The 57,671-nt window shown below is 44.0% G+C and carries 61 protein-coding genes (2 of these 61 cut by a window edge); 55 read left to right on the top strand and 6 right to left on the bottom strand.

Features of this window, described 5'->3' with window-relative positions; genetic code table 11:
* From AC2JF7_RS03355 to AC2JF7_RS03215, 29 genes are all read left to right on the top strand, one after another.
* Window positions 1-116, top strand: the 3' end of a protein-coding gene (locus tag AC2JF7_RS03355; RefSeq protein WP_500727103.1) for a penicillin-binding transpeptidase domain-containing protein. It extends 2,050 nt beyond the left edge of the window; only the last 116 of its 2,166 coding nucleotides appear in the window; the start codon falls outside the window, past its left edge; it ends in the stop codon at window positions 114-116.
* 6 nt (window positions 117-122) lie between these two features.
* The gene (gene mraY, locus AC2JF7_RS03350) at window positions 123-1,085 is read left to right on the top strand and encodes a phospho-N-acetylmuramoyl-pentapeptide-transferase (RefSeq protein WP_500727101.1); all 963 of its coding nucleotides are present in this window, start codon (window positions 123-125) and stop codon (window positions 1,083-1,085) included.
* Window positions 1,086-1,094: 9 nt separating this feature from the next.
* The gene (gene murD / locus AC2JF7_RS03345) at window positions 1,095-2,474 is read left to right on the top strand and encodes a UDP-N-acetylmuramoyl-L-alanine--D-glutamate ligase (protein ID WP_500727100.1); all 1,380 of its coding nucleotides are present in this window, start codon (window positions 1,095-1,097) and stop codon (window positions 2,472-2,474) included.
* Between the two features lies 1 nt (window position 2,475).
* Window positions 2,476-3,582: an undecaprenyldiphospho-muramoylpentapeptide beta-N-acetylglucosaminyltransferase gene (gene murG / locus AC2JF7_RS03340; RefSeq protein WP_500727099.1), complete on the top strand. Its 1,107-nt coding sequence runs from the start codon at window positions 2,476-2,478 to the stop codon at window positions 3,580-3,582.
* Between the two features lie 22 nt (window positions 3,583-3,604).
* Window positions 3,605-4,453 (top strand): cell division protein FtsQ/DivIB, encoded by an 849-nt coding sequence (locus AC2JF7_RS03335; RefSeq protein WP_500727097.1) that lies wholly within the window; start codon window positions 3,605-3,607, stop codon window positions 4,451-4,453.
* A gap of 83 nt (window positions 4,454-4,536) precedes the next feature.
* A complete protein-coding gene (gene ftsA, locus AC2JF7_RS03330; RefSeq protein ID WP_500727138.1) occupies window positions 4,537-5,895 on the top strand; it encodes a cell division protein FtsA in 1,359 nt (452 codons plus the stop codon).
* A 14-nt stretch (window positions 5,896-5,909) separates the two neighbouring features.
* Entirely contained in the window at window positions 5,910-7,226 is a 1,317-nt protein-coding gene (ftsZ, locus tag AC2JF7_RS03325) for a cell division protein FtsZ (protein ID WP_500727095.1), read from the top strand.
* A gap of 15 nt (window positions 7,227-7,241) precedes the next feature.
* Window positions 7,242-7,682 carry a cell division protein SepF gene (locus tag AC2JF7_RS03320; protein ID WP_500727093.1) on the top strand — a complete coding sequence of 147 codons (441 nt, stop codon included), beginning with the start codon at window positions 7,242-7,244 and terminating at the stop codon, window positions 7,680-7,682.
* A complete protein-coding gene (locus tag AC2JF7_RS03315) occupies window positions 7,682-7,984 on the top strand; it encodes a YggT family protein (RefSeq protein ID WP_500727092.1) in 303 nt (100 codons plus the stop codon). Before AC2JF7_RS03320 ends, AC2JF7_RS03315 begins: the two co-directional genes overlap by 1 nt.
* A gap of 146 nt (window positions 7,985-8,130) precedes the next feature.
* Complete coding sequence (locus AC2JF7_RS03310) at window positions 8,131-8,955, top strand: YlmH family RNA-binding protein (protein WP_500727136.1); 825 nt, start codon at window positions 8,131-8,133, stop codon at window positions 8,953-8,955.
* On the top strand, window positions 8,922-9,698 hold the full coding sequence (locus tag AC2JF7_RS03305; RefSeq protein ID WP_500727089.1) for a DivIVA domain-containing protein: 777 nt from the start codon (window positions 8,922-8,924) through the stop codon (window positions 9,696-9,698). Before AC2JF7_RS03310 ends, AC2JF7_RS03305 begins: the two co-directional genes overlap by 34 nt.
* A gap of 221 nt (window positions 9,699-9,919) precedes the next feature.
* Window positions 9,920-12,709: an isoleucine--tRNA ligase gene (gene ileS / locus AC2JF7_RS03300; protein ID WP_500727087.1), complete on the top strand. Its 2,790-nt coding sequence runs from the start codon at window positions 9,920-9,922 to the stop codon at window positions 12,707-12,709.
* Window positions 12,709-12,930, top strand: a complete 222-nt coding sequence (locus AC2JF7_RS03295) for a cold-shock protein (RefSeq protein WP_500727084.1) — start codon at window positions 12,709-12,711, stop codon at window positions 12,928-12,930. The genes ileS and AC2JF7_RS03295 overlap by 1 nt, the downstream gene beginning before the upstream one ends.
* Entirely contained in the window at window positions 12,930-13,493 is a 564-nt protein-coding gene (locus AC2JF7_RS03290) for an NUDIX hydrolase (RefSeq protein WP_500727082.1), read from the top strand. The genes AC2JF7_RS03295 and AC2JF7_RS03290 overlap by 1 nt, the downstream gene beginning before the upstream one ends.
* A gap of 1 nt (window position 13,494) precedes the next feature.
* A complete protein-coding gene (locus AC2JF7_RS03285) occupies window positions 13,495-13,827 on the top strand; it encodes a hypothetical protein (RefSeq protein ID WP_500727080.1) in 333 nt (110 codons plus the stop codon).
* Between the two features lie 18 nt (window positions 13,828-13,845).
* Window positions 13,846-14,541 (top strand): 5'-methylthioadenosine/adenosylhomocysteine nucleosidase, encoded by a 696-nt coding sequence (locus AC2JF7_RS03280; protein ID WP_500727078.1) that lies wholly within the window; start codon window positions 13,846-13,848, stop codon window positions 14,539-14,541.
* On the top strand, window positions 14,542-15,699 hold the full coding sequence (locus AC2JF7_RS03275) for a cysteine desulfurase family protein (RefSeq protein WP_500727077.1): 1,158 nt from the start codon (window positions 14,542-14,544) through the stop codon (window positions 15,697-15,699).
* 48 nt (window positions 15,700-15,747) lie between these two features.
* Window positions 15,748-16,089, top strand: a complete 342-nt coding sequence (locus AC2JF7_RS03270; RefSeq protein WP_500727075.1) for a DUF1831 domain-containing protein — start codon at window positions 15,748-15,750, stop codon at window positions 16,087-16,089.
* Window positions 16,090-16,094: 5 nt separating this feature from the next.
* Window positions 16,095-17,216, top strand: a complete 1,122-nt coding sequence (gene mnmA, locus AC2JF7_RS03265) for a tRNA 2-thiouridine(34) synthase MnmA (protein ID WP_500727073.1) — start codon at window positions 16,095-16,097, stop codon at window positions 17,214-17,216.
* A 46-nt stretch (window positions 17,217-17,262) separates the two neighbouring features.
* Window positions 17,263-17,403, top strand: a complete 141-nt coding sequence (locus AC2JF7_RS03260; RefSeq protein WP_500727070.1) for an LPXTG cell wall anchor domain-containing protein — start codon at window positions 17,263-17,265, stop codon at window positions 17,401-17,403.
* Window positions 17,404-17,540: 137 nt separating this feature from the next.
* A complete protein-coding gene (locus AC2JF7_RS03255; protein ID WP_500727067.1) occupies window positions 17,541-18,200 on the top strand; it encodes a histidine phosphatase family protein in 660 nt (219 codons plus the stop codon).
* Window positions 18,197-18,844 carry a tetratricopeptide repeat protein gene (locus AC2JF7_RS03250; RefSeq protein WP_500727065.1) on the top strand — a complete coding sequence of 216 codons (648 nt, stop codon included), beginning with the start codon at window positions 18,197-18,199 and terminating at the stop codon, window positions 18,842-18,844. Before AC2JF7_RS03255 ends, AC2JF7_RS03250 begins: the two co-directional genes overlap by 4 nt.
* Complete coding sequence (gene recD2, locus AC2JF7_RS03245; protein WP_500727062.1) at window positions 18,837-21,233, top strand: SF1B family DNA helicase RecD2; 2,397 nt, start codon at window positions 18,837-18,839, stop codon at window positions 21,231-21,233. Before AC2JF7_RS03250 ends, recD2 begins: the two co-directional genes overlap by 8 nt.
* Before the next feature lie 10 nt (window positions 21,234-21,243).
* Window positions 21,244-21,630: a DUF1828 domain-containing protein gene (locus AC2JF7_RS03240; RefSeq protein ID WP_500727060.1), complete on the top strand. Its 387-nt coding sequence runs from the start codon at window positions 21,244-21,246 to the stop codon at window positions 21,628-21,630.
* A 140-nt stretch (window positions 21,631-21,770) separates the two neighbouring features.
* Window positions 21,771-22,481 carry a hypothetical protein gene (locus AC2JF7_RS03235; RefSeq protein WP_500727058.1) on the top strand — a complete coding sequence of 237 codons (711 nt, stop codon included), beginning with the start codon at window positions 21,771-21,773 and terminating at the stop codon, window positions 22,479-22,481.
* 143 nt (window positions 22,482-22,624) lie between these two features.
* Window positions 22,625-23,347: an ATP-binding cassette domain-containing protein gene (locus AC2JF7_RS03230; protein WP_500727056.1), complete on the top strand. Its 723-nt coding sequence runs from the start codon at window positions 22,625-22,627 to the stop codon at window positions 23,345-23,347.
* 1 nt (window position 23,348) lies between these two features.
* Window positions 23,349-24,140, top strand: a complete 792-nt coding sequence (locus tag AC2JF7_RS03225; protein ID WP_500727055.1) for an ABC transporter permease — start codon at window positions 23,349-23,351, stop codon at window positions 24,138-24,140.
* 46 nt (window positions 24,141-24,186) lie between these two features.
* Window positions 24,187-24,741, top strand: a complete 555-nt coding sequence (locus AC2JF7_RS03220; protein WP_500727053.1) for a GNAT family N-acetyltransferase — start codon at window positions 24,187-24,189, stop codon at window positions 24,739-24,741.
* Window positions 24,742-24,778: 37 nt separating this feature from the next.
* Window positions 24,779-24,970: a hypothetical protein gene (locus AC2JF7_RS03215; protein ID WP_500727051.1), complete on the top strand. Its 192-nt coding sequence runs from the start codon at window positions 24,779-24,781 to the stop codon at window positions 24,968-24,970.
* 50 nt (window positions 24,971-25,020) lie between these two features.
* On the opposite strand, the gene AC2JF7_RS03210 is transcribed toward AC2JF7_RS03215, so the two are convergent.
* The 4 genes from AC2JF7_RS03210 to def all read right to left on the bottom strand — a co-directional run bounded on the left by AC2JF7_RS03210 (window position 25,021) and on the right by def (window position 28,643).
* On the bottom strand, window positions 25,021-25,968 hold the full coding sequence (locus tag AC2JF7_RS03210; RefSeq protein WP_500727049.1) for a diacylglycerol/lipid kinase family protein: 948 nt from the start codon (window positions 25,966-25,968) through the stop codon (window positions 25,021-25,023).
* Between the two features lie 43 nt (window positions 25,969-26,011).
* Window positions 26,012-27,691, bottom strand: coding sequence for a ribonuclease J1 (gene rnjA / locus AC2JF7_RS03205; protein WP_500727047.1), 1,680 nt, complete (start codon window positions 27,689-27,691; stop codon window positions 26,012-26,014).
* Entirely contained in the window at window positions 27,692-27,922 is a 231-nt protein-coding gene (locus AC2JF7_RS03200) for a DNA-dependent RNA polymerase subunit epsilon (protein WP_500727046.1), read from the bottom strand.
* A gap of 166 nt (window positions 27,923-28,088) precedes the next feature.
* Complete coding sequence (def, locus tag AC2JF7_RS03195; RefSeq protein ID WP_500727044.1) at window positions 28,089-28,643, bottom strand: peptide deformylase; 555 nt, start codon at window positions 28,641-28,643, stop codon at window positions 28,089-28,091.
* A gap of 253 nt (window positions 28,644-28,896) precedes the next feature.
* Between def and typA the strand changes: the two genes are divergently transcribed.
* The 11 genes from typA (at window position 28,897) to holA (ending at window position 40,783) form a co-directional block, all read left to right on the top strand.
* Window positions 28,897-30,738, top strand: coding sequence for a translational GTPase TypA (typA, locus tag AC2JF7_RS03190; protein ID WP_500727042.1), 1,842 nt, complete (start codon window positions 28,897-28,899; stop codon window positions 30,736-30,738).
* 91 nt (window positions 30,739-30,829) lie between these two features.
* On the top strand, window positions 30,830-32,008 hold the full coding sequence (locus AC2JF7_RS03185; protein WP_500727040.1) for an FtsW/RodA/SpoVE family cell cycle protein: 1,179 nt from the start codon (window positions 30,830-30,832) through the stop codon (window positions 32,006-32,008).
* Window positions 32,005-32,340 carry a YlbG family protein gene (locus tag AC2JF7_RS03180; RefSeq protein WP_500727038.1) on the top strand — a complete coding sequence of 112 codons (336 nt, stop codon included), beginning with the start codon at window positions 32,005-32,007 and terminating at the stop codon, window positions 32,338-32,340. The genes AC2JF7_RS03185 and AC2JF7_RS03180 overlap by 4 nt, the downstream gene beginning before the upstream one ends.
* A 2-nt stretch (window positions 32,341-32,342) precedes the next feature.
* Window positions 32,343-32,894, top strand: coding sequence for a 16S rRNA (guanine(966)-N(2))-methyltransferase RsmD (rsmD, locus tag AC2JF7_RS03175; protein WP_500727036.1), 552 nt, complete (start codon window positions 32,343-32,345; stop codon window positions 32,892-32,894).
* Window positions 32,894-33,379, top strand: a complete 486-nt coding sequence (gene coaD, locus AC2JF7_RS03170) for a pantetheine-phosphate adenylyltransferase (RefSeq protein WP_500727034.1) — start codon at window positions 32,894-32,896, stop codon at window positions 33,377-33,379. The genes rsmD and coaD overlap by 1 nt, the downstream gene beginning before the upstream one ends.
* Window positions 33,379-34,428, top strand: coding sequence for a SepM family pheromone-processing serine protease (locus tag AC2JF7_RS03165; protein ID WP_500727032.1), 1,050 nt, complete (start codon window positions 33,379-33,381; stop codon window positions 34,426-34,428). Before coaD ends, AC2JF7_RS03165 begins: the two co-directional genes overlap by 1 nt.
* A gap of 67 nt (window positions 34,429-34,495) precedes the next feature.
* Entirely contained in the window at window positions 34,496-35,206 is a 711-nt protein-coding gene (locus AC2JF7_RS03160; RefSeq protein WP_500727030.1) for a ComEA family DNA-binding protein, read from the top strand.
* Window positions 35,175-37,463, top strand: a complete 2,289-nt coding sequence (locus tag AC2JF7_RS03155) for a DNA internalization-related competence protein ComEC/Rec2 (RefSeq protein ID WP_500727029.1) — start codon at window positions 35,175-35,177, stop codon at window positions 37,461-37,463. The genes AC2JF7_RS03160 and AC2JF7_RS03155 overlap by 32 nt, the downstream gene beginning before the upstream one ends.
* A gap of 203 nt (window positions 37,464-37,666) precedes the next feature.
* A complete protein-coding gene (locus AC2JF7_RS03150) occupies window positions 37,667-38,452 on the top strand; it encodes a protease pro-enzyme activation domain-containing protein (protein ID WP_500727026.1) in 786 nt (261 codons plus the stop codon).
* A 35-nt stretch (window positions 38,453-38,487) separates the two neighbouring features.
* Window positions 38,488-39,597 (top strand): S8/S53 family peptidase, encoded by a 1,110-nt coding sequence (locus AC2JF7_RS03145; protein ID WP_500727024.1) that lies wholly within the window; start codon window positions 38,488-38,490, stop codon window positions 39,595-39,597.
* 199 nt (window positions 39,598-39,796) lie between these two features.
* The gene (holA, locus tag AC2JF7_RS03140) at window positions 39,797-40,783 is read left to right on the top strand and encodes a DNA polymerase III subunit delta (protein ID WP_500727022.1); all 987 of its coding nucleotides are present in this window, start codon (window positions 39,797-39,799) and stop codon (window positions 40,781-40,783) included.
* A gap of 49 nt (window positions 40,784-40,832) precedes the next feature.
* On the opposite strand, the gene rpsT is transcribed toward holA, so the two are convergent.
* The gene (gene rpsT / locus AC2JF7_RS03135; protein WP_500727020.1) at window positions 40,833-41,084 is read right to left on the bottom strand and encodes a 30S ribosomal protein S20; all 252 of its coding nucleotides are present in this window, start codon (window positions 41,082-41,084) and stop codon (window positions 40,833-40,835) included.
* Window positions 41,085-41,285: 201 nt separating this feature from the next.
* Between rpsT and rpsO the strand changes: the two genes are divergently transcribed.
* The 7 genes from rpsO to yihA all read left to right on the top strand — a co-directional run bounded on the left by rpsO (window position 41,286) and on the right by yihA (window position 49,148).
* Window positions 41,286-41,555, top strand: coding sequence for a 30S ribosomal protein S15 (gene rpsO / locus AC2JF7_RS03130; protein ID WP_500727019.1), 270 nt, complete (start codon window positions 41,286-41,288; stop codon window positions 41,553-41,555).
* Between the two features lie 163 nt (window positions 41,556-41,718).
* Window positions 41,719-43,497, top strand: a complete 1,779-nt coding sequence (locus AC2JF7_RS03125) for a ribonuclease J (protein WP_500727017.1) — start codon at window positions 41,719-41,721, stop codon at window positions 43,495-43,497.
* Window positions 43,498-43,499: 2 nt separating this feature from the next.
* A complete protein-coding gene (locus tag AC2JF7_RS03120; RefSeq protein ID WP_500727015.1) occupies window positions 43,500-44,333 on the top strand; it encodes a tetratricopeptide repeat protein in 834 nt (277 codons plus the stop codon).
* Between the two features lie 184 nt (window positions 44,334-44,517).
* Window positions 44,518-45,708 (top strand): elongation factor Tu, encoded by a 1,191-nt coding sequence (gene tuf / locus AC2JF7_RS03115; protein ID WP_500727013.1) that lies wholly within the window; start codon window positions 44,518-44,520, stop codon window positions 45,706-45,708.
* A 143-nt stretch (window positions 45,709-45,851) separates the two neighbouring features.
* Window positions 45,852-47,174 (top strand): trigger factor, encoded by a 1,323-nt coding sequence (tig, locus tag AC2JF7_RS03110; protein ID WP_500727011.1) that lies wholly within the window; start codon window positions 45,852-45,854, stop codon window positions 47,172-47,174.
* Window positions 47,175-47,296: 122 nt separating this feature from the next.
* Window positions 47,297-48,574: an ATP-dependent Clp protease ATP-binding subunit ClpX gene (gene clpX, locus AC2JF7_RS03105; RefSeq protein ID WP_500727009.1), complete on the top strand. Its 1,278-nt coding sequence runs from the start codon at window positions 47,297-47,299 to the stop codon at window positions 48,572-48,574.
* Window positions 48,564-49,148, top strand: coding sequence for a ribosome biogenesis GTP-binding protein YihA/YsxC (gene yihA, locus AC2JF7_RS03100; RefSeq protein WP_500727007.1), 585 nt, complete (start codon window positions 48,564-48,566; stop codon window positions 49,146-49,148). The genes clpX and yihA overlap by 11 nt, the downstream gene beginning before the upstream one ends.
* A gap of 31 nt (window positions 49,149-49,179) precedes the next feature.
* On the opposite strand, the gene AC2JF7_RS03095 is transcribed toward yihA, so the two are convergent.
* Window positions 49,180-49,356: an SPJ_0845 family protein gene (locus tag AC2JF7_RS03095; protein ID WP_500727005.1), complete on the bottom strand. Its 177-nt coding sequence runs from the start codon at window positions 49,354-49,356 to the stop codon at window positions 49,180-49,182.
* Between the two features lie 151 nt (window positions 49,357-49,507).
* Between AC2JF7_RS03095 and uvrC the strand changes: the two genes are divergently transcribed.
* From uvrC to AC2JF7_RS03055, 8 genes are all read left to right on the top strand, one after another.
* The gene (uvrC, locus tag AC2JF7_RS03090; RefSeq protein ID WP_500727003.1) at window positions 49,508-51,310 is read left to right on the top strand and encodes an excinuclease ABC subunit UvrC; all 1,803 of its coding nucleotides are present in this window, start codon (window positions 49,508-49,510) and stop codon (window positions 51,308-51,310) included.
* 77 nt (window positions 51,311-51,387) lie between these two features.
* Window positions 51,388-52,692 (top strand): GTPase ObgE, encoded by a 1,305-nt coding sequence (gene obgE / locus AC2JF7_RS03085; protein ID WP_500727001.1) that lies wholly within the window; start codon window positions 51,388-51,390, stop codon window positions 52,690-52,692.
* A gap of 17 nt (window positions 52,693-52,709) precedes the next feature.
* Window positions 52,710-54,629 (top strand): acyltransferase family protein, encoded by a 1,920-nt coding sequence (locus tag AC2JF7_RS03080; RefSeq protein ID WP_500726998.1) that lies wholly within the window; start codon window positions 52,710-52,712, stop codon window positions 54,627-54,629.
* A 12-nt stretch (window positions 54,630-54,641) separates the two neighbouring features.
* Window positions 54,642-55,583: a ribonuclease Z gene (gene rnz, locus AC2JF7_RS03075; protein ID WP_500726996.1), complete on the top strand. Its 942-nt coding sequence runs from the start codon at window positions 54,642-54,644 to the stop codon at window positions 55,581-55,583.
* Entirely contained in the window at window positions 55,576-56,370 is a 795-nt protein-coding gene (locus tag AC2JF7_RS03070) for an SDR family NAD(P)-dependent oxidoreductase (RefSeq protein WP_500726995.1), read from the top strand. The genes rnz and AC2JF7_RS03070 overlap by 8 nt, the downstream gene beginning before the upstream one ends.
* 9 nt (window positions 56,371-56,379) lie before the next feature.
* A complete protein-coding gene (locus tag AC2JF7_RS03065) occupies window positions 56,380-56,601 on the top strand; it encodes a lipopolysaccharide assembly protein LapA domain-containing protein (protein WP_500726993.1) in 222 nt (73 codons plus the stop codon).
* A gap of 112 nt (window positions 56,602-56,713) precedes the next feature.
* Window positions 56,714-56,905: a 50S ribosomal protein L32 gene (gene rpmF / locus AC2JF7_RS03060; RefSeq protein WP_500726990.1), complete on the top strand. Its 192-nt coding sequence runs from the start codon at window positions 56,714-56,716 to the stop codon at window positions 56,903-56,905.
* 62 nt (window positions 56,906-56,967) lie between these two features.
* On the top strand, window positions 56,968-57,671 hold the beginning of the coding sequence (locus AC2JF7_RS03055) for a bifunctional metallophosphatase/5'-nucleotidase (protein WP_500726989.1). 844 nt of this gene lie beyond the right edge of the window; only the first 704 of its 1,548 coding nucleotides appear in the window; the start codon lies at window positions 56,968-56,970; its stop codon lies off the right edge, out of view.

The raw sequence follows: 57,671 nt of genomic DNA, 5'->3' as shown, positions 1-57,671 counted from the left end.
ACTTGACTGGTGTTAAAGTGAAGATAAAAGGAAGCGGCCTTGTTCAAAGGCAGAATGTTTTGCCAGGCAGGGTCCTCAAGTCAGGAACAAAAATCAAAGTAATATTAAAGGAGTAGCATTTTATGCTTGTTGTCAGCATTATTGCATTAGTTAGTTCATTAGCATTGACGGGAATTTTCTTGCCGTGGATGATAATTTTCATGCGTGCGCACCATGAAGGCCAGGAAATTCGTGATGAAGGGCCCAAGTGGCACCGAAAGAAATCGGGTACTCCGACAATGGGCGGCATTATCTTCGTTCTTTCTGCCGCAGTTTCGACCGTGTGGGTGGTAGCTTGGCAGCATGAAATGACCAAACTAATTTGGATTTTGCTGATCAGTTTGCTCGGTTATGGCGTGATCGGTTTTCTAGATGATGGCATTAAGCTTTTTTATAAACGCAACTTGGGACTGAAGGCCTGGCAGAAATTTGGGCTGCAAATCTTAATTGCGCTTGTGATAGTCGCTTTGGCAGGGGCAGCCAACTTCAAATTTAGCCTATTTATACCATTCTTTGGCCTGGTTAATAGTATTGTCTTGTTTACTATCTTTGTTGTCATATGGCTGGTCGGCTTTTCTAATGCCGTAAACCTGTCGGATGGCCTGGATGGCCTTGCCACGGGCCTGACAATTATTGCCTATGGTACATATGCATATCTTGCGTTCAAGCAAAAGAACTTTGCAATTTTGCTCTTTTGCATGAGCGTAATTGGCGGTTTGATTTCATTTTTTATCTTCAACCATAAACCTGCTAAAATTTTTATGGGTGATGCTGGTTCACTGGCACTTGGTGGCGGACTAGCTGCTGTCAGCGTCTTTTTGAACAGGCCTTGGTCGCTATTGCTTATTGGCATTGTTTTCGTCTGCGAGACTGCAAGCGTCATTTTGCAGGTGATTTCTTTTCAGACGACGGGCAAGCGCATTTTCAAGATGACACCTATCCATCACCACTTTGAAATGTTAGGCTATTCTGAATGGAAGGTCGACATTATTTTTTGGCTAGTAGGTCTAGTTGGCAGTGTTTTGTATTTAATGATTTGGGGCTAAAAACAAAAAATGAAGCAGATTGATACGTATCAAAATAAAAATATATTGATTTTAGGCCTGGGCAAAAGCGGCTTTGCAGTGAGCAAGTTGCTTCTTAAGCTTGGGGCTAAGCTAACTTTGAACGATCAGGCTGATTTAAGTAAAAATGACCGGGCGCAAGAACTGACCACGATGGGGGTGCGGGTAATTGGCGGCAGTCACCCAGTTGACCTGCTGGGCCAAGAACATTTTGACTATCTGGTCAAAAATCCTGGTATTCCATACGAAAATCCTATGGTCAAACGTGCACAAGAACTAAAGATACCTATTATTACTGAACCTGAGATTGCTTTGAGTGTTAGCAGTGCGCCCTATGTCTGCGTGACTGGGTCAAACGGCAAGACTACAACAGTAATGCTGACCCAACAAATTTTAGAGCACCATCTGGCGCCAATGGGTCACCACGCCTATGCGGTAGGCAATATTGGCGTCCCAATTTCCGAAGTTGTAGTGGAGGCCACTGAAGAGGATGTCTTAGTGGTTGAAATCTCCAGCTTCCAACTTCTAGGTGTAACCGATATTGATCCGGTAGCAGCAGCAATAATTGATATTTACCCCAACGTACATTTGGACTACCACAAGACTTTTGCCAATTATGTGGAGGCCAAGCTGAACGTTACGCGTTTCCAGTCGCCGGGCCACTACTTTCTGGCCAACTACGACCAAAAAGACATTTTAAGGCAGGAAAAAGCAGCCAGCAAAGCGCATATCTTGACCTTCTCAGAATTTGCTGCTGATGCGGACTACTTCATTGCTGATGGTTTTTTGCAGAACCAAAAGGAAAAAATCATTCAAACCAGCGCTATGAAGCTTCCAGGCTTGCATAACCAACAGAATGCACTGGTTGCTAGTGCATTGGCTCAGTTGCTAGGAGCCAGCACAACAGACATTAAGGCAGTTTTAACCACTTTTTCTGGGGCTAAACACCGTCTGCAATATGTGATGACTTTGGATGGCCGCAAAGTTTATAACGATTCTAAATCGACCAATATTGAGGCGGCCTCGGTAGCAATTCCCTCCTTTACTGAGCCTGAAGTGCTGATTGCAGGTGGCCTTGATCGTGGCTTTAACTTTGATCCGCTAGTGCCAATATTAAAGGAGCATGTGAAGGCAGTCGTTCTCTACGGGCAAACTCGTTACTTGTTGGCTGACGCTGCACGCAAGGCTGGCATTAAGCAGATTGTAATTGAAAATACTTTGCAAGCGGCTGTGCCCAAGGCCTATGAACTGACTCAACCTGGCGATGTTTTGCTATTTTCCCCGGCTTGTGCTTCATGGGATCAGTTTAGAACCTTTGAGGAGCGCGGGGACTACTTTGTGAACTTTATTAAGGAATTGAAGACGAAATAAAATGAAAGTTATTTTTACTGGTGGCGGAACTGGTGGCCACATTTACCCGATCATGGCTATTATCAAGCAGTTGAAGCAACGGGGCTTAGCTACAGATGATGAAATTCTCTTTGTGGGCACGAAGAAGGGACTAGAGGCTAAGATAGTTCCAGCTGCTGGTGTTAATTTTAAAACAATTGAAATACAGGGCTTTACCCGCAAGCACCTGCTGGATAATTTCACCACCATTAACATGTTTATCAAAGCAGTCAAACGGTCTAAGAAAATCATCAGTGATTTTAAGCCTGATGTGGTTGTTGGAACTGGCGGTTATGTTAGCGGCGCCATTGTCTATGCGGCTGCCAAAATGGGCATTCCAACGATGATTCACGAGTCCAATTCGGTGGTTGGCGTTGCCAATAAGTTCCTGGGCCACTATGTTGACAAAATCTGCTACACGTTCGATGAAGCTGCCAAGCAGTTTACAGAAAAGAAAAAACTGATAAAGACCGGCAATCCGCGGTCCCAGCAGGTCCTGAACCTTTCTTCAGCCAGCTTAAACTTGCAAAGCAAGTGGGGACTGAACGCTAACATTCCCACTGTTTTGGTCTTTGGCGGATCCCGCGGAGCGCTGGCTATTAATCGGATAATGCTCCAGTCCTTGACCAAGTTCAAGAAGAAACCCTACCAAATTATTTGGGTAACAGGGACCTATTACTATCAAAAAATTGACCAAAAACTAGCAGGGATTGACTACGGCGAAAATGTCAAAGTTCTGTCCTATGTCAAGGATATGCCAGCGTTGTTGCCCAAGGTAACTTGTGTGGTGGCGCGCTCTGGGGCAACCAGTATTGCTGAATTTACTGCACTAGGGGTGCCTGCAATTTTAGTTCCTAGTCCCAATGTCACGCACAACCATCAAATGAAGAATGCACTTGATCTAGAAAAGGCTGGTGCCGCAACAGTAATTGCTGAAGGCGACTTGAATCCCAACAACTTTATTTCTTCAATTGACCATATCTTGCTTGATAGCAAGTATGCCGATGAAATGAGTGCGGCTTCCAAAAAGTTGGGCGTTCCTGATGCCGCAGACCAGGTAATTAGCGTAATGGAAAAAATCGCTAAGTAAAAGCAAGAAGGAGGTGAGACAGTTGCCTAAAAAACCAATAACGAAGATTGATCCTAATAAAAAACTAGCAAGTTATCTGAACTATCAATCTAGTCAGAGCAAGGGCAAGCATCAAAAAGTCTCTGCCTCATTATCAAAGCTGCATGGCGAGCGCAGGTCAGCCCTAATCAAGCGCCTGGGCTTGATTGTTACTATTTCGCTAGTTGCTCTTGCCTTTTTGGGCTATTATATTTCACCACTGGCCAATGTTGCCAGTATCAAGGTTGAAGGGGCAAATGATTTGCCCCCCAAAGAAGTAGTCCAGACTTCTGGGATTAAAGCCAAGGACAAGGTGGTTGACTATATAATTAATTCTAGAAGCGTCAACCGCAGATTGACTGGCAAATACAGTGAAATTAAGAATGTAGCCGTCAGTGTTAACCACTTTAACCAGTTAGTGTTAAGGATTAACGAATATCCTGCAATTGGCTATATCAAACAGGAAAATGGCTATTGCAAGATATTGGCTAGTGGCAAACTGGGTACGCAATTATTGCCTTGGAATAAAATAAGTCCTGAAAAGCCCGTATTTGTAGGTTATAATCATGTGGTCTCCCTGAAAAAAAGCTTGCAGTTATTTAATAGCTTGCCCAGCAGTTTTCAAAGTGAAATTAAGTTGCTAAGTGGCAATACTCGCCGTAAATCACAGGTTATCTTTTTGATGAAAGATGGTAACGTGGTTATTGGCAATTTTTCCACCGTGAAGAGCAGGTTAAAGTATTATGACGAAATAAAGGCAAAAGCCAAAAAGAATAGTTTAGTGGATCTGGAAGTAGGGGCATATAGTAGGCCACTTACTCCGAGTGAAAAACGTACTTATGGCTTAAAATAAGCTAAAATTATGCATCTTTTATGCTTTTTTATATTTCTTTTATGTTAAAATTTTTAGAAGAAGAGTATCAATGGGGGTTTATTTTGGACAATAAAAATCTTTTAGTGGGATTGGATATAGGTACCACTAGCATTAAGGCTGTTGTGGCAGATAGTGGCAAAGTAATTGGCGCTGTTGCAGTCCCTAATCGGGGCATGCGGCACGGCAACATTGTTGACATCGATGAAACAGCTGATGCCATTAACCGCGCATTGAAAGAAATCGTCAAGAAGATTGACGCAAAGATTTACCGGGTTGTAACAGGTATTCCAGTAGGAATGCTGCAACTGGAAACAGCAGGTGACTTGATAAATGTTAGTGATAACGGTCAAGAAGTTGGCAATAATGACGTCAGACGAGTTGTCCGGGCAGCAGTTAAGTCTGCTGTTAAGGGTGAACGTGAGCCTATTGCGTTTTTGCCTAGTCGGTTCCTTATTGATGGCAAAACTGAAGTTGATGATCCCCGCAAAATGATTGCCCATTCCCTGGCGGTACAAGGAATCATGTTAACGGCCCCAACTAGCGCATTGCATAACATCAAAAAGGCAGTGGAGCGAGCAGGCTACCAAAACAACTTCTTTGTCCCTACCCCGCTGGCAATTGCCAGTGTTGCCTTGACTGAAAGCGAACGTACCTTTGGTTCAATTATTGTTGACTCTGGTGGCGGTATGACCACGGCTACAGTAATTCATAATGGACAGATCAAGTATGCCAACATTGATTTTGAGGGTGGCAGCGACATTAGTAAAGATATTTCCGTTGTCCTTAGTACCTCCAAAAAAGATGCAGAACAAATCAAGCTTGATTATGGGTATGCTGACCCGGTTTTGGCCTCAAGCAGAAACAAGTTTGCCGTCAACAGCGTTGGCGCAAGTGGCCAGCAGATGGTCGATGAAGTTTATTTAAGTCGAATTGTCAATGCCCGTATAATGCAGACTATTAGCAGAATTGAGAAGGGGTTGGCTAAGAATGATGCACTAAAATTGCCGGGTGGTATTGTTATCACTGGGGGCAACAGCTTGCTCCAAGGCTTTGATAATCTCATTGCTGATACTCTGAAAGTTAAAACCCGTATTTACCAGCCTGACCAAATTGGGATGCGTAACCCAGTATATTCAGCTGCTTACGGCATAGTTAATTATGCCTATAAAATGTCGGATATTGATTTTTTGGTCATTAGTGCAATTTATGGCGATGATAAAATAATTCAAACAGAAGAACCGGTCCATAAAGTTACTAAAAATTCGAAAAGACCTGTAAGTGGTAATGAAACAAAAGCAAAAGAAGAATATAATAGAAATGAGTTGTTAAGACGAGGAAAAAGCTCGCAAGATAAATCAAAAAAAGTTAAACAGAATAAAGAAAAGGGCATTAAGAATTTTTTGAAAAAATTCTTTGATTAAAGGTGGTTAGTTAAATGGATTTTACATTCGATTCGGATGAGAATAAGAATGCTGTCATCAAAGTAATTGGTGTCGGCGGCGCAGGTGGCAACGCTGTTAATAGAATGATTGATGATGGTGTGCAGGGTGTATCTTTTGTGGCCGCTAACACAGATGTACAGGCGCTTAACAGCAATAAGGCAGAAACCAAGATTCAACTTGGACCTAAGCTGACCAGGGGTCTTGGAGCGGGCTCGCATCCTGAAGTGGGTCAAAAGGCCGCTGAAGAAAGCGAACAGACGATTGAAGACGCACTTAAGGGTGCAGATATGATCTTTATCACTGCCGGTATGGGCGGCGGTACTGGTACTGGTGCTGCACCAGTTGTGGCTAAGACAGCTCGTGAAACAGGTGCGCTGACGGTTGGCGTTGTGACTCGTCCATTTACGTTTGAGGGACCGAAGCGGTCTAAAAACGCAGCGGAAGGTATTGCCGAGTTGAAGCAGTACGTGGACACACTGGTGATTATCGCCAATAATCGTCTGCTAGAAATGGTTGATAAGAAGACTCCGATGATGGAAGCTTTTAAAGAAGCTGATAACGTGTTGAAGCAGGGTGTTCAAGGTATTTCAGACCTGATTACCTCGACTGACTATGTTAACTTGGACTTTGCTGATGTAAAGACGGTAATGGCCAACCAAGGCGCTGCTTTGATGGGGATAGGTCGTGCAAGTGGTGAAAACCGGACAGTTGAGGCTACCAAGCTGGCCATCTCGTCTCCACTTCTGGAAGTTTCAATTGATGGGGCCAGACAAGTTTTGCTCAATATTACCGGTGGACCAGACCTTACCTTGTTTGAGGCTCAGGATGCTTCTGAGATTGTTTCAAAAGCAGCTGGCGATGATGTGAACATCATTTTCGGTACCTCAATCAACCCTAACCTAGGTGATGAAGTTGTTGTGACTGTAATTGCTACTGGAATCAGTCCGCAGGCTGAAGAAGAAGCTTCAAAGCAACTGCCAGGTCGCAGCCACCAACTTAAGGCTAAAGCAAACGACCAAGTCCAAGGGGTGGGTGAACAGACCCAAGCAGCTCCAGCTGAAAAGCTTGATAGTCAAAAAGAAGCTCAGGATGCACCTAAGCACAAGTCAATGGTTGATCCAACTAGTGTTTGGGGCTTGGACAACGATGATGATACGCGGCGGACAACGCCTGCTAACTTTGAAGCAGATGAGCGGCAGAGCTTGTTTGACGATGATGACCAGGGTAGTATTTCGCAAATTGAAACCAGTGCCATGGACGGTGATGATACTGAAGATATCCCCTTCTTTAGACACCGCGGTGAAAACTAACAGGAGGCAAATGTAATGGCTTTTAGTAAAATAGGTAAGTTTTTCGGTGTTTCAGATGATGATGAAATGTTAGATGGCGAAGAATATCTGGATGACCAAAGAATTGAGGACGAAGACGGCGTTCCTGCTAGTGGTGTTGACCATGACAAGGTAGTCTCGATTAAGGCCGGAATGAACTCTGCTAAAAGCAAGATTGTTCTTTATGAGCCGCGTGTTTACTCTGATGCTAAGGATGTTGCTCAGAACTTGTTGAACAACAAGGCAGTGATCATTAACTTCAGCCGAATGGAAGATACTTCGGCCAGACGAATTGTTGATTTCATTACCGGTACTGTATACGCTCTTAATGGCGAAATTCAACGCATCGGTGACCGGATTTTCTTGGCTACCCCGCCTAAATTTGTTACCAATGGCAAGATTAGTGACCTAGTTGATAAGAAGGATAACCTAAGTTAATGCTACAAATAATTTACAATGTCCTTTCGGTTATCAGTTGGATAATTTGGAGTTATGGCATCATTATGGTGCTTGATGCCATTATGAGCTGGGTGCCATTCTTGCGCGATTCTGCTGTAGGCCAGATCATGGATCGCATAATTAATCCTTATCTGAATATTTTTCGCAAGGGCCCGATTGAGCGCTTATCGAATTCAATTGGCTTAGATCTTTCCTTTCTCATTGGCTTGATGCTGCTATATTTTGTGCAGGATTATGTCCTTGGGTGGATTGGCAATATCTTGTTCAGGATCTTTGCATAATAATATAGAATATTTAAAAACCAGTTCAAATGCGAACTGGTTTTTAAATATGGCTAATTTCGGCCTATGGCTTGGCCCTTGACCAATGTACTTGTGATACAATTGTAAGCAAGAAGTAAGTTGAATTTTGGTGAAAGCATGTGAAGATAGAAGATATTGACAAACGTCGCAAGTATGCAAAAAATGCACTGTATAAAGACAGTCAAGAGGACATTAAAACGGTAGACCAGATGGCTGGTTTCCTAAATAATGTAGCTTACCAGCATGACGCAATTCTAACGGACTTCTTAGATCCAGGTCAGCGCGGTATCCTCAAAATGCTTGCTGGAAATGATGCTTTTGTGCAAGAGTTTGGCGGGTATGCCAATGCTGAAAAAAAGCGGGTATACTTGTCAGAAGATTGGGTTGATTGCTCAGTAAATGATTATTTGGTCACTGCATGTGCTATTGAATACCCCGCCAAGTTTGCACACTTGACCCATAGCGCGATTCTGGGTAGTTTTGCCAATAGTGGAGTTACAACAACCACCTTTGGCGATATTATTACTGATGGCAAGGGGCATTGGCAATCCTTTATTAAAAGCGAATTAGTAGATTTTTATCAAGAAGAAGTCAAGCGAATTGGCCACACGCAAGTAAAGCTCAAGCCTATTGGGCTGAAAGACGTACTGACAGCCCAGGATGACAGTGTGACTATAACAATAGTTGCCGCTTCTTTGAGGTTAGATACAGTTCTGGCTGAGGTAAGCAGGCAAAGTCGGCGTCACGTTAAAGAAGCAGTTGCGAATAATTTAGTTAAATTAAATTGGCACAACGTGCAAGATTCTAATATAATAGTAAAGGTAGAAGACGTTCTGAGTTTGAGATATTTTGGCAGATGTCAGATTATGGCAATCAGGACAACTAAAAAAGGCAAGTATAAGGTGGTGCTGAAACTTTGGCAGACAAAGAAGAACAAAAGAAACGGCTAACTCCAATGGAAATCCATAACAAGGAGTTTAAGAAGCGGGGACTGAGCGGCTATGATCGCCATGAAGTTGACAGCTTTTTGGACCAGATTGTTAATGACTACGGAGATGTAATGGACCAGAATTCTGACTTAAAAAATGAAGTGGTTCAATTAAACAGTCGAGTTAGTGACTTACAGGGGCAAGTTGATAAGTATCAGCAAACCGGGCAGACAGTGCAAGAGATGGTTGACCAAGCAAAAGCACGGGCACAAAAAATTGTTAACGATGCTACTGTTCAAGCCAACACAGTTACTGCGCAAGCAAGGGCTGACGCAGACTATCAACGCCAGCAGCTGGAAACAATCAAGACCGACTATGATCACGTTAAGGAGGAAGTTGCGGGTTACCGTAGCTATATTCAAGAACTGTTGCAGCAGGTTATTAAGCAGTTGAATGATGATAGGTGGCAGAAGGCCCTTGACCATTACTTTGGGACTGAACGCTTTTATCCGCCAGATGGCGCTGAGCCCATTACCTTAGTTGATGATGACGAAGATCTGGATATTGATGAGCCTGATGATGACGCAGAAGTTGACAACCAAGGCGAAGATGAAGTAGACTTTGATGATGAAGATGATGAAGAACCACAACCAATCGAAGGTGACAGCCCAAGTATTGAAGTGGTTAACCAGCAGGATGAAAGTCCAGCTAATAATGCGGGTACAACCATCATTTTCCCAGATGATTATAAGAACCATAATTGATAAACTGACAGTAAAACTGACAGGCAACTTAAGCGAATTAGCGGTGGTGAGAGGCTAGTACCAGCGCCTGACGGTTGATCAGCTGTTATAAAATAGTTTATTGCGTCAATTGCACGATACGCAATCTTTAAGTGGAGCTTAACGGCTCAATTTAGGTGGTACCACGATTTAAACCTCGCCCTAAGATTAGGACGAGGTTTTTTGACAGGAAGGAATAAATAATGAAAGTTAAAGATACGCTTAATTTGGGTAAGACCAAATTCAAGATGCGGGGCAATCTCCCCGTTCGCGAAGCTCAATGGGAAAAAGAGTGGGACGAAAACAAGTTATACGAACAACGGCTTAAGCTGAATGAGGGCAAGCCCCGCTTTGACTTGCACGACGGCCCACCCTTTGCTAATGGCAACATTCACATGGGCCATGCCTTAAACAAGATTTCTAAGGATATAATTGTCCGTTACAAAAATATGAGCGGCAATTATGCACCCTTTGTTCCCGGTTGGGATACGCACGGTTTGCCGATTGAGCAACAACTTGCTAAGAAGGGCATTGACCGCAAGAAGATGAGTCGGGCAGAATACCGGCAGCTTTGTGCAGATTTTGCTCAAAAAGAAATCAAGAAACAGATGGCAGACTTCAAGCGTCTGGGGGTAATGGCAGATTGGGATCACCCCTACATTACTCTGCAGCCTGAATATGAAGCAGAAGAAATTCGCCTGTTTGGTCGCATGTTTGAGCAAGGCTATATCTACAAGGGCAAAAAACCGGTTTATTGGTCGCCATCGAGTGAATCTACTCTGGCTGAGGCTGAGGTTGAATACCATGATGTGAAGTCACCATCGATTTATATTGCTTTTCCAGTCAAAGACGGCAAGGGCAAGCTAGATGCTGCCAATACATACTTCCTGATTTGGACTACTACGCCCTGGACCATTCCTGCTAACCAAGGAATTACCGTTAATCCGGCCTTTGACTACTCAGTGGTTAAAGTAGGAGACAAGCGGTATGTAGTTGGGACAGACCGCTTGTCAGCAGTTGCTGAAGACTTGGGTTGGACTAATTATGAAGTGGTGCAGCACTTGCGGGGTAGTGACATGGACCGGATGCTTGCCCAGCATCCACTGTATGATCAAGACTCATTATTGATGAATGCCATGCATGTTACTGCTAGTGATGGTACGGGACTGGTTCATACAGCTTCTGGCTTTGGTGAAGACGACTATAATGTTGCCCAAAAGTATGGCTTGCCAGTCTTTAGTCCAATGGACAACAAGGGCTGCTTTACTGCAGAAGTTCCTGATCCTGACTTAGTAGGCTTGTTCTATAATGATGCCAACAAAGTAGTAAGTGACAAACTTAAAGCATCAGGCAACTTGCTCAAGTTAAGCTTCTTTACCCACTCGTATCCACACGATTGGCGGACTAAGAAACCAGTCATTTACCGTGCAACAACCCAGTGGTTTGCGTCAATTGAAAAATGCCGCAAGCAGATTCTGGAGCAAATTAACCAAGTCAATTTTATTCCTTCTTGGGGCAAAGTTCGTTTATACAACATGATCAAGGACCGCGGCGACTGGGTAATCTCACGTCAGCGAGCTTGGGGCGTACCGCTGCCAATTTTTTATGCAGAAGATGGCACTCCAATTGTCACCCCGGAAACGATCGAGCATATTGCGCAAATCTTTGCCAAGGAAGGGTCTAATGCCTGGTACAAGCGTAGTGCCCAGGACCTATTGCCAGAGGGCTTCACTTCTGAGCATTCACCGAATGGCAAGTTCACCAAGGAAACTAATATTTTGGATGTCTGGTTTGATTCTGGGTCTTCGCACCAAGCTGTGATGGCCAAGCGCCCTAACCTAAACTTTCCTGCTGACTTGTACCTTGAAGGCAGCGACCAGTACCGTGGCTGGTTCAACTCAAGTTTAATCACTTCTGTTGCAACTACGGGCAAGGCGCCATACCGGGGCATATTGTCACAAGGCTTTGTCTTGGATGCTAATGGCCACAAGATGTCTAAGTCATTAGGCAATGTAATAGCACCAGGCGATGTTATCAAACAGATGGGGGCAGAAATCATTCGCTTGTGGGTTGCTTCAGTTGATGCAACGTCTGATGTTGCTGTTTCCCAAGATATTTTGCGGCAGACTTCAGAAAGCTACCGCAAGATCAGGAACACCTTCCGCTATATGCTGGCCAATACCAGCGACTTTGATCCAAGGCAAAACCGGGTCGAGTATGAAAAGCTTAACTCAATTGACCAATACATTGAGGTTCGCTTGAATGACCTAGTTAAGACCTGTTTGAAGAGTTATGAGCAGTATGACTTTAACACGGTTTACAAAAAGGTGTTTGCCTTTATTGCCAATGACTTGTCCGCCTTTTACTTGGACTTTGCCAAGGATGTCTTGTACATTGAAAGCACTGATAGCCACACTAGACGTTCTATGCAAACGGTGATCTATGATGCTGCAGTGAAGATTGCCAAGGTACTGACCCCAATTTTTCCTCACACAATGGAGGAAATTTGGTCGTTCTTGAAGGAAAAGGAAGACTACATCCAACTTGCAGAGATGCCAGTGGTCGAAGAATATGCCAATCATGAACAATTATTGGACAATTGGAAGCTCTTTATGAAGATGCGCGATGATGTCCTCAAGGTCTTGGAAGAAGCCCGTGACCAGAAACTGATCGGCAAGTCCTTTGAAGCTGCTTTAACCATCTATCCAGTTGCAGAAACAAGGGCAATGCTAGATGAACTGGATGCAGACTTTAGGCAGATTTTGATTGTGTCGAAGTTGACAATTGCAGATGGCGAAGCTCCAACAAGTGCTAGCCAACTAGCAACCGGCTCCTTTGTAGTTGAACGAGCTCAAGGCCAGGTTTGTCCGCGTTGCCGGATGATTAGGACCGATATTGGGGCTGACCAAAAGTTGCCATTGCTTTGTGGACGCTGTGCTGCCATTGTTGAAGAGAGCTATCCAGAAGCAGTGCAAGAGGGGCTTGAAGAATAATGCGTTTAGGAACAGTGAAGCAATTTGATCAAAACAGTAGTTTTGGTTTTATTGAAGATGATCAAAACCATAAATCGTACTTCGTTTTTTATACGGCGATTAAAGAAGAGGGCTACCGCCGTCTTCAAGTGGGTCAGAAAGTTAAGTACCAGCTCGCCCAGGGTAAAAATGGCTTGCAGTGCGTAAATGTGTACTTAGCTAATTTACAAGGAAGTGAATAATGGATTTAACGGAAACTGAAATTTCTTCAAAGCAGATTTTTTCGGGGCGGATTGTTGATCTTGCCGTTAGGACAGTCAAGCTGCCCAATAGCGAGACTGCATCGCGCGAAGTGGTCAAGCACCAGCCTGCTGCTGCCGCAATTGCAGTAAATCAGAAGCAGGAAATGCTGCTGGTTGAGCAGTGGCGTGAACCGATTAAGGCATTAACTCTGGAAATTCCAGCTGGCTTGATTGATGAAACCGACGCTAGTCCGCTCGATGCGATGAAGCGGGAACTAAACGAAGAAGGCGGCTACCGCGCGGACTATTGGGAAAAGATTACTGAATTTTATTCCTCGCCTGGTTTTACTGATGAAAAGCTGTATCTGTTTTATTGTGACACGTTGACCAAGTTAACTGACAAACGGCCGCTTGATTCCGATGAATTTTTAACCAGTCACTGGTATAATTTAGAGGAACTAAAGAAACTTTCCGCACAAGGAAAAATAGTTGACGCCAAAACTCTGTATGCGATGAGCGTATGGGAAAACATGTTGTTGACTGGTGCCGACGTAGAGGAATAACATGACTGAGAAACGATCTGACTACCGCAAAAAAATCAAACAAAAAAAGGGCAAGAGCTTCTTTAAGACAATTAAGTCAGCCTTTGATGATAGTGACGAAGAGGTTGATGTTAACCCTGACTTCACGCGCGACGAGGCTGATCAAGACCTGGGCGATGAGCGCAAGCAGGGGCAAAAAGAGCAGCCGCGACATTCGCGGCGCTTTCAGCCTGGTGCGGCGAAAACACAGGCAAGCAGCGACAAGGCGCTTAGATTGAAAAAAAAGCTAAACCGGGCTATTTTAGTTGTGGCGGTTTTGATTGTCTTGGTATTAGTTGCGTTATTTCACTTATAGAGATGGTTGGGAGAAAAAATGAAGATAGCAATTATTGTCCCCATGGAAATTGAGGCGGCATATTATCACAAGTATTTTCGCTCAGGCACCAAGGAAATGTTCGGATCGACTGTATTCGAGCATTTTTGCGTTAATGGCAATGACGTATACTTGGGCCTTAGTGGAATCGGCAAGGTGCAAGCGGCCATGAACCTGGCCAGCCTGCTCACCAAAATAGATATTGATCTGGTATTCATGACAGGAACTGCGGGTTCCCTTCAGGCAGACGTTCATAAGGGCGACTTGGTCTTAGCTGAATCTTTTGCATACCATGATGCCCATAACACGCTGGCTGGCGACTATGTGGAAGGGCAGATACCTGGTGAACCAGCTGTGTTTGACCTGGCTTCATCATGTCGCAGCAAGTTTGCCCACTACTTGAAAGAGCAAGATATTGCCTACCAAGAAGGTCTTGTGGTTACCGGTGACTCCTTCATTGGGTCAAACCAGCAAAAAGAAATTATTAAGCAAAACTTCCCGACTGCTTTGGGTGTTGAAATGGAAGGGGCAGCCTTTGCGCAAGTTGCTGCTCACTTTAACAAGCCCCTAGTCGCAATGCGAGCAATTTCTGATAATGGTGACCAAGACGCAGGCGAGGACTTTGACCTCTTTGCCCAAAAGGTGGGCGCAAAGGCAGCTAAATTGCTCTGCACTTATTTGGAGAAGATGATATAAATGACACAAGTATACTTGGACAATGCGGCAACAACGCCAATGGCGCCAAGAGTTATTGATGTTATTACAGAAGAAATGAAGAATGACTTTGGCAATGCTTCTAGTACATATGAATTGGGCCGCAAGGCGCGTCATACGGTTGACCAGGCCCGGGCTCAGATAGCAGCTGCGCTTAATGCAAAGCCTGGTGAGATTATTTTTACGTCTGGTGGTTCCGAAAGCAATAACATGGCGATCCTAGGAACAGCCCATAGCCGAAGGCAGATAGGCAAAAGGATCATCACGACCAAGATTGAGCATCCTTCTGTCTTGGAGCCGATGAAGCAGTTGGAGCGCGAGGGGTATGAGGTTATCTATTTGGACGTTGATCAAAACGGTCAGGTCGACCTTGCTGAGCTTAAAGAGCTGCTGACGCCGGACACTATCTTGGTTTCAATAATGGCAGTCAACAATGAGTTGGGCACAATCAATCCACTGAGCGCAATTGGTGCAGTTGTGGCAGATAGCAACGCCTACTTTCATGTTGATGGCGTCCAGGGCCTAGGCAATATTGACCTGGATGTAGATCAGATGAAGATCGATCTCTTGTCAACATCTGCGCACAAGGTAAATGGTCCCAAGTTTTTAGGCTTTTTGTATGTACGGTCGACAATTGCGCTGCCGCCACTAGTTAGGGGCGGAGAGCAGGAGACCAAGCGGCGAGCTGGCACTGAAAACGTGCCTGGGATTGCAGGCTTTGGTGAAGCAATCAAGGAACTTGCTGTAATTGACAAGGATGAGCTACAGGCCAAGTACAAGCACTTTCAAGATCTCATTCTGACAGAACTTGCTGGTCGGGATATTGAATATCAAATCAATGGCGGGGTGGGTGACCACTTTTCCCACCATGTGTTAAATTTGCGGATTGCAAATGTACCGACTACGGTCTTGCAGGCTAACCTGGACTTGTCTGGTTTTGCTGTTTCAGGCGGTTCGGCCTGCACGGCAGGGTCACTGGAGCCGTCGCATGTACTAGTTGCATGCTACGGCAGCGCTTCGCCGCGGGTGGATGAATCGATTCGTATTTCTTTTGGTCGCTTTACGACAAGTGAAGAAGTGCAGGCTTTTGCCCAGCAGTTGAGCAAGATTGCGCAAAAAGTACAGCAAAAGAAAGAATAGTTGCTTTTTTTAGCAAAAGCTCTTATTATTTGTAAGCGAGGTAAAATTATGGCAAACACAGTTGTAATTAATGGTGATAACCGCAAGTTCACGCTCAGTCCTGAGCTCAAACTCTATGCACTGATTGACGCCGGTTTTGTTAAGACCGCCAAGGGCAATTATAATTATGAGCACCCGCTCTATAATGACTCGCCCTATAATGCGCCAACCAAGTTAAAGTTGACGATTGATAAGGATTTGACGCGGGTAACGATGGTTGTGACTGACCGCAATGGTCTTAAAAAGGTGAATATCTTTAAGAATAAGCAGTTGGCTGCAACAGTGGAACTCTTAAACTATATTCTCAAGGACCTGGAAGAGCGTAAGATTATTGTTGCTGTAAAGGATTGATTAAATTGGCAAAGAAGACCAGGGTAGTTGTAGGCATGAGTGGGGGAGTTGATTCTTCCGTTTCAGCCTTACTTTTAAAAGAACAGGGCTATGATGTCATTGGCGTCTTCATGAAAAATTGGGATGATACAGATGATGCGGGTGTATGTACTGCAACTGAAGATTATGAAGATGTCAAACGGGTGGCTGACCAGATTGGCATTCCCTACTATTCAATCAACTTCGAAAAGGAGTATTGGCACCGCGTCTTTGAGTACTTTTTGGATGAATACAAGAAGGGCAGAACGCCTAATCCAGATGTGATGTGCAATAGCCAGATTAAGTTTAAGTCCTTTTTGGAGTTTGCTTTGAATCTGGATGCTGACTACATTGCAATGGGCCACTATGCCAAGACAGTAACTGATAAGAATGGTATTGCCCACATGATGCGGCCAAAGGATGGCAACAAGGACCAGACTTACTTCTTGAGTCAACTTTCCCAAGAGCAGATTAGCCGGGTCATCTTTCCCTTGGCTAATTTGACCAAGCCGCAGGTGCGTGAGATTGCAATCAAGAGTGGTTTAGCAACAGCCAAGAAGAAGGATTCAACCGGTATCTGCTTTATTGGTGAGCGTAACTTTCGCAAGTTCTTGAGTGAGTTTCTGCCTGCTAAATCCGGTCAGATGGTGACCCCAGAGGGTAAGGTTGTAGGTGAGCACGCAGGCCTGATGTACTACACGATTGGTCAGCGTTCAGGCTTAGGCCTTGGATCAACCAAGGAGTCAACTGCACCTTGGTTTGTTGTGGGCAAGGACTTGAAGAAGAACGAGCTGATCGTTGAGCAAGGCTATGATAGTGACTTGCTGTATGCAACAAGTCTTGAGGCCAGCGACATGTCCTTCTTTACGGGCAAGCCGCAGCGTGACTTTAACTTGCATTGTACAGCTAAGTTCCGTTACCGTCAGGCCGATGTGGGTGTGACGGTGCACTACCATGCTGAAAGCAATACGGCCACGGTTTATTTTGACGAACCTGCCCGCGCGGTGACACCAGGCCAGTCATTAGTCCTCTATAATGGGGAAGAGTGCCTGGGTGGGGGCAACATTGACAGTGCTGCTCAGAATGAACACCAGCTGCAGCTGGTTTAATTAAAGCAAGATAGCAATTTAGAGCCTTTTACCAGGCTCTTTTTTTGTGCAGAAAAGCCAATCACTTAACACGCTGCCGCAAACAGGCCAAGACCAGCATTCAAGTGCTGCCTACCTGGCACTTGGCAGCATAATGTTGATGGGTGCTCTTGTTGGGGCAATTATTAGCCGCAAGAAGAAGAACTAACCAGTAAAAATTTATCAAAGCTAATAAAAAGGGGAAAAGCCACAGGTATTTTCCCTTTTTGCATGGGCAAGTTTTTTCTTTTAGCGCGATTAAATGATAAACTAGAAAAGAAATAATGGAAAAGAGATAGGTTGTTAATGCAGATTTATTTTGTTAGGCACGGCAAGACTGAGTGGAATTTGAAAAGACGCTTTCAAGGTGCACACGGCACTTCACCGCTTTTGGCTCAAAGTCTTCTTGATATTAATAAGCTGGGGACCTACTTGAAGGGAACTGACTTTAGGGCTTTTTATTCCAGCCCCTTAGAGCGAGCACGAAGGACTGCACAAGGTCTCCAAAAAAGCATGGACGTGCGCCAGGCACTGCATCTAGATGACCGGCTGCGTGAATTTGACTTAGGCAAGATGGAAGGACGCACATTTGATCAAGCGCAAGCCCTCTATCCCCACCAAGTCTATGATATGTGGCACCGACCTGACTTGTATGATGGCCATGCTATTGGCGGGGAAGATTATTCCGACGTAATTGCGCGAGGACGCCAATTTGCGTGTGCAGCAGCCCGAAAATACCCGGACAAAGAGGACAAGGTCTTAGTTGTGAGCCATGGCGCCGCCTTAAGTGCGATTATGGGTGGACTATTGGCTTATCCTCTTAAAGACATCCGCCATAATGGTGGACTCAGCAATACTAGCCTAACTATTTTAGAAACAAGTGACCGGGGTGCGAGTTTTAAGCTACTGGTTTGGAATAAGACCGACTTTTTGGGAAGAAAGATGGAAGGAACAGATTCATTGTGAATGATGAGCAAAAAAAGACTGAAAATACGGCTCAGATTAACCGCAAGGTGCATCAACTGGTTGCGCGAATCGATTCTGATCCACATAACCCAGAAAATTACTTGAAATTGGCCACACTGCTTCTTGAAGAAGGCAGCTTTGACCAGGCCAGTCAGCTGCTGGAAAGGGCCAAGCAATTGGTGCCACATCCCCAAGACTTAGACTATGACTTAGCTGTCTGCTACTACATGCAAGGCAACTTTGAAAAGTCGCTGGCCTTGCTTGAGCAAATCCCCAATGATGACTTGGTTCTCTACCAAAAGGCATTAGTCTTTTTCAAGATAGGTCAAAGCCAAAAGTCGCTGGCCTATGCCTTAACTATTAAGCGGGTTGATAACAAGGTGCATGAACTGCTCGGCGACATCTGGTTGTCTTTGGGGGAATTAAAGCAGGCTGCGGCTTCATACCAAAGCATTGCACCTGGACAAAGGAGTGCCAAGGTCAACTTTATGCTGGGCATAAGCACATTGACTAGTGACCGCGACCAGGCCCTAGACTACCTCCACCAGTCTCAAGACCAAGATGCAGATTACTACCAGCAGGCCAAACAGCAATATGCGGCCGTTCTTAAACTAGTAAGCGATAAGGGTAAGGACAATGACTGAATTTGTGGGAAGAATCAACCGGGTTATTTTTGAAAATGACCAGGACTTGTACAAGATTATTGACGTGAGCATCATTGGCCAGTTAGAAGGCTATGACCGCGAAGAAATCAAGGTTACGGGCAATTTTGGCGACCTTCAAGCAGGCGGGACCTATCAGTTTGACGGGCGCTTGATTGTTCACAATAAGTTTGGCTTGCAATTCAAGTGCGAAAGCTACAAGCAGGCGCTGCCCCACGAAAAGGGCAGCTTGACGCGCTACCTAAGTTCGGACCAATTTCCTGGCATTGGCAAGAAGACGGCAGACAGCATTGTTGCTGTTTTAGGCGTTGATGCCTTGACGATATTAAAGGAAAATCCAGCCAAGGCAGCCACTTTGCCATTAAGCAGAAAACAAAAAGATAGTCTGCTCAACGGTGTTAATTCCATGGATTCATATTCAGAAATCGTCTTGCGTCTAGCTCAATTCGGCCTGAATAAGAAGGTGGCGGGCCGGCTCTACCAAATGTACCACGGCGAGACCTTGGCTAAGTTACAAGAAGACCCCTATGCTGCGATAGCCGACGTTGTTGGCTACGCCTTTAAGAGTGCCGATCAGATTGGCAATAAGCTTGGTTTTGAAATCGATGACGCAAGACGGATTAAGGGTGCAGTTTTTCAGGTTCTGCTTGATGAATTAAGTCAAAATGGCAATACCTTTGTCAAATTGGACCAATTGCTGACGGCAGCGGGTAAAATCTTGCAGTTTAACCAATTTGACCCAATTGCCAGCTGCGTTAACCAACTTCAACATGAGGGCAAGGTGGTAGTGGACGGGGAAAATGCCGCCTTGCAGAATATTTTTCAAACTGAAAATGATATTGCCTTGATGATGAAAGGTCTGGTCAATCGACAAGAAGATGCTGCCCCTTATACTGACCAAGCCGTTCAAAAAGCCATCCAAAAGGCCGAAACGCAGCTAAAGATTACTTATGATGAAACGCAAAAACAAGCGATTAAAAATGCCTTGACCAAGCCAATTTCTATCTTAACCGGGGGACCAGGAACGGGTAAAACAACCATTATCAACGGAATCTTGTTGGCATTGCGTGATTTGGCCGAAATTCCAGCTTCAGCGCTATATAGCACTGATCCACCATTCTTGTTAGCAGCACCAACGGGCCGAGCCGCTAAGAGAATGGAAGAAATCACAGGCATTACAGCCAAGACCATTCACCGCTTGTTGGGTCTTGGCATTGGCGAGAGCGCTGACAATGACCTCAACGAGCTGAACGGTGAGATCTTGATCATTGATGAGATGTCAATGGTGGACATGAACCTGTTTAAGCAACTTATTTCTAGCATTAACGAAACCAAGCACGTGGTCTTTGTAGGCGACAAGGACCAACTGCCTTCGGTGGGACCAGGCAATGTCTTCAGTGACTTGATTGCTGCTAGGGCCTTTGCAACTACTGTGCTCAAGCAAATTCACCGCCAAGGTGAAGATTCCAGCATTATTGCCCTAGCCCATGTTATTAACGAGGGGAAGGGAGCAGAGGCCTTGTTTAAAAAGACCAAAAACTACTCTTTCATTACTTGTCCGCCCCATGAAGTCGACCATGTGGTGAGCCAGATTGTTGAACGAGCTTTAAAGCGCGGCTTTGACCCCGATGATGTGCAGACTTTAGGTGCAATGTACCAGGGCGAAGGCGGAGTCACCAACCTCAACAATGTCATTCAAGAAATTATGAATCCGCCTAAGCCCAGCAGCAAGGCCCTTGAAGTTCACGATGAAACCTTCCGCATTGGTGACCGAATCCTGCAACTGCAGAACAATCCCGAAAAAGATATTTATAATGGCCAAATTGGCAAGATCCTGGCCATTGATGAAAAAGATTCCAAGCGTTGTATGACTGCTGACTTTGATGGGCGAGAAATCAGCTTTAGCAAGAAGGACCTCTTTGATTTGACCCGGGCTTATGCAATTACGATCCATAAGGCACAAGGGTCTGAATTCCCATTGGTTATCCTTAGCTTGACCATGCAAAACTATGTTATGCTCAAGCGCAACTTACTCTATACTGCAGTTACCAGGGCCGAGCAGAATTTGGTCTTGATTGGTGATCCACGCGCCTATGAAATGGCGCTGAACACGTCAGGCAATAACCGGCAGACGGGTTTAAGTGCCAAATTGTGCCAGCAATTAGAGATTGGTGAAGAAGATCAAGCAGACCAAGGCCCGAGTGTTGCCAACTCAAAGGCTGGTGCAGCAGTGGAAGATATTGGGCTTGACCTTGAAGCAACAGATGACAGGACAGGACAGGATTATGTTTTGACGCCGGAATTGATTTATTCAGGGAAGATTGACCCAATGATTGGGATGCAGAATGTTTACCTGCAGGCTCAGCCTTAAGGAGAAGCAAATGACAAAAGAAGTAGCAGAAATCGGTGCACTGAAAAGGGCAGTTGGCGACTGGGCAACGGCCCATATGCAGGTCTTGCAGTTTGACGCAAAAACGCTTGAAGTAGCAACACCCCTCAAAGATTCGTTAGGTGAGCCAGTTTATTGTTTTATTGAAAAGATGAAAGGGCAATACTCTATTAGTGATGAAGGCCGTATGCTGTTCAAGCTTGATCCTAGCGCCAGCGACCAAGAAATCTACCAAATGGCTGCAGAAATTATTGCCAGTGCTGACTTTGAATTCAACCAGGACAATGGGGTGATTTCCAAGCTGGTAGACGAAGATGAACTGGTTCAAGAGTTGACAGACCTGGCCCAACTCCAAGTGGCTGTTTCCTATTTAGGCTAAAGGCATTTTCTAAAGATAATTAGTTGACCAAAGGTAAATAAATAGCAATTAACTGTTGGCCTGGTTCAATAAATAAATTCACTCTAATGGTGAAATATGGTATAATGGAATGAACAAGAAAAAGAAAGAGGAATTAATTTATGAAATTAAATAAACGTCTTATTGCATTAGCAGTTGCTGGGACAACAGCCTTAGCGCCAATTGTTAGCCAATCATCAATGGTATTGGCAGACACCACCCCAGTTCAAACTGGTCAGACAGCTAACAGTGGTCAAATTACTCCAGCTACTACACCAGCTGCAGACCCAAGCAAGCCAGCAGATACTGCTAAACCTGCTACTGATCCTGCAAAGGCTCCTGAACCCCCAGTTGTTCAACCGATTAATAATCCAGTTGACCCGGGCTTCAACAAGACTGAACAACCAGGTGAAAAGCTGGCTAAGGGCGTTGTTAAGAAGACTAAGCCATCTTGGACAAAGAAACACAAGATGGCTAATAAGTACTTCAACAAAGCAGTCAGGAAGGGTACTAAGGTTTCTACTAAGAAGCGCTTAAAGCTTTACAAGAAGACTTTGAAGCACTTCAAGGGTTACAAAGCTAAGTATGCTAAGCGCTACCGTTCATACTTGAAGAAGCAGATCAAGTTGATGCAAGCTGCAATCACTGCTTCAGCCACTACGACTAAGCCAACTGCACCAGCAGATTCGACTAAGCCAGTTGCTCCAGCTGACACAACTAAGCCGACTGCACCAGCAGATTCGACTAAGCCAACTGCTCCAGCTGATTCAAGCAAGCCAGTTGCTCCAACAGCTCCAGTAGCTCCAAGCACTGCTGGTCAAAGTGCACACTAATATTTATTAGTTGATCCATCAAAAGCGGGAATTTTCCCGCTTTTTTTGTTAGTCAAAAAATGTGATTGACATTTTAATTAACTTATACTTTAATTAATACAATTAATTTTATTTTTAATTTGATAATAGTCTGGTGGTATTCTATGGCAATAATTTTTACTAATCTTTCCAAAAACTACGGCAAGAAGCCAGTTTTACAAGAAATCAATTTAACCATTCCAGCGGTGCCAGCAATCATTGGTCTAATTGGGCCTAACGGGGTGGGCAAGTCAACCATGCTCAGACTGCTTGCAGGGGTACTTGAACCAACTTGCGGGACAATTCATAATGATCAGACAGATGCTGGTTATGGTAGCTGGGCAAGCTTGCATACTGACTTTGTTGCCTCGGGCGAGCGCGGGCTTAGAAACAAGCTGAATACTCTGGAGAATGGCATGTACTTTTCTTCGCTTAAGGGAATTAGCATTAGGCAAACAGAAAGAAATATTCGGACTCTGGCGGCGGACATGGAGTTTTCTGATAAGCTCGATGTGCTTTTTCAGGAACTATCAACGGGTCTTAAGAAAAAGGCTGCCGTCTTAGTCGGTGCAGCTCTTGGGACAGGGCTCTTGCTGCTGGATGAGCCCTCTAACGGATTGGATATTGCAGCCCAAGAAGACCTGACTAGCTTTATTTTGGCTTTGAAAAACCAGCACGGCAAGACTATTGTGGTTTCCTCACATGACACCCAAATGCTGTCAGGTGTTGTTGACCACTACTTGTTCTTGAAAAAGGGTCAGATTGAACGGCAAATTGCCCATCGGCTTGACGAAAACGAGTTGATTGCTATTTACCGTCAGGTATACGGACAAGATAAAGGTGACTAGCATGCAAAAAATTAAACAAGCCTGCACTATTTTATTAGTGCAACTATCCTTAGAACTTAAAATCAAATTAAGGTACTTGAATGCAACGATAAGCGAGTTCGTCCTATATGCCGGGGCACTTTTCATTGTTTTGTTTGCTACTGATCCAGCTCAACTGGGCCATTCATACGGTACCAAGGCAGGCAGTTTGTTCACCTTGATTGGCTTTTTGTTTTGGAGTATCGGGATTTCATCTTTGGGTTCTTGCAGCAACAAGGTCGAAGTAGATGAGCGTACAGGCCTGCTTGAAAGTGAAGTGCAGTCAATCTTTCCTTTGTGGATGATTTACTTTATCCAAACAGTGGCCGAGAACCTCTTTGTCTGGGGCTATTTGATCATCCTTGGGGTTAGCGCGTCCTTCTTTTCAAACTTTACTGTAACGGAAATCTTATGGGCAATTGTTTTGACGATGGTCTTTTCCCTGATTTCTAATCTAGGCATGTTTGGTATCGGTATGATTTTTGCAGCTGGCTCCATCCGCTTCAAGCAAATGGGCCAGTGGGCAACCATCTTTCAGGCGCTACTGATGATGTTTTCTAACGTTTACTTGCCAGTTTATAATCCTCTGCAGGAACTTATTCCCTATGTGGGTGGCATTGAAATTGTTCGGCAGCTTTTTTTAGGACATAGCGTTTCAGCTGGCCAGATCTTCTTATTTATCCTGATAAATATAGTTTGGCTGCTAGTGGGGATTATTTTCTTTAGTTACAGTATTAAAAAAGAGCGCAAAAACGGCTCCTTTGAAGCCTTTTAAAGTACAGCTAAATTTTGTTATAATGATGAGTATGAAATATTGTTGATTGAAACAGAAAGCATGGATATTTATTTTACGATTTACTAATGTTAGTTGGGGCAGTGCCGAATACCGGGCTGTCAAAAAGTTATACCGGTCTGCTTTTCCCAAAAAAGAGCGTTTTGCAATCTGGCAGCTTCTCTTGATGGCAATGCACAAAAATGTTTGCTGGCAGTCCATTTATGATGGTGACCACTTCATAGGCCTGGTCTTCATGGCCGAAGATGAAGCAGCAGTCTATCTGGGCTATCTGGCGATTGTGCCAGCTGAGCGCGGGCATGGCTATGGCAGCCAGGTCTTAGACCAGCTGAAGGCACAATTCAAGGGCAAACCGATCATTCTTGATATTGAGCCAGTAACAAGCAAGGCGATTAATTATCAGCAGCGGCTTAGCCGGCTCAAGTTTTATGAACACAACGGCTTCAGAATTACCCAGAAAAAATTGATCGATGATGGTGGCAGGTATGCGATTTTGACGACGGGCAGGACTTTTAAAGTTGCTTCTTTGGTCAGCTTGCTGCACTACATGGACTTTGGTATGTATAAGTTCAAGATTGAATAGCAATTTTTTAAACAGTCCAGTGAGACTGGTGCCTAAGTTGGATTTGATCGCACACTTTGCTGTCATCAACGCCAAAGGGGAGGTTCTGTTAGGGGCACCGATTAAAAAAGTTTTTACGCCAGTTTCCAAGGAAGAGTATTGGCAAGGCATTATGTTTGATGTCAAGGACGCAAGAACAGAGATAACGGTTCATCCTATGTACAATTTTAAATTTATGCCGGCTGCATAACAAAAGGCTCGTTTCTTGATGGAAACGGGCCTTTTGTTTGTCTGATTTTATCAACTTAGCAGGTTGAACTGGTCTGCGGTGAATTCAATGTTAAACCGGCTGCGTTTGATTTCTTCACCATCTACCTGACCAAATTCTTTCTTGGTAGTCTTGACCGTAATCTTTTCAGCTTCAAGGTAGTGAAATTCAGGACTTTCAAGGTGAGAACCATCTTTTAGCAGCTTGACAAAGAGTTTGATCAACCCTTTTAAGGTGTATTTCTCCACGATGACCATGTCCAGCTTGTGGCTATTAATGCTAGCAGTTGGCAGTAAGGTAATGCCACCGCCCAGGTATGGATGGTTGGTAGTAGTCACCAAAAATGCATCTTGGTATATTTTGGTATGGCCCTTGCTTACTATTTCTACTTTAAAAGTATCTTGCTTGCGCAGGCAAGATAGGATGTGGAGGCCGTAGATCAAGTTGCCTTCGTTGATGGTATTGAGCATCTTTTTTAATTTAGAAATGTTGCTGAGGTGGTTGACAAAAGCGTCAAAGCCAATGCCAAAGCTGTTAGCAAAATAGTATGTATTTTGACTGAAGTCGGGCAGTTTGAAGGTCCCACAGTCTACTGCTAGTGGCTTTAAGCTCGCTTTTAGATGGTCGAGCAGGACTCTTGGATTGTCCGTTAAGCCAGCAGCGCGCCCAAAATCATTGCCGGTGCCAGCAGGCAAGTAGGCGAAGGGGGTGGCTGGGTGCTGGGAGCGTTTGATTCCATTCAGAACTTCATTGAGTGATCCGTCGCCCCCGATAATGACTAGCACTTCACCATCTTGGTGGTGCTGATTGCCATAGTCTTCAGCCAGTGCAATCGCGGCTCCTGCATAGGTGCTTTTCTTAATATCAAAGCGGATGTTTTCATCTACGAGCATGAGCACAGTCTGGTCTAGAATTTTCTTAGCCCGACCATTGCCCGCAGTCTCATTCACTAAGAGGTGGATGTTCATTTTGTTAGTCATTTGCTTTTGCTACCTAAAAGAAAAAGCCCGTTGGGGCTCTTCCTTATTTTTTCTCAACCAACATGGGCAAGACCATTGGCCGCCGCTTGGTCTTTGAATATAAAAAGTCAGAGAGATTCTCAGCGATGGCCTTGCGGATCACGCTGTCTTTAGGGGTTGGTGTCTTATCCATTTCGGTTTTCAAAATATGATAAATATGTTTTTGGGCTTGGTTAATCAGCTCAGTCGACTCACGCATGTAGACAAAGCCGCGGCTGAGGACATCAGGTCCAGCTAAGACGCGCTTGTGCTTGTAGTCAACAGTTGCGACGATAACTACTAGTCCATCTTCGGACAATACCTGCCGGTCGTGGACGACCACGTTTCCGACATCAGCAGTGCCTGAAGTGTCAACGTAGACATCGCCTGCTGGGACATGGCCAGCAATTCTCGAGCCTTCAGGACCAAAGCAGATAACTTCACCGTTCTCAAGCACAAAGGTGTGGTCGGCGGGCACGCCCGCTGCTTGGGCCAGTTCCGTATGGATAACCTGCATCCGGTATTCCCCGTGCACTGGAATCATATACTGCGGTTTGGTCAAGCGAACCATCATTTTTAGTTCTTCTTGTCCACCGTGTCCAGAAGTGTGGACGTTATTAACCCGGCCATGGATGACATTGGCACCGCCTTCCATCAGCTTGTTGATCACGTGGTTAACGCTTAAAGTGTTGCCCGGAATCGGGTTCGAAGAGAAAATCACGGTATCATTAGGCTGCAGGCTGATTTGCCGGTGGGTACCGCTAGCAATTCGCGAAAGAGCAGCTAGGGGTTCACCTTGAGACCCAGTACAAAGAATCATGACTTGGTCGGCTGGCGTGTGGTTGATTTCATTAGCGTCAACAATCAAACCCTCGGGTACGTTAAGGTAACCCAGGTCAATCCCGTTTTGGACGCCATTTTCCATGCTGCGACCAAAAATTGCCACCTTCCTATCGGTATCAATTGCAGCCTGAATGGCTGTAGACACCCGGTAGAGGTTAGAGGCAAAGGTCGCAAAAATGATGCGTCCGTGGATGCCAGTGATAATATCATGCAGCGACTTGGCCACAAAGCGTTCAGACTTGGTGAACTGTGGTACCTCAGCGTTGGTTGAATCAGACAAGAGAACCAGAACGCCTTCTTCACCTAGCTTGGCAATTCGCTGGAAGTTAGGTGAGGGTTGGTTCATCACAGGGGTGAGGTCAAACTTAAAGTCACCGGTAAAGACCACTGCACCCAGTGGTGTATGAACTGCAATTCCTAGGGTATCAGGAATTGAGTGGGTAGTCCGAAAGAAGGTAACAGTTAACTTCTTGAACTTCAAAACCGTATCTTCGTGTTCTTCGTGTAATTCCGTTGTCCGCAAAATGCCATGTTCATCCAGTTTGCCCTTGATTAAAGCAAGAGCATAAGGGGTGGCATAAACTGGAATTTCTGGAATCTTCTCTAGTAAAAAGGGGATACCGCCAATGTGATCTTCGTGGCCGTGACTAACAACAAGGGCCTTGATTTTCTTCCGGTTCTTGACTAGGTAGGAATAATCGGAAATCACATAATTGATGCCAAGTAATTCATCTTCGGGGAACTTGATCCCACAATCCATAATAATAATTTCATCTTGGTACTGCACGCAGTACATGTTGCGGCCGATTTCATGCAACCCCCCGATTGCAACGACGGCTACTTCATTATTTTTAACTTGCACTTATTTTGCTTCTTTACTATTAAAGGACGTCAACTTGAAATCGGCGTGTTCCTTTTCATATGTTAGTGAGTTGCCAGCTAGTTCTTGGATGAGTTCAATATTGTAGGGGGTGTTTTCCTCAACCATTGTTCTAGCTGTGATTAGGTTTTCAGCCTCTAGATAGAGAGTCTGGGTCGTTTCCCGCCGGGGATTGACTACCTTGTCTTTTTGATACAAAACTTTGTAGATCATCTTTGTATTCTCCTTATTCAGTTAATAAACGTTCTTTTTGAACTATAAAAAAAGTCCAACAGTTAAAATAATTCTACCATAATTGTTATTTCAAGTATAGAAACACGTTGTTGGATTTAATTAAAAAGCCGTCAAACTAGTTCTGGCGGCTTGATTTTGTAATGGTTTAGTAAACGATTACAGTATCATCATCTAACTTGAAGGGGTCTTCTTTATTAATCCGGTCGTAAAAGAGGTGACCCCGCAAGTGTTCGATTTCGTGGGAGGCAACAATTGCCGGATAGTCCTTAAGCTGGATTGTCTTTTCTTCACCTGCAGTGGTGAAATAATGAATCTTCAACTTATCAGGCCGGGGCACATAGCCGTCAATGACGCGGTCAACGCTTAGGCAGCCTTCGCCTTCACTTAAGCAGGCCTGGCGCACTGATTCTGACAGAATTTCGGGATTGACAAAGGTTTCTTTGAAAATTATCTCTCCCTTATCATTAGGAACAAGCAGGGACGCCATCTGGACGCTTTCGCCAACTTGGGGAGCAGCCAGACCGACGCCAGCTCGCAATTGGTGCTTTTCAGCAATTTTCGGGTCCTGCGAGTTAATCAGGTATTCCATCATTGCACTAGCCAATTTTTGGTAGTGGTCGCTTAAGGGGAAGGTTAAGGGTTTAGCCACCTTGCGCAGTACGGGATTGCCATCGCGGGTAATATCTTTCATTAAAATCAACTTAAATTCACTCTTTCATTAAAAGGTCTATACTCTAGTTTTAACTTCAGTATGTTTGTGTCTTCTTTCTATTCTATACTAAATTTTTGATTTGAAAAGAGGGATAAACGTTGACCACTGCGTAGTTATGGTGGTAAAATCAATGAGCGTAAATATACAGATATGAAACACTTCGATTAGCATGTTTTTGACGTGCCGCCGAAACTGTGACAACGTCACAGTTTTTTTATTGAGGAGTGGAGGAGGAATACTTTTGTCAGAAAAAAGAAGAAATGATGTTAGGAATATAGCGATCATAGCGCACGTTGACCACGGTAAGACAACCCTGGTTAACCAACTATTGAAGCAATCTGACACTCTGCCTGAGCACATGGCTTTGGAAGACCGGGCAATGGACTCAAACGACATTGAACGTGAGCGCGGTATTACTATCTTATCTAAGACCACTGCGGTCAAGTATGGAGATACAACGATCAACATCTTGGATACTCCAGGCCACGCCGACTTTGGAGGCGAGGTTGAGCGGATCATGCACATGGTTGATGGGGCTCTTCTTTTAGTAGATGCCTACGAGGGCACCATGCCACAGACTCGTTTCGTCTTGAAAAAGGCACTAGAAGCTGGCGTTAAACCCATCGTTGTGATCAACAAAATTGACCGCCCAGGTGCACGGCCTAAGGAAGTGCTTGATGAAGTGCTTGAATTATTTATTGAATTAGGTGCCAACGATGAGCAGCTTGACTTCCCGGTTGTCTATGCTTCAGCCTTGAACGGAACTTCTTCTTATGATGAAGATCCAAGCAAGCAGGAAGAGACCATGGCGCCAATTTTCGACACCATTATCAAGGCTATTCCTGCTCCACTCGACAATGTTGATCAACCCCTGCAATTCCAGATTACAATGCTTGATTGGGATGACTATGTTGGCCGTATTGGTGTGGGACGCGTATACCGCGGCCAAGTCAAAGTGGGCGATAACATTACTGTGATGAAACGGGATGGTTCTTCGCAGAACTTCCGGGTTACCAAGCTCTTTGGCTTCTTTGGCTTGAAGCGGAATGAAATTACGTCGGCCAAGGCGGGCGACATCATTGCCATCAGTGGCATCAACGATATTTTTGTTGGTGATACTATTGCCTCAGCTGAGGAACCAGAAGCTCTGCCACTGCTTAAGATTGATCCGCCAACTTTGCAAATGGACTTCGTTGCCAATGACTCACCCTTTGCTGGGCGCGAAGGCGACAAGGTTACCCCTAAGAAGCTGGAAGACCGCTTGATTAAGCAAACGCGGACCGATGTTTCTCTGAAAGTAGAACCGACTGATCAAATAAATGCCTGGACTGTTTCTGGTCGTGGCGAGCTCCACCTGTCAATTTTAGTAGAGGAGATGCGCCGTGAAGGGTTTGAAATCCAACTTTCGCGTCCAAAGGTAATCTATCGGGAAATTGATGGACAAATGTGTGAACCCTTTGAAGCTGTTCAAGTCGACACGCCAGACCAATATGTTGGTTCTGTCATTGATGCTTTATCTCAGCGCAAGGGTGAAATGAAGAACATGACATCAACCGGCAACAACCAAACGCGCTTGGACTTCCTTGTTCCTTCTCGGGGCCTGATTGGTTACAATAACGAATTCATGTCCCAGACTGGTGGATATGGCATCATGAACCACAGTTTTGATTCTTATAAGCCAGTTGTTAAGAACTGGGAACCAGGTCGTCAAAATGGGGCCTTGGTTGCAATTAGCCAGGGCAAATCTACTACATACTCGCTGCAAACAGTTGAGCAACGTGGTGAACTATTCATCGGTGCTGGTGTTGAAGTTTATGAGGGAATGATTGTTGGTCAGTCGTCACGTGATCGTGATATTGCTGTCAATGTTATCAAGGGCAAGAACTTGACTAACACGCGTGCTGCCGGTAAGGACCACGCAGCTGCGATCAGAACGCCAAAGAGCATGACCCTGGAAGAAGCAATCGAATTCCTGAATGATGACGAGTATTGTGAAGTTACGCCTGAATCAATCCGCCTACGCAAGAAGATTTTAAACACTTCAGAACGTCAAAAAGCTGACAAGAAGCGTAACCGTAACTAAATAAATATTACTAAAAGAGTACTCACTGATGAAGTGGTGCTCTTTTTGTTTTATAATAGGGATATGTTTTACTCAAAGGGGAGAGCTGCTTGTGCAACAAAAATTACATCATCTGAATTATAAGATCTTAGTTCCATATCTATTGCTGGTTGTTTTTGGCATTATCATGGTTTATTCGGCGAGTTCAGACATTCTGTTGGTCAACGGCTTTAAGCCTGGAACTTATGGTGTCAAGCAGGCAGTATATGCGGTATTTGCACTTCTCTTAGTGGTGGTAATCTTTGCCATGAGACTGGACATATTCAAAAACACCCGCTTCGTAGCCTGGTTTTTGGGTGCAAGCATGGTCTTACTGCTTTATTTGATTATACTTAAGATCTTCAAGGGGTCTGCGGCTGCTGTCAATGGATCTGTTGGGTGGATTGATCTGAAATTTATCAAGATTCAGCCCTTGGAAATATCTAAATTGGCATTAGTCATCTATCTGGCTTACTTTTTGGACCGACACGTTTCTTCTTTGCGCAGGGGCAACATAATCAACATTTTAACTAGACCAACTATTATGGCTATAATTATGATGTTCTTAGTCCTAATTGAGCCTGACTTAGGTGGGACAGCCATCTTAGCCACAATTGTAGCTGTAATGTTTGCTGTTTCTGGCGTTCCAGCCAAAAACGCAGTCCTTTGCTTGATTGCCATTGCTTTAGGCGTTTTTTTCCTGGTCTTTTTGCTGATCAAGTGGAATCCTGAATTCCTACATTCCAGCTACCAGTACCGTCGACTCATGTCCTTTCTCAACCCCTTTGAGCTGGAGCGAGAAGACGGAGCACAACTGGTCAATTCCTATTATGCAATTCATAATGGCAGCTTGTTTGGCGTAGGACTGGGCAACAGTATGCAAAAGCGGGGCTACCTGCCTGAGCCTTATACTGACTTCATCCTGGCAGTGACCGCGGAAGAAATTGGAGCGATTGGAGCGATTGTTGTTTTGGGTGTTCTTTTTTACCTAATGTGGAGCATTATGGATGTCGGGGTTCATGCCAGTTCACAATTTAACGCCTTAATTTGCTTCGGCGTAGCGACCATTCTTTTCACTGAAACGCTTTTCAATGTTGGTGCTGTTCTAGGCTTATTGCCAATTACGGGCGTGACTTTGCCGTTTATCTCTTACGGAGGTTCATCGCTAATTGTTTTGTCCACAGCTATCGGCTTAGTGCTGAATATTTCAGCCAATGAAAGAATAAAAAAAGAGGAGGAAGTGCTTGCATGAGTGTAAATGAGGATTTTACCAATACTGCACTGACTAAGAGACAGGGTATTATTGTCTACCTTAATTCAGTTAGCAACCAGTACAAATTACGTCACTATGGCGATATTGTTTATTTTTCCCAAAAAATGAACTACTGTATCTTGTACGTTGATCAAGAGCAGACTGACCAGATAATTCAGACTTTGAGAGGCCTTGACTTTGTTAAAAACGTGGAAAAGTCTGAAGGCGATGCAATTGACTTGACCAGCAGCCATATTGAGCAACAAATTGCTGACTTGGCACAAGTAGCAGAGAAAAAATTGATAAAGGAACAAGAAAAGAACACAGACTGATCATGAGAATTATTTCCGGCAAATATGCCAAACGCAACTTATACACGTTAAAAAGTCAAAAAACCAGACCGACCAGTGACAAGGTTAAGGAGTCTTTATTCAACAGTTTGGGCCAATTTTTTGCTGGCGGTGCAGTCTTGGACTTGTATGGCGGTAGCGGAGCTTTGGCGATTGAGGCTGTTTCGCGGGGATATGACCATGCCACAATCGTTGACGTCAATTTTCAAGCAATTGAAATTATTCGCAAAAATGTTGCTTTAACTAAAGAAGAAGAGAGGTTTACCGTCTATAAGATGGCAGCTGCAGCTGCCCTTAAAAAGTTCAGTCAAGAAGAGCAGAAGTTTGACCTGGTATTCTTAGACCCACCCTATGCTAGGCAAAAGATTGCCCAGGATATGGGGAAAATGCACGAGGCTGGACTCCTTAATAAGGGAGCAGTAATTGTTGCTGAAACAGATGACCAGACTGACTTGGGTGAGATTGCTGGCTATACTATGTCTAGTGAGCACCATTTGGGCAAGACAATTACGCGTTTTTATCGAAAGGAAGACTAATGAACGTTGCACTTTTTCCGGGTTCTTTTGACCCAATAACCAACGGTCACGTTGACGTTGTCAAGCAGGCAGTTAAACTGTTTGACCGAGTTTATGTAGTCGTCATGACCAATACATCTAAGCACTATCTTTTTACGGTTGACGAGCGGGTCAGTTTAGTGCAAGATGCGCTCAAGGGCTTGCCCCAAGTTGAGGTCTTAAAGCGGCCCGATGAGTTGACTACTAAAGTAGCTAGTGAACTACATGCGGATGCAATTATCCGCGGCGTTCGCAACAGTGCTGATTTCTTATATGAGCAGCAAATTGCTGCAATGAACAAGGTCTTGGCCAGTGACGTTGAAACCGTCCTGCTATTTACCAAACCGCAAAACAGTTTTGTGGCCTCAAGCATAATCAAGGAAGTAGCCCAGTTCGGTGGAGATGTGCATGCTTTTTTGCCAGCAGCAGCGGCTGCGGCAGTAGAACAAAAACTGGGTAACAATTAATGGTTAAAAAAGAAAATTCGCAAATAAAGGGTAACCTACGAGCCCGCAATTGGTTCCTGGCAATTATGGCATTAGTCATAATAGTGGTAGGTCTAAGCTGGCCTACTGACTACTATATTGAGATGCCTGGTGAAGCTGTTCCGATCAAGCAATTTGTCAAGAGCAAGGGCCGGGTGCCCACTAACTTTTACTTGGTGACAGTCAGTGAAACTAGTGAACCGGCTGGTGTGCTTCAGCTCTTGTTAAGCTATACGCAAAAGTATACTAGCAGGGTGCCCAAGTCTGAATTACTGGCTTCTGCTACAAGCAGCCAATACGAAGAATTACAAAGATGGTATATGGAAACAAGCCAGCAAAATGCTATTTATTACGCGGCCAAAAAAGCTGGGCTAAAGCCTAAGCTAAACTATGAGGGAGTTTATGTGATGCAGGTCCAAAAGCACTCAAGTTTTCGTGGCAAGCTGCAGGTAGGCGACACTGTCTTGGGAGCAAACGGCCACAAGTTCCACTCTACTAAAGAAATGATGGACTACTTTCAAGGCCAAAAAATTGGTGCAAGTGTCAAAATCGCGGTCTTGCGTGAGCAAAAACCTGCTACTTTTACAGGTCGCATTGTAAAGGTGTCTGGGACAAATAAACCAGGAATTGGCATCCAACTTGTTGAACACGTCAAAGTTACCACCAAGCCTAAATTGACGATTAATGCGGGTGCTATTGGTGGTCCATCTGCTGGTCTAATGTTTACCTTAACCAGTTATGAAGCCTTCACCCACCAAAATCTGGCTCGAGGGCACAAGATTGCAGGCACGGGTACCATTTCAGCAGACGGCAAGGTAGGCGTAATTGGTGGCGTTGATAAGAAAGTAGTGGCTGCATCTAAGGCTGGAGCTGAAGTCTTCTTTGCACCAACGGACACATCGGTTGTGAAGAAGTCAGATAGCAACTATGTGGTGGCTAAAAGAACTGCCAAGCAAATCGGCACCAAAATGAAAGTTGTTCCTGTAGGAAACTTTGAAGATGCACTCAACTACTTAAAACAACACTATTAATAAGATAAATCCAAAAAAGTCCAGAATATTTCTGGGCTTTTTGCGTACTTATTAGTGGGTGATAAAAATGGATTGGGAAAGGATCAAAAATTTAATTGTTGACAACAAGCAATACGTAATTGCTGGCTTGGCTGTCGCAAGCATCTTCTTTTGGTTTAAATATGATAATGGTAAACAAGAAGAAACAGACATCAACTCACTTGGCGATGCGCAGCAGAATATAAGTGCCCCAGAGGGTTCAAACAAAGAGTCTGGGCAAATGGAGAGAGAAGATAAGTCCAAGCAAGCAGTGAAAGAAGATCAGGAAGTGACTTGCGACATATCTGGCGCTGTCAAGCATCCAGATGTCTATACCTTGAAAGCAGGTGCAAGGCTCAAGCAACTGATCGATGCGGCTGGTGGATTAACGCGGCGTGCCCACTTGAAGCAGGTCAATCAGGCACTGATTTTAAAGGATCAAGACAAGGTCCATATTCCTTATCTAGGAGAGAAAATAAAAGCGAGTGAAATTGTTATTTCAGTAGGTGGCTCGAGCATTAGCGAGTCAGTTACAGCTACAAACTCTCAAGGAGAATCACAAACTGGCAACAAGGTAAATATCAATACTGCAAGCAGTCAAGAATTGCAAAAGCTGCCCGGCATTGGTGAAAAGAAGGCAGAGCAGATTGTGGCCTACCGGCAAAAAATTGGTCAGTTCAAGCAGATTGCTGACTTAAAGCAAGTTTCTGGGATTGGAGACAAGACCTTTGCAGCACTCAAAGATCAGCTGGCAGTTTGAAATCTTCAGCCCCGGTTTTTTACTCTTGACGGCATTATTACTGGTTGATCTGAGTTGGTTAATCTTTCAGAGTACGACTGCCCTTGAAAAGCTGGTCTGTAGTCTGTTAGGCCTTTATTTGCTGTGCCTCATCTTGCGTAAGTATAGTAACTTGAAGTGGGTAGTTGGGATATGTATTTTGCTGGGCGGATTGCTGGTAAATATACAAGAACAAAAGGCTTATCAAAGCAGTACCTTGCCTGAAGCTATCAGACTATATCCCGACCAGGCCAAAGTCGATGGCGATTGGCTTTGGGGGATAGGCACTAGCTCAAGGGGACGCATTTTGGTCTCTGCCAAGATTGTCCAAGAGCAAGTGAAGCAGTTTAGCCGAGGTCACTTACTCATCTTGACTAAGCTAAGCGGGCAAGTAGACCAGGTTCAGGGTGCAACCAATTATGGCCAATTCGACTTAAAAAAATACTATGCCAGCAAGAATATTTGGCGTCAAGCCAAGTTGAGCAGCTGCCAGATACAAGTCAGAGCTGGCGGTATAAGAGATTTTATTCACCAGTTGCGTTTTAGTCTGCAAAGATACTTTGAGCAAATGCCGCGTATTTTGCGCTTTTTCAGTAGCGAGCTGATATTGGGCGAAAATCCTGACCGCGATAATCAAGAAATATTAGACAATTACCGTGACTTAGGTGTCATCCATATTCTCAGTATTTCCGGACTGCATGTGGGAATTTATACTTTAGCTATTAGTACAGTCTGTTTTTATTTTAAACGAACGCAAGAAGAAACCTTTGTGTTTTGTTTGCTTATTTTGCTTGTGGGCATTTTTTTGAGTGCTGGCCAGGCAGGCTTTGTCCGTGCTAGTTTAACTTACTTGCTGGGTCAGTTATTCAGGTTCAAAAGATACCGGCTAGCTAAGTTTGACTTATTAGGATTGACGTGCATCATTCACTTGGCACTTAATCCGCGACTAATGATGGGTACAGGTGCAGTTCTGAGTTACCTGCTGGCTTTGGGCTTGGAAATGACTGCTAAAATGTCTCCATTTGCGCGCTCTGCTGGATTAAATGTCTTGTTGCAGCCGTTACTGCTATTTTATTTTTTCCAATTCAATTTTTTGACGGTATTCTTTAACATGTTGGTAGTTCCTTATTTTAATTGGATTGTCATGCCTCTGACTTTTGCCAATTTAGTGCTTTTTGCATTTTGGCCCGGAGTTAGCCAGGTGGCTAATGGATTGCTTTTGACGGGAGAGCGGCTAATTAGCAAGCTTTCAGCCAGCAAGTTAGGCTTGTTGACCTTTGGCAAAATAAATTGGTGGCAGACTCTGGTGCTTTTGTTTTTAACTATAGTCTTGCTAGTTGGCATTAATGAGGGGGCCATCGAGAAGAAAATCAAGCATACACTTATAGGCGCACTTGCCTTTACGTACACGGTCTTATTTGCTGTTATTCACTTCCCGGTGACGGGGCAGGTAACGCTTATTGATGTTGGCCAAGGGGACAGTATCTTAGTAACCACGCCATTTCCCAGACGGGTTTACCTGATTGATGTGGGTGGCCGACTTAACTTTGGCGGTCAAAAATCAACTCCGCAGATTAATAAAATTACTATCCCTTTATTAAAGGCTCAAGGAATTAGCCACATTAATGGAGGTTTTGTTTCGCACCAGGATGCAGACCATGTCGGCGACTTAGGGCCACTACTTGACCAGGTAAAGGTAGACAAGCTATATATGGCAGCCGGGCTTCTTGCTAACCCGTCCTTTCGCAAGCGGATAACTGGTCGAATAAGAGCCAAGCAGCTTGTCCAACTACTGGCAGGGCAAGAGGTGGTTGAGCCCCAAATTCGCTTTAACGTGGTATATCCTTTTAAAGCTGGCCCAGGTGAAAATGAAGATTCACTGTCACTAATGTTCAAGTTAGCTAATAAAAGTTGGTTATTCACTGGCGACTTAGGACGTGAGGGTGAACAAGCAATCATGGCCAAGTATGGCTTGTCTGTGAATTATTTTAAGCTTGGCCACCATGGTAGCCGGACGTCAACAGATCCAGAATTTATGCAAAAGTTGCGACCAAGTCTGGTTTTTATTTCAGCTGGGCGCAACAACCGATTTAACCATCCTCATCCGGAAACCATTGCTACGCTGCAGGAACAGCACATTCCATGGGCTTCAACGCAAGACTGCGGGATGATTTCCTGGTCTTATGGCCGCTTTACTAAACCTCATTTCAGCCGTTACGTTCCCAAGAGGCAAGAGTGATGCTACTTTTAGAGTCCAACAGTGACGGTTGTTAAATGCTATAGTCCAATTGGGGAAGATGGGTAAACTGAATAATTTGTTAAAGCTATTTTCAATACTATGTTATACATGATATAATACTAAAAATGTAATTACTTTGTGGAGGAAAAAGCTTTGAAGAAAAAAGTTATTGGATTATAGCTGCACTAAGTGCAATCACTATAGTGCTGAGCGGGCCTACCACTGCCTTAGCCAGCAGTCAGAGTTCACCTGTCAAGGACAATCGGGTCAAGCTAACCCGGCCACTTAGGGTGGTGGCAAATAGTAAAATCACGTTCATGATTTTTTTAAAACCGCGCAATCAAGAAGAATATTTCAAAAAAGCGATGGCTGTTAATCAGCCTGGCGCCTTTGCCTTTAAGCACTTCATGGCACCAGGCCAGATTCGGCAAGAATTTGGCCAGCCTGAAAGTCTCACCAATAGCTGGCAGAAGCTGCTGCAAGCACACCATTTAAGGGCAGTACTTGCACCAAGTGGCTTAAGTATTACAGTTTCAGGTAAAGCTACCGACGTTAATAAGTTATTTAACGTTAAGGTTGACCATGCGCGCTACCATCGTGACCCGCTGCAGTTTGGCAAAACAGCAGCACATTTTCCACAATATTTGGCCCAATCCGTGTTGGCCGTGGTCGGCCTAACAGAACATAATCCAGATTATCTGTTTTACTTAGAAGACAGTAGCGCTCGCCAAAGCGTAAAAAACGTGGGAAAAAGTACAGCAATTCAGAACAACATGAAGTCTGGCTTTACTTCTAAGTTTACTAATCATTACCAAGTCAATAATCTTTATCGACAAGGCTTGACGGGTCAGGGACAAACGATTGGAGTCGTCTCTTTTGGGGCATCCGAGAATCTGATGCACTTAACTTTTGGCGCCATGAAAAAGTTTCAACTGCACCTAGCCGCTTGCAGTCCACCAAAGCACCAATTAATCGCTGGTATTTGCTAAACAATTTATACAGTAGCCATGAAGGTGAGACCACGATGGATGTTGAATATGCCGGTTCGGTTGCGCCCAAGGCAAACATTCATGTCTATGATGGGGAAGTCTCATCGTTAACCAATGTTTTGTCAACGTACACCCAGGCAATCAACGATAACCGCAGTTCCGTATTGACCTGTAGCTGGGGGCTTATAGAAAGCGATACGATTAGCTATTTGTTAAAAAAGCAGCTAATCTCATCGAACAATCCCCAGTTATTCAACCTTTTGATGGCTCAGGCTGCACTGCAAGGCATTTCCAACATAATTATTTCAGGTGACCACGGCGCCTTGTTGCCAACCGTGACCAAAATTAAGGGTAGATATGGCACATTAGGCTACACGCTTAAAACAGATGACCCATTGTCCACAAATCCTTGGATGACCTGTGTTGGGGGAACCTCATTGCCAGTAGACATTGACTATTCCAAATTAGCTAAGACTAAAGGCAAGGGGATTCCATCTTTTGCCATTGCTTTGGGACGTGTGCGCTTGCCAGAAACTGCTTGGTGGCAAGGTTATACTCTGAACAATTTGAAGTCGCTTAAAAAAGCACGCGCCAAAACTTTGCTTAAAAAATACCCTTCGTTGCTAAAAAGCTTTCTGGTAGGTTCTGGTGGTGGCTTCAGTAGCCATTACGAGACACCGTTTTATCAGGAAGGCATTGCGGGCATCAATACCTTTAAGGCCCAAAACTACATGAAGGAATTCAGCAGATATAACTTCACACCGCCCCTCTTGACAGGTACGGGAAGTGGCCGCAACTATCCTGACTTGTCTGCCAATTCTTCAGGTTCGACTGGTTACACCGTCTACCAATATGAGAAGGGTCACTCACCGTGGATAGCCAATAACGGTGGTGTCAGCATTGTTGCACCACAGTTTGCTGGTGTAGCCGCGCTGATTAACAGCCAGTCGCACCGGCTGCGGATGGGCTTTTGGAACCCGCAACTCTATCAGCTGGCAAGTCAAAAAGATAGTCCCTTGAAGCCGCTCAATAGTGTCATTAACAATACCAACGGCTATTACACGGGTCAACCGGGCACAATTTACAATCAGGCAACGGGATTGGGCATACCCAACTTTGGTCTTTTGTACAAGCTCTATAAATAAGTGATTAAATGAAATAAATACCTCTTCTTCCAGGGAAAATAGTTAGGTGTGGTATTTGACTTAGGTTAAAACTTTCTGGTGGTTTTGGTATCTGTCTTTTGCACCGTAGGCATCAATAAGGTAATGTGGTATTATTATTTAGACTTATGGTAAACAGACCTTAATTTGCTTAAGACAAGATATTCCCTGGAGAAGCGAAATGACGCTACTTTCTTTATTTAAAAATACCAATATTAACAATCCACACACCTTAATTGTAGGTGATGATGATTTCCTCAATGATTATTTGGCTAGATCTTACGTCCATGAACCAGCTTTTGCAGATATGGAAAGAGTGGTGGTGGACTGCGAAAGCGATGGCCTAGACGATTTGATTGCAGATGTTACTGAGTCAAGTCTATTTAGTCAGCAAAAACTGCTAATAATTAAAAATCCGTTTTTTTTAACCGCCAGGGTACCCAAAAAGTATAAAAAACAACTTCAGCAGCTGCAGGAAATCTTTGATCATCTTGCTCAGCTTGACGACGTTATTGTCATAGTGGCATCCTACGATAAGTTGGACCGCCGCAAAAAATTGACCAAGACGGCTTTAAAGCAGCTTAACGTGGTTGATACCCAAGTTAAGCCATATGAAGTAGGCAAGGTTGTTCGGCAAATCATTGCTGCAGAAGGCTACCAAGTTGCCACAGCAGACTTGCAACTCCTGCTGGAGCGCAGTGATCAAGTTCTGGACACGGCATTGAGCAATTACAATAAGCTAAAGATGGTGGCTGAAAATGGCAAGATCACTAGCAAAGAAATTGAAAAAAACATCGATTTGTCCATTGCGCAAAATGTTTTTGCCATCCAGGAAGCAGCTTGGCAGCATAAGTATCAAGAGGCAGTGAATCGGCTCCAAAACCAACTGCGTCAAGGCAGCAACCCAATTCAGGTGCTTGCTGTTTTTGAAAACCAACTAGAGTTGACTTTAGTGGCAAAAATTCTCCAAGCCCGCAACCGAAATGAAGCCCAAATTGCTAAGGAGTTGGGTGTGCACCCATACCGGGTCAAGTTAAGTCTTAGCAACAAGTTGTCGATCGATAAGTTAGCTGCGCTATTGGAGCAAGCAATCAAGATTGATTTTAATTATAAGAGGGGACAATACCACGACAATAATTTTTTAACTTTATTTGTTTTAAGCGTATAAAAAAGGCAAAGATGAATATTCATCTTTGCCTTTTTGCTTTTTAGTTAAATTATTTTGCTAACTTAGCCAAGCGACTCTTGTCACGACTGGCCTTGTTCTTATGGATAAGTCCCTTAGAAGCAGCCTTGTCCAGTGCACGAGCAGCAGTAACATGTAATTCAGAGGCGCTTTCAGCACCGGCAGCTTGAGCAGTCTTGAACTTCTTAATCGTTGTTCTTAACTGGTTCATTTGAGCAGCATTGCGCTTTCTAGCGGCATCTTGAGTCTTAACACGCTTGATCGCTGATTTGATTTGTGGCATAAAATTCACCTCCAATAATTGTAAATTCACTTATTAGATTATACTGGACTATAATTGCAGATGCAAGGCAAATTGTACTTGCTTTTTAAAAAAATAATCTGTATCATACTATTGTTGTGAACCGTTAACGCTGTTTGCGCGCTCACACCTGACGGTAAACGTTGTTAACGGCAATTATTTTAGTGAAAGGTGAAAATCATTATGGCAATTTCAAAAGCAGAAAAAGATGAAATCATTAAGAACTTTGCAACCCACGAGGGCGATACTGGTTCTACTGAAGTTCAAGTGGCAATCTTGACAACAGACATCAACAACTTGACTGAGCACATGCGGAATCATTCCCATGACCACCACTCATACGTTGGTCTTTTAAAGAAGATTGGTCACCGTCGTAATTTGCTTCGTTACTTACAAGATAACGATATTAATCGTTACCGTGAATTAATTAAGAAGCTGGGTCTGCGTCGTTAAAGGCAGTCCTGCAACAAAAAAGTCAACTCTCCGTCGAGAGTTGGCTTTTTTTATTTTTAATCAAACTGCTTTTTATGCTAAAATATGTTAAGAGACTTTTTGCGTTGTGATCTTAATGATCCATAAATAACAACTGAATAGCAAAGATAGAAAAGGAAATATAATGACTGATCAAGTTAAAATAATGATTTTGAGTGGCGTCCGTGAACAAGGAAAGAACATGTTCGCTGTTCAAGTTAATGATGAAATTTTTGTCCTTGACGCTGGCCTTAAGTATCCTGATAGTACCTTGTACGGAATTGATTTGGTAATTCCAGATCTCGACTTTTTCGAGCAGTATGGCGACCAGGTTGTCGGCATCTTTTTGACCCATGGGCATGCTGATTCAATTGGCGCTTTGCCTTATATATTGCGCCAGTATGATATTCCCGTGTTTGGCTCCCAACTAACAGTTGAACTCGCCAAAATCACGGTTAAGCGGGAAAATAAGCGAATAAAAAACAGCTTATTCCACGTTATTGATGCAGATACTGAAATTGAATTTAAAAGTGCCAGCATCTCGTTCTTCTGCACCACGCATTCCATACCGGATTCATTAGGCGTTGACCTCCACACGCCAGCAGGTGAAGTGGTTTATACGGGTGACTTTAAGTTTGACCCAACAGCAGCTCCGAAATACCGAACGGATTTAGACCGTTTGGCTGAGATTGCACCCAAGGGGGTTTTGGCTCTATTAAGTGATTCATCCAATGCCGAAGCAGCCTTGCCTAATGTTTCTGAACAAGAAATTGGTGATTATGTTACCAACGTCTTTCGCAATGCAAAGGGGCGGGTAATTGTTGCAGCCAAGGCCTCCAACCTAATTAGAATTCAGGAAGTTTTGAATGCAGCTCATGATACGGGCAGACGGGTTCTGCTAACTGGTCGTGATGTCGCCAAAATTGTGCGCACAGCAATGGATTTGGGTTATCTCACAGTACCCAAGGGTCTTTTGATGCGAGTTAAGGACCTAAAGGAAACGCCAGACAGTAAAACAGTTATTCTGGAAACTGGCCAGATGGGTGAACCACTGAATTCTCTGCAAAAAATGGCTAAAAACCGCCATAGCATGATTACTATTCACCAAGATGACCTAGTCTTCATTGCAACAACCCCGTCCCACTCAGTCGAAACAATGGTAGCCCAGACAAGTGACGCTGTATATAGTGCCGGCGGCACGGTTATTCAGCTTGGCAAGGCTAAGAACACCAGCGGACATGCCACAGGTCGAGACTTGCAGATGCTTATTGATATCCTCAAGCCGCAGTTTTTGATCCCGGTAATTGGTGAGTATCGCTTGCTGGAAGTGCACCGTGATTTAGCAGTTCGTGCTGGAATAAAGTCAGAAAATATTTTTCTTTCAAGAAATGGCGACTGCCTGAATTATGACTTTAAACGCAAACGCTTTTACCTAACTGATCCCGTTCCAGGTGAAGATACTATGATTGATGGCTCAGGCATCGGCGATGTGGGCAATATTGTCTTACGCGATCGTGAAGTTTTGTCTGATGACGGTATTTTCATTGCTGTGGTCACGATTGACCGGCGCAAAAAGAAGATCATTGCGCAACCTCAGGTTACTAGCCGAGGCTTCGTGTACATCAAGGCGAATCGACAACTGATGAGTGATAGTATTGAACTTATCAAAAAGACGATTATGAATAATTTTGAACACAAGAAGTTCGACTGGACTGAAATTAAGCAGGATGTGCGCAACGACTTAGAGCGCTTTTTGTACAAAAAAACCAACCGTCGTCCAGTTGTCCTGCCAGTGGTTATGGAAGTTAATCAAAACCGCCATAGGGCAATGCAAAAACGCAATGACAAGGGTGAAGAAGGCAAGGACGATCGCCGCCAAGTGAATGTAAATAAATCTGGTCGGCGGATTGTCAAGAAGGATTAGCAATGACTTCACTGAGTCAGCGAAATCTGCTGGGACTTGCCCGTAAGAATGAGGCCCAAGGGAATCTGGACCAAGCAATTGAAAATGCTGAAGAAGCATTGCGCGCCGGCCCCAATCAGGAAGTGGTCATGAAGCTTTGTGACCTATACCTCAAAACTAATGAAGACTATAGTGCTTATGCTTTGCTTAAAGAGGAAAAAGACCTGTTTTCCGATCCAGAAGTCTACGCGGCATATTGCAAAGTTTTGCAGGCCAACCACTTCGTCATTGAAGCGCTGGAAGTAAAGCACTTGAGCGAGCAAGAGAAGTCTATTGCGGTAGATCCGCTGGATCTAGACCAGCAGCAGAAAGTGATGCGCGAATTTAAGCAAAAAAGCCAACCAACACAGTATGACTACCAACAATTGTTTAAGCTGGACTTGGCAAACTTCCAAAATTTTGCCCAGAGCCTGCTGGTTGATCCCAGCCTTAATTTTGCCGTGCGCATATCGTTGTGTGAAGACCTAACCCGTTTGGGTATCACATATAAGGTTAAGGTGCTGGTACTGGGCAAGATAGAAGAGTTTGTGCCGCAAAAGACGAGCTTGCTTGAAAAAGATCCGATCTACCGCGAAGTGGTATCAGGTATAGGCACGCGCTTTTATCACCGGCCGAGCCAGTTGCCTGCCGTCTTAGGTGAGGTGAACTTAATTTTGGGTAGCATTTACCCCAAAATTAACCAGTATGTCGATGAGCCAGACAGCTTTGCCAGAGACATTGCCGCATACATTGACCACCATGACGGAAGGGCCAACCACAAGCTTTTTGAGGCAATCGACCACTATTTACCTAAATAATTTGGTCAAAGGGGCTTTACTTTTTAAAGGTATTTAGTATAATAGCAAAGGACGTTTTCATTGGGCATGGCTCTATGCATTAAAATACTAGGCATTTGCCCATGAAAGTAGTACAATATTCAACAGAGAACTATCCGTTACTTACTCAACGGACTTCTTGCAAATTTACAGGAGGGTCATTTTAATGGCAGAAAAAGAACATTACGTTAGAACAAAGCCGCACGTAAACATCGGTACTATCGGTCACGTTGACCATGGTAAGACCACTTTAACAGCGGCTATTACTAAAGTTTTATCAGAAAAAGGCTTGGCAAAGGCTGAAGATTATTCAGAAATCGATGCTGCGCCAGAAGAAAAAGAACGTGGTATTACTATCAATACCGCCCACGTGGAATATGAGACTGAAAAACGTCACTATGCCCACATGGATGCTCCAGGTCACGCTGACTACATCAAGAACATGATCACTGGTGCTGCGCAAATGGATGGTGCCATCTTAGTTGTTGCCGCAACTGATGGTCCAATGCCACAGACTCGTGAACACATCTTGCTTGCTCGTCAAGTTGGGGTTGATTATATTGTTGTCTTCTTAAACAAGACTGACTTAGTTGACGACCCAGAGTTGATCGACTTAGTTGAAATGGAAGTTCGTGACTTGTTGACTGAATACGATTACCCTGGTGATGATATTCCAGTTATCCGTGGTTCAGCTTTGAAAGCTTTGCAAGGTGACAAGGAACAACAAGACGTTATCATGAAGTTAATGGACACTGTTGACGAATACATTCCAACTCCAGAACGTGAAACTGACAAGCCATTCTTAATGCCAGTTGAAGACGTCTTCACTATTACTGGTCGTGGTACTGTTGCTTCTGGTCGTATTGACCGTGGTACAATTAAGATCAGCGATGAAGTTGAAATCGTTGGTTTAGTTGAAAAGGTTCTCAAGTCAGTTGTTACTGGTTTGGAAATGTTCCACAAGACTTTAGACCAAGGTGAAGCCGGCGACAACGTTGGTGTCTTGCTTCGTGGTATTGATCGTGACCAAATTACTCGTGGACAAGTTTTAGCCGCACCTGGCTCAATTCAAACCCACAACAAGTTTAAGGGTCAAGTTTATATCTTGAAGAAGGAAGAAGGCGGACGTCACACTCCATTCTTCTCAGATTACCGTCCACAATTCTATTTCCACACTACTGATATCACTGGTGAAATCGAATTACCAGAAGGTACAGAAATGGTTATGCCTGGCGATAACACAGAATTTACTGTTGACTTGATTAAACCAGCTGCCATTGAAAAGGGTACTAAGTTCACTATCCGTGAAGGTGGTCGTACTGTTGGTGCTGGTCAGGTTACTGAAATCCTTGACTAGTTCGCTTTAAACAGTTTAAAAAGATGTGCTTCTTCATAGAAGTACATCTTTTTTTGCCTAAATTTGTTTTTTGCGAGCGTTTAATGTAAGATAATTTAGTATGCAAAGATGCAGTCAAACTTGACATTGGAGGTATTTAATTAATGTCTGTAAAATGGAATAAAACGGCTAAAACGACCGGTGAACTTACTTTTGATATTTCCCAGGCGGAAGTCAAGCGTGGGTTAGACCAAGCTTTTAAGCGAGTTAAGAATAGTTTACGGGTACCAGGCTTTAGAAAAGGTCATGTCTCACGGGTGATTTTTGACCAATATTATGGTGAAGAATCTTTATACGAAGATGCCTTAAATATTGCTCTGCCAGATGCATATTCAGCAGCCCTCAAGGAAGCTGGTATTGCAGCAGTAGGTCAACCGCAAATTGCGCCTGTATCAATGGAAAAGGGCAAGGACTGGACCATGAAGGCCACAGTCAGTGTCGAACCAGAAGTTAAATTAGGCGACTACAAGGGGATTGAAGTACCTAAGCAAAACACCAGGGTATATGCCAAGGATGTTGACGCTGAATTGGAACAAGATCGTGAAAAGAATGCTGAACTTGTTCTTAAGAAGGATGCTGCTGTTAAAGGCGACACGGTCACAATTGACTATAAAGGCACAGTAGATGGCAAGGCCTTTGATGGTGGTTCAGCTGACGATTACGCACTTGAACTGGGATCCGGAACCTTCATTCCAGGCTTTGAAGACCAATTAATTGGCCATAAGGCTGGTGACGATGTCGACGTAGTTGTCACATTCCCCGAAGATTATGGTGCAAAGGATTTGGCAGGCAAAGAAGCACACTTTGCTACCAAGGTTCACGAAGTTAAGTCAAAGCAACTGCCTAAACTTGATGACGAATTTGCCAAGGATGTTGATGATTCCGTTGGCACTCTTGACGAGCTGAAAGAAAAGATCAAGAAGGACCTGAAGACCAAGAAAGAAGACGCTGCCAAGGAAGCAATTGAGCAAGCTGCCATTGAAGGAGCAGTAGCCAATGCCACAATCGATGAAATTCCTGATGCAATGATTCAAGAGGATGTTACCACCCAAATGAACCAGTATCTTGGCAACATGCAGCGTCAAGGCATTAGTCCAGAAACTTACTACAAGCTGACTAATACCAATGAAGACCAATTGCGTTCACAATTCAGCCAAGATGCCGCTGAAAGAGTTAAGACTAACTTAGTGCTTGAAGCGATTGTCAAAAAAGAAGATATCAAAGCTTCTAAAGAAGAAATCGATGAAGAGATCAAGAATCTGGCTAGTGAATACAACATGGATGAAAAGACCGTCCGTAACACTTTGACCGACGACATGCTTGCTCACGACATTAATGTTCGCAAGGCGATTGACCTTGTAGCAGATAGTGCCAAGCAAGTTGCTAAAGCCAAGATTAAAGAAGACGACAAAAAGGCTGATAAGTAAAAGCTTAAAATCTGAGTAAAAAGGTGGTTGTTGAGCCACCTTTTTATTTTTATAAGCAAATAATGCAGATGCTGAGGCTGATTTATGATAATCTTAGACTTGTATTATTGAGGAGGAATAGAATGGCATCACAGTTTACTGATCAAGAGGAAATTAAGTGTTCCTTTTGTGATAAAACACAAGATCAAGTTAAGAAGATGATTGCTGGCAATGGCGTCTATATTTGTAATGAGTGTGTTGCTTTATCTAAAAAGATTATTGACGATGAATTGAGATCAGATTCATTAAAAAAGGCACGTGACTTACCTAAGCCAATGGAAATCAAGCAAGAATTGGACCAGTACGTAATTGGACAAGAGCGGGCTAAGCGGGTTTTATCTGTCGCGGTCTACAACCATTACAAACGGGTTAGCCAAATGGACGTAGATTCTTCAACTGAGCTGCAAAAGTCCAACATTGCGCTTATTGGGCCAACTGGCTCAGGCAAAACCTACTTAGCTCAAACTTTGGCTCGGATCTTGGATGTGCCCTTTGCTATTGCTGACGCAACGACCTTGACCGAAGCTGGTTATGTTGGCGAGGATGTTGAGAATATTTTGCTGAAGCTGCTGCAAAATGCCGATTACGATATTGAACGGGCTGAACGAGGGATAGTCTATATTGATGAAATTGACAAGATTTCCAAGAAAGCAGAAAACGTATCAATTACGCGTGACGTTTCTGGCGAAGGCGTCCAGCAGTCTTTATTAAAGATTTTGGAAGGCACAGTTGCTTCAGTTCCGCCTCAAGGGGGACGCAAGCATCCGCAGCAGGAGTTAATTCAAATCGACACCACGAACATCCTATTTATTGTCGGTGGTGCCTTTGATGGAATTGAACAGATTGTTAAGAGTCGTTTGGGTAAGAAGGTAATTGGTTTTAGCGCCGCTAGCAAGCTGAACAAGGTACAGTCTGATGACTGGATTGACCACTTAACAACAGGCGACTTAGTCAAATTCGGCCTAATTCCAGAATTCATTGGTCGTATACCAATTATCGCTACGTTGAACAAGCTTAACCGCGATGACCTAGTTCGGATATTAACCGAGCCTAAGAACGCGCTTGTTAAGCAGTACCAAAAGCTGCTGTCGCTTGACCAAGTCAAACTGGACTTTTCGACCGGGGCATTGCAGGCAATTGCTGAACTAGCCATCGACCGCAATATGGGGGCCCGTGGATTGCGGACCATTATTGAAAATGCAATGATGGGCATCATGTACAAGACTCCTAGTGACCCTGATATTGAAGAAGTCGAAGTAACCAAAGAAGTAATTGCTGACCAGGCTGAACCCAAGATAAAATACCAAGAAGATGCTGAAGAGCAGACGAGTGAAGAAGTAAAGACTGCAAATGATCATTAAAAATAGCGACTATGCAATTAGTGCCGTAAGAGAAGACCAGTATCCGAAAGACAAACTGCCTGAAATTGCCCTGGCAGGTCGCTCTAATGTAGGCAAGTCGAGTTTAATCAATTCACTGCTAGGACGTAAAAACTTGGCTAGGACGTCTTCACAACCAGGAAAGACGCAAACGCTGAACTTTTACATTATTAACCAAGAATTTTACTTGGTTGACGTCCCAGGTTATGGCTATGCTAAAGTTTCGCAAGTGCAACGACAAAAGTTTGGTGAAATGATTCAAGACTACCTTGAAGATCGGGCCAACTTGCAGGGACTGATTATCTTGATGGATGCCCGTCATAGTCCAACTGAAAATGATGTGACGATGTACAATTATGCGCTAAGCTTGAACCTGCCGATCCTAATCGTTTGTACCAAAATCGATAAGGTGAAGAAAAATCAGGTAAACAAGGTGTTTGCCAATTTAAAAAAGAGCCTCAACTTGTCATATGACAACGTAGAGGTTCTTACATACAGTTCCGTGCAAAAAACACACGTTAAAGAAGTGTGGGAATGGATTGAACAATATCTTTAACTAGCAAAAATGGCTCCCTCAGGGAGCCATTTTATTTATCTTTATCCTTGGTGATGCTGTCCTTATTTTTGCGCAGTTTCTTTTTTTTATCTTCTGGAACTGTAGCAAATTTATCAAACAGCTTTTCTAATTCATCTTGTTTTTTAAAAGTTAGGCCCATGGGTAAAATCCTTTCGTTTTTGTTTATTATAAACAAAAATAGGGTCATAAGCCAGGTATAGAACAAGAATATTAAACTGATTTTAAATAAGAAAAATTATGTAAAATCATCGTTAAGGATACTTGCAACCTGAGCAAAGAGGGAATCACTAGTTCGCATTTTATGGTAAAATTGGTTCAGCAAATTGGGGGATGATTTTTTGGCAACAGAGTTAATTGAAAACAAATTGAAGCTTCTGCCTGCTAAGCCAGGTTGCTATTTAATGAAGGACATCAACGGAAAAGTTATTTACGTAGGCAAGTCAAAAAATCTTAGAAGCCGAGTCCGGTCTTACTTTAAGAGCAAGCAGGTGGGACGACGGGCTGAACTGGTACGAGAAATTCGTGACTATGACATTATCACGGTTTCAACTGACAAGGAATCTTTTTTACTAGAAGTTACCTTAATCAAAAAATACCAGCCTTATTACAATGTGCAGCTAAAACAAGGAACCGGCTATCCTTATATTGAAATCACCAATGAACGTGACCCGCAAACCAAGCTGACTAGTATTGTGCGCAAGGATGGCGGTTATTACTTTGGACCTTATCCTAATGTTTATGCGGCCCAAGCAACCCTGAAGTTCATCCAAAAGATTTTTCCCTTGCGCCGCTGCAATGGTAAGCAGGGGCGCCCGTGCCTATACTACCATATGGGACAGTGCCTGGGTGCTTGCTTTAGAAAAGTGCCTAAGGCAGAATATGCAGCCCAAATCAAAAAAATCAAGAGCTTTTTGAATGGCGATATTGCTTGGGTTAAGCAGGACTTAACGCAAAAGATGATGGCCGCAGCCGAAGGGATGGAATTTGAACGTGCCGCAGAAATCCGGGACCAGCTCAAATACATCGAAGAAACGGTTGAAAAGCAGAAGATTATTTCCAATGATAGTACTCAGCGTGATATCTTTAACTTCTACGTTGATAAATCATGGATATCGGTACAAATTTTCTTTCTGCGCCAGTCCAAGCTGCTTAGACGGGAAACTAAGATGTATCCCCTAACTGATACCAGTGATCCTGAAGACGCTTTTGCCTCCTTTATAGTCCAGTTTTATGGGCAAAAAAACCGGGTTCTGCCTAAGGAAGTCCTGGTGCCAGCAGGTATAGACAACGATGCTCTGAGCGAGATTTTGAAGGTTGCGGTTCGAACCCCGCAACGTGGTCAAAAACGGTCACTATTAGAAATGGCCAAGGAAAATGCCAAGCTTAAGTTAGATGACAAGTTTCGCCTCCTTGAACTAGGCAATCGCAAAACAAAGGGTGCCCAGAAAGAAATTTTTACGGCACTCGGTCTGCCATACGGACATGTAATCGAAAGCTTTGACCACTCACACATTCAGGGTACAGACCCAGTATCTGCATTAGTGGTTTTTAGAGACGGTGAACCTGATAAAAATTCCTACCGTAAATATAAGCTAAAGGGTGAAGTCGAACACCAAAATGGGGGCGATGAAGTTAAAAACACTCGTGAAGTTGTCCGGCGCCGCTACAGCAGGCTATTGCGCGAGCACCAAGAAATGCCTGACCTCATTTTGATGGATGGAGGGCAGATTCAAATTGACGCATGTGAAGACATCCTGCGCAATGAACTGAACCTAAATATTCCTGTGGCCGGAATGGTTAAGGATGACAAGCACCGGACCAACCACCTGCTTTTTGGTGATCCAATCAATGGCGTCCCGCTGAAATTAATCCAGCTCGATCCAAAGTCACAAGGCTTTTACCTAATGACTCGGATCCAAGATGAAGTGCACCGCTTTGCCATAACTTTTCACCGGCGGACGCACGCCAAGAACGCATTATCGAGCAAGCTGGACTCAATTAAGGGTATTGGTCCCAAGAGTAGGAACAAGCTCCTGCGGCAGTTTGGTTCGCTGAAGAAAATCAAAGAAGCCTCACTTGATGAGCTACGTGCGGTTGGGTTAACCCTTCCGCAAGCCCAGACGGTTAAGTTAATGCTGTAACAAGTTGACTTTCTCACGATTATCGCTTTGGTTTGTGGTATAGTATTAAGGTTAGAGAAGACGGAAGGAGATCGTATATGCCTACATTTGTTGATCAAACGAAGATTGAAGTCCAAGCCGGAAAAGGTGGCGACGGCATAGTTGCTTTCCGCCATGAAAAGTATGTTCCTAATGGCGGTCCCGCTGGTGGCGACGGAGGCCGAGGTGGCAGCATTATTTTTGTTGCAGACAGCGGCTTGAGAACTCTGATGGACTTTCGCTACCGGCGTAAGTTTAAGGCAGACAGCGGCGAAAACGGCCGCATCAAGTCCCAGTACGGACACGGTGCCAAGGATCTGTACTTGCGGGTACCAGTTGGAACCACAGTTTATGATTTTAATACTAATGAAGAAATTGGCGATTTGACCGAAAATAAACAAGAATTAGTTGTTGCACATGGTGGCCGTGGAGGCCGAGGCAATATTCACTTTGCAACCAGTGTCAACACTGCTCCTGAAATCGCCGAAAATGGTGAGCCAGGCGAAGACCGGGTTTTGCGCTTGGAATTGAAAGTCATTGCTGATGTTGGCTTAGTTGGCTTTCCGTCAGTAGGAAAGTCAACGTTGTTGTCGGTTGTAACTAAGGCTAAGCCCAAAATTGCATCTTATTCTTTTACAACATTGACGCCCAACTTGGGGATGGTGATTCTGCCTGATGGTCGAGACTTCTCTATGGCTGATTTGCCCGGCTTAATCGAAGGAGCCAGTCAAGGCGTGGGCCTTGGCATCCAGTTTTTGCGGCACATCGAAAGAACTAAGGTTATTTTGCACTTAGTGGCAATGGATCCAGGCAATGGCCGGGATTCCTTTGAAGACTACCAGACTATCCGTAAAGAATTGCTGCAATATGATCCAGATCTGAAGAAGAAACGGGAGCTGATTGTAGCCACCCAATTAGACCTGCCTCGGGCCGAAGAGAAGTTAAGCGAGTTTAAGGAAAAGCTGCAAAAAACTGGAATAGACCAGCAAGTGTATGCAATTTCCAGTGTGACGCATCATGGTGTTGACCACTTGATGCAGGATACGGCAAGCCTGGTTGAAGAGGTTGAAAAAGAGCAGCTAGTCCAAGAGACAACTACTAGTCAAGCAGTCAAAGAGTACAAGTATGAAGGTCCCAAGAAGAATGAGTTTACAATTACCAAGCTTGAGGATCACGTCTTTGAGATTAAGGGTGCGAGCCTAGAGCGGTTGGTAGAGCGAACCAACTTGGACTACCATGACGGAATCATCCGCCTTGCCCGAAAGCTTAAGAATCTGGGCGTTGATGACGCATTACGGGAAAAGGGTGCGGTCGACGGCGATGATGTTATAATCGGCACATTCAATTTTGAATTTGTGCAATAAAAAGAAAAATTAAAAAAATGGCAAAAAATCGGTTTATTACAGGATATTCTGGACTCAGAGCATTGGCAGTTATTGGTGTGATTTTATACCACCTCGACCCCAATACTTTTGTTGGCGGTTATCTTGGGGTTCCGATTTTTTTTGTTTTATCAGGCTACTTGGTTACAGGGCAAATTCTGCGCTCGTACGAACAAAAAGGTTCATTTGATAGTAAAAAATTTTACTGGGGCCGGCTAAAGAAACTATATCCCCAGCTAATTACAGTATTGTGGCTCGCTAGTGCCTACATCTTATTATTTCAACGCAACTTGCTGGTTAAACTGGACCAGATTGTTGTTAGCAACTTGCTTAGCATCTATAATTTTTGGCAGATTGCAAATGGCCAGAGTTACTTTGAACGGTTTGCTAGTAATGAGTCGCCCTTTACCCACCTATGGACCATGGCCATCAATGGTCAATTTTATATTTTGTGGCCGGTAGTGGTCTTTTTACTAGTTAAGTATGGCAAAAAGAGAAAAAAGATTGCTGGCATCTTGCTGGGGCTATCTTTGGCTTCAGCCGTTGAGATGGCAGCAATGTTCATAGGTAAAGTAGACATCAACCGCATCTATTATGGCACTGATACGCGTTTTTTTGCACTGGGCTTGGGTGCAGCCTTGGCTTTAGTTTGGCCTATGGATAAGTTGAGGGCAAATATTAAGCAAAGCGATGCCCGTCTTTTGGATGGTGTGGGGTTACTCACCTTAATCGGTATGATTGCACTATTCTTTAGTCCGCTGATGGATCCCCAAAGACCTTTTCCATATTGCGGTGGAATGCTGCTTTTCACTAGTTTAACTGTTGTTATAGTGGGCATCATTGCTCATCCTGGCAGCCGCTGGAATGAGTGGTTGACTAATCCCGTCTTTACTTGGATGGGTTTAAGAAGTTACGGCATTTACCTCTACCAGTTTCCAGTGATGATCTTCTTTGAAGACAAGGTGACCAATCTAGCTGACCACGTGCTTATTTATCGGCTAGTTGAAGTTTGTCTTATCCTGCTGATAAGTGAACTGGCTTACCGCTTTATTGAAAAACCATTAGGGCGAATTACTTGGTCTCAAGCTAAGCAGTACATTGCCAGCGTCTTTGATCGGCGAACTAAAAACTACTTTCTTAAAGGACAAGCCATCATAGCCAGTTTGGTTTTGCTGGTGGGGAGTGCAGCAATAGTTATATCCCCGACAGTTAAGGCCCAAGACTTCAGCAAGTCTCAATTGGCCCGCCAGATTAGATTCAATAACCAAAAGCAGGAAAGAGAAAATAAGTCGTTAATCTTAAAGTTAAAAAAAGACAAGATAAAAAAGCAAAAAAAGGCTAAACTAGTTAGGGAAGCTAAACGGGCGTCAAGAGTTCACCCCATTAATTCAAAATTCAAGAAGTATGGCATATCACAAGTTGACTTGCAGCTGGCCCGAAAAGTTGGACTAACTGCGGTTGGCGATTCGGTCTTGGCCAGTTCGAGCAATGACCTGGCGCGATTAATGCCTAAGGCAGTGATTGATGCAGCAATTTCGCGCCAACTATCTGCAGCCTTTGGCTCTTTGAGTCAATATAAGAAACAGCATGCACTGGCGCAAAATGTATTAATTGAATTAGGCACTAACGGTCCCTTTCCAATGTCTGATTTAGACCAGGTGATGGACCAGCTAGGACCGAAGCGGCAGGTCTTTTGGGTCAATACCCATGTGCCCAATCGCCCCTGGCAAAACCAAGTTAACCGTCTCTTAGAGCAAGCAGCCAAGAAGTACCACAACTTGGTTATCATTGACTGGTATGCATATTCAAAGTCTCATCCGAAGTGGTTTTATGAAGATCAAACCCACCCCAACCCGTTAGGATCAAAGTATTATAGTGTTTTAATTGTAAAATCGATTATTGAACACGCTAAGTTTTAGAACAGGAAACATATGGAGTTACAGTTTTTAGGTACTGGAGCAGGCCAACCATCAAAAAAGCGCAACGTCTCAAGCATTGCGTTAAAAATGCTTGATGAAATTAATGAAATCTGGTTGTTTGACGTCGGCGAAGCTACCCAGCATCAAATCTTACGGACTAATATCAGGTTGCGCAAAGTGACGAAAATTTTTATTTCGCACAACCATGGAGATCATATTTTTGGTCTTCCTGGTCTTTTGGCCACGCGTTCCTTTCAAGGTGATGTTGGTCCATTAACGATTTACGGCCCCGCCGGTCTTGAACAGTTTGTCCGTACGGCCTTGAAGATTTCCCGAACAAAGATTTCTTATCCAATTAAATTTGTTAAACTCGAAGAGGGCGGACTTATTTTCCAGGGGCAGGGCTTTAAAGTATTCGCTCAGAAGTTGGTTCACCGCGTGCCTAGTTTTGGCTACCGGGTAGTTGAAGAAGAACACCAGGGTGAGCTTTTAATGGACAAATTAGCGCGTTATAATGTACCTAACGGGCCACTCCTTGGTAAATTGAAAAACGGCGAGCAAGTCACCTTGACTGATGGGACGGTCCTTGAAGGCAAAGACTTCTTAGGACCAAGCAAAGCAGGGCGGGTTGTCACAATTATCTATGACACGCGGTCTACACCAACAATTGCTAAACTTGCGCAAAATGCTGACGTGCTGGTCCACGAGTCCACCTTTGCAGGTAATGAGGCAGATTTGGCTCATTCTTACTACCATTCGACCGCTGTTGAAGCGGCCAAGGTGGCACGTGCCAATGGCGTTAAGCGCTTGTACCTGAACCACATTTCAGCCAGGTACCTGGGAGCCAAGGCTAAAAAGCTGGAAGATCAAGCAGAAAAAATTTTCCCCAATACAAAATTAGCAAATGATTTTGATCGGGTTGTAATTCCAATGAAAGGTGAAAAAAATGAGTGATTCTTTAAGGGACAAGGTGGTTGTTGTAACTGGTGCTTCTAGTGGCATTGGGCGTTCCATTGCTTTAGAAAGTGCTGGACGAGGCGCCACTGTTATCCTAATCGCAAGGAGCAAGGATAAATTAGACCGGATTGCCGCCGAAGCACATGAATTGTCGGGAGCTGCAACGCATGTTTTTGTGACTGATATGAGCGACAGCGAAGCAATTGAAACTGCCTTTAAAAATATTGTCAAAGTAACCAAGCACGTAGATTACTTGGTGAACTGTGCCGGTTTTGGCAAGTTTGGCAAGTTTGTCGAAATGGACCGCCGCCTGGTTACGGCAATGTTTCAAGTTAATGTATTGGGTCTGATGTACTTTACCCGCTTAATTGGCCGGCTAATGATCGACCAAAAGAGTGGACAAATTGTTAACTTTGGCTCAATTGCAGGCAAAGTTCCAACGGTCAAGTCAGCGGCTTATAGTGCTTCTAAGGCTGCTGTCATCCAATTTTCCAATGTCTTGCGGTTAGAACTCAAGCCTTTTGGGATCAAGGTGATGACGGTCAATGCAGGCCCTGTATACACAAACTTTTTCAATATCGCTGATCAAAGCGGCAACTATGTTAAAAACGTGCAGCGGTTCATGCTAGATCCAGATGATGTTGCTTGGCAAGTGGTTCACTCCTTTGGTAGTCATCGCCGTGAACTGAACCTGCCGCTTAGCCTAGCTTTTTTGGCCAAGCTCTACCAACTTTTTCCAGGGATTGGCGACCAATTGTCTATCCAGTTTGCCTCAAGAAAGTAGGGCAGTTTAATGAAAAGCAAAGCAAGTCAGATAAAGTTAATTCTTAGTCTGGTCCTCAGTTTGTTAGCCGTTATCTTTGTGGTGCTTAATACGGATAAGGTAGCAATCAATTTTGGTCTGTTCAAATTTAAGTTGCCCTTGATTATCATTTTGGTCTTAATGATAATTATTGGTGTTTTGATTGGCTGGTTCTGGGGCTCAAACGGACACAATCAGGACAAGAATAACTAATAGCGCTTGATTTATTCGCAGACGAATAGTATCATTAACAAGCGTGAAGTGTTTTAGGCACTTTTTATTAGTGACCTAAAGACGTAATTCTACAATAAAGGAGATCAAGTAAATGGCAGTTCCTAAGAGACATACTTCTAAGCAAAAGAAACGTTCACGTCGTGGTCATATCAAGTTAGCAGTGCCAGCAATGCATTATGATGCAACTACTGGTGAATACAGATTGAGCCACCGCGTTTCACCAAAAGGATATTACAAGGGTCGTCAAGTTGTTAGCGAAGCTAGTAACAATGACAACAATTAATTAAAAGACACCAAATGGTGTCTTTTTTGGTTCCAAATAAATGCTTAAAGGAAATGAAGACAATGAAAATAGTGTTTTTGAGTTCAAGTGATGTACACGGCTATGTCTTGCCTACAGATTACCAAAGCTGCCACAAGTATGATGCGCCATTTGGCTTGAGCCGGGTTAGCAGCGTAATTAAGGCCCAGCGGGCAAAGTATGGAGCAGATAGCGTGGTGGTGGCTGATGCTGGCGACTGCCTGCAAGGGTCGCCGCTGGCTTCCTATGTTCACGCAGCTTCTGACCAGTCCGCCTTGTCAAAATATACTGCCTTGTACAACGCAATTGACTATGACGGCCGCTGTTTGGGCAACCATGATTTTAATTATGGTCTTGATTATTTGAAAGATTATATTGCTCATAATAGTGCTCCAATTTTAAATGATAATATCTTAGACGCTGCCACTGGCCAGCCAGCAATGGGGCAGCCTTATCAAATAATAGTCAAAAAGGAGATTAAAATTGGGCTTTTGGGTATAACAACACAGCGTATCCCATACTGGGAGCCAGCCAAAAATATTGCAGGTTTGAAATTTGCTTCGGCCTGTGACCAGGTAAAGCATTATGCTCAAATCTTGCGCCCTCAAGTTGACATTTTAGCAGTTGTTTACCATGGTGGTTTTGAAGTAGATCTTGAAACAGGGGCAAGGACGCAGCCGGCTACAGGTGAAAATGAGGGCTACCGGATTTTAACTGAAGTTCCCGAAATTGATGTCTTTTTGACTGG

It is taken from the genome of Lactobacillus sp. XV31L, assembly GCF_059900865.1.
Note: the sequence above shows the minus strand (reverse complement) of the source record. Positions and strands in the feature narration are given on the sequence as shown.

What these genes read in the sequence shown, in the direction of transcription:
- AC2JF7_RS03200 (WP_500727046.1), bottom strand. Translation starts at nt 27,922, where the DNA reads ATGATCTACAAAGTTTTGTATCAAAAAGACAAGGTAGTCAATCCCCGG.
- AC2JF7_RS03165 (WP_500727032.1), top strand. Translation starts at nt 33,379, where the DNA reads ATGGTTAAAAAAGAAAATTCGCAAATAAAGGGTAACCTACGAGCCCGC.
- AC2JF7_RS03120 (WP_500727015.1), top strand. Translation starts at nt 43,500, where the DNA reads ATGACTTCACTGAGTCAGCGAAATCTGCTGGGACTTGCCCGTAAGAAT.
- ftsZ (WP_500727095.1), top strand. Translation starts at nt 5,910, where the DNA reads ATGGATTTTACATTCGATTCGGATGAGAATAAGAATGCTGTCATCAAA.
- AC2JF7_RS03295 (WP_500727084.1), top strand. Translation starts at nt 12,709, where the DNA reads ATGCGTTTAGGAACAGTGAAGCAATTTGATCAAAACAGTAGTTTTGGT.
- AC2JF7_RS03315 (WP_500727092.1), top strand. Translation starts at nt 7,682, where the DNA reads ATGCTACAAATAATTTACAATGTCCTTTCGGTTATCAGTTGGATAATT.
- ileS (WP_500727087.1), top strand. Translation starts at nt 9,920, where the DNA reads ATGAAAGTTAAAGATACGCTTAATTTGGGTAAGACCAAATTCAAGATG.
- rsmD (WP_500727036.1), top strand. Translation starts at nt 32,343, where the DNA reads ATGAGAATTATTTCCGGCAAATATGCCAAACGCAACTTATACACGTTA.
- AC2JF7_RS03230 (WP_500727056.1), top strand. Translation starts at nt 22,625, where the DNA reads ATGGCAATAATTTTTACTAATCTTTCCAAAAACTACGGCAAGAAGCCA.
- AC2JF7_RS03280 (WP_500727078.1), top strand. Translation starts at nt 13,846, where the DNA reads ATGAAGATAGCAATTATTGTCCCCATGGAAATTGAGGCGGCATATTAT.
- yihA (WP_500727007.1), top strand. Translation starts at nt 48,564, where the DNA reads ATGATCATTAAAAATAGCGACTATGCAATTAGTGCCGTAAGAGAAGAC.
- rnz (WP_500726996.1), top strand. Translation starts at nt 54,642, where the DNA reads ATGGAGTTACAGTTTTTAGGTACTGGAGCAGGCCAACCATCAAAAAAG.
- AC2JF7_RS03240 (WP_500727060.1), top strand. Translation starts at nt 21,244, where the DNA reads ATGACAAAAGAAGTAGCAGAAATCGGTGCACTGAAAAGGGCAGTTGGC.
- AC2JF7_RS03125 (WP_500727017.1), top strand. Translation starts at nt 41,719, where the DNA reads ATGACTGATCAAGTTAAAATAATGATTTTGAGTGGCGTCCGTGAACAA.
- AC2JF7_RS03160 (WP_500727030.1), top strand. Translation starts at nt 34,496, where the DNA reads ATGGATTGGGAAAGGATCAAAAATTTAATTGTTGACAACAAGCAATAC.
- obgE (WP_500727001.1), top strand. Translation starts at nt 51,388, where the DNA reads ATGCCTACATTTGTTGATCAAACGAAGATTGAAGTCCAAGCCGGAAAA.
- mraY (WP_500727101.1), top strand. Translation starts at nt 123, where the DNA reads ATGCTTGTTGTCAGCATTATTGCATTAGTTAGTTCATTAGCATTGACG.
- AC2JF7_RS03235 (WP_500727058.1), top strand. Translation starts at nt 21,771, where the DNA reads ATGAAATTAAATAAACGTCTTATTGCATTAGCAGTTGCTGGGACAACA.
- holA (WP_500727022.1), top strand. Translation starts at nt 39,797, where the DNA reads ATGACGCTACTTTCTTTATTTAAAAATACCAATATTAACAATCCACAC.
- rpsT (WP_500727020.1), bottom strand. Translation starts at nt 41,084, where the DNA reads ATGCCACAAATCAAATCAGCGATCAAGCGTGTTAAGACTCAAGATGCC.
- AC2JF7_RS03255 (WP_500727067.1), top strand. Translation starts at nt 17,541, where the DNA reads ATGCAGATTTATTTTGTTAGGCACGGCAAGACTGAGTGGAATTTGAAA.
- AC2JF7_RS03095 (WP_500727005.1), bottom strand. Translation starts at nt 49,356, where the DNA reads ATGACCCTATTTTTGTTTATAATAAACAAAAACGAAAGGATTTTACCC.
- rpsO (WP_500727019.1), top strand. Translation starts at nt 41,286, where the DNA reads ATGGCAATTTCAAAAGCAGAAAAAGATGAAATCATTAAGAACTTTGCA.
- AC2JF7_RS03225 (WP_500727055.1), top strand. Translation starts at nt 23,349, where the DNA reads ATGCAAAAAATTAAACAAGCCTGCACTATTTTATTAGTGCAACTATCC.
- AC2JF7_RS03320 (WP_500727093.1), top strand. Translation starts at nt 7,242, where the DNA reads ATGGCTTTTAGTAAAATAGGTAAGTTTTTCGGTGTTTCAGATGATGAT.
- AC2JF7_RS03070 (WP_500726995.1), top strand. Translation starts at nt 55,576, where the DNA reads ATGAGTGATTCTTTAAGGGACAAGGTGGTTGTTGTAACTGGTGCTTCT.
- AC2JF7_RS03285 (WP_500727080.1), top strand. Translation starts at nt 13,495, where the DNA reads ATGACTGAGAAACGATCTGACTACCGCAAAAAAATCAAACAAAAAAAG.
- clpX (WP_500727009.1), top strand. Translation starts at nt 47,297, where the DNA reads ATGGCATCACAGTTTACTGATCAAGAGGAAATTAAGTGTTCCTTTTGT.
- AC2JF7_RS03270 (WP_500727075.1), top strand. Translation starts at nt 15,748, where the DNA reads ATGGCAAACACAGTTGTAATTAATGGTGATAACCGCAAGTTCACGCTC.
- AC2JF7_RS03180 (WP_500727038.1), top strand. Translation starts at nt 32,005, where the DNA reads ATGAGTGTAAATGAGGATTTTACCAATACTGCACTGACTAAGAGACAG.
- tig (WP_500727011.1), top strand. Translation starts at nt 45,852, where the DNA reads ATGTCTGTAAAATGGAATAAAACGGCTAAAACGACCGGTGAACTTACT.
- AC2JF7_RS03065 (WP_500726993.1), top strand. Translation starts at nt 56,380, where the DNA reads ATGAAAAGCAAAGCAAGTCAGATAAAGTTAATTCTTAGTCTGGTCCTC.
- coaD (WP_500727034.1), top strand. Translation starts at nt 32,894, where the DNA reads ATGAACGTTGCACTTTTTCCGGGTTCTTTTGACCCAATAACCAACGGT.
- AC2JF7_RS03275 (WP_500727077.1), top strand. Translation starts at nt 14,542, where the DNA reads ATGACACAAGTATACTTGGACAATGCGGCAACAACGCCAATGGCGCCA.
- AC2JF7_RS03080 (WP_500726998.1), top strand. Translation starts at nt 52,710, where the DNA reads ATGGCAAAAAATCGGTTTATTACAGGATATTCTGGACTCAGAGCATTG.
- murD (WP_500727100.1), top strand. Translation starts at nt 1,095, where the DNA reads ATGAAGCAGATTGATACGTATCAAAATAAAAATATATTGATTTTAGGC.
- recD2 (WP_500727062.1), top strand. Translation starts at nt 18,837, where the DNA reads ATGACTGAATTTGTGGGAAGAATCAACCGGGTTATTTTTGAAAATGAC.
- murG (WP_500727099.1), top strand. Translation starts at nt 2,476, where the DNA reads ATGAAAGTTATTTTTACTGGTGGCGGAACTGGTGGCCACATTTACCCG.
- AC2JF7_RS03210 (WP_500727049.1), bottom strand. Translation starts at nt 25,968, where the DNA reads ATGACTAACAAAATGAACATCCACCTCTTAGTGAATGAGACTGCGGGC.
- AC2JF7_RS03290 (WP_500727082.1), top strand. Translation starts at nt 12,930, where the DNA reads ATGGATTTAACGGAAACTGAAATTTCTTCAAAGCAGATTTTTTCGGGG.
- tuf (WP_500727013.1), top strand. Translation starts at nt 44,518, where the DNA reads ATGGCAGAAAAAGAACATTACGTTAGAACAAAGCCGCACGTAAACATC.
- rpmF (WP_500726990.1), top strand. Translation starts at nt 56,714, where the DNA reads ATGGCAGTTCCTAAGAGACATACTTCTAAGCAAAAGAAACGTTCACGT.
- AC2JF7_RS03145 (WP_500727024.1), top strand. Translation starts at nt 38,488, where the DNA reads ATGGATGTTGAATATGCCGGTTCGGTTGCGCCCAAGGCAAACATTCAT.